The organism is Rhodopirellula maiorica SM1 (genome assembly GCF_000346295.1).
GTDB lineage: Bacteria > Planctomycetota > Planctomycetia > Pirellulales > Pirellulaceae > Novipirellula > Novipirellula maiorica.
This window is the reverse complement of sequence record NZ_ANOG01000249.1, coordinates 1-43,962: the sequence shown is the minus strand read 5'-3', so window position 1 is coordinate 43,962 and position 43,962 is coordinate 1. Positions and strand designations below refer to the sequence as shown.

The window sequence follows — 43,962 nt, the reverse complement described above, 5'->3', positions numbered from 1 at the left end:
GGGTGACGTCGAGAATTTTGACTCGTTTGGCGGGATCGATCGACGCGATTGGCATCACCAACCGGCTAGCCGATTGGAAACTATTTTTCGGCGACAGCGCGGCATAGATGAAAAAGATTGCCATCAAACTTGCGGCCGCGATCCACCATCGAAGCGTGCCGGTGGCTTCGGCGGGCAACGCGTCATGGGTGCGAAGCCGGCTGGCGGCGTGGGCGCCGATCGATCGGATGACCTTGCCACTAAGACTAGGTGAACTGCTTTGCTCGCGTAGCGTCACATAGCTGGTCAACTCTTGCCGCATTTCCGGAACATCACGTTCAAGCGATCGAGCCGCATACTCAGGCCGAATCGTTCCTTTGAGCACGGGAAAAACCCGCGTGACCGCTTGATGCACCACCCACCCTAGAAGCACGACGAAACCAGCCAACCGGGCAATCATCCCCGGTGTATAAATCCATTGATCCAGCACGACCCAGAGCAGCACGGCAACGAACACGCCGATAAAAATCCGTAAAATGCTCCGCACGAACTCAGACCACCACAGCGCATTTTGAGCCTCGCGGATCCTCGATTCGATCAAGCTCGCCACGTTTTGGAAGGCGTTTTGATCGCGATTGGCCGCAGGAGGCGGGGCTTGCGAAGCAGTAGTCGGTTGCGACATGAAGACGTCAAAACTTGCGTAGATGGAAGAAATTAGCTCTTAAAGTATAGCTCAACGGACACCTAGAACACTCATCGTATGCCCCAGCAAAATGGAGCTGTCGACCGCGAAATTCATTTTAGCGGCGCCCCAGCAGTAAACCAATCAAAATGGACATGGCATAATCGTGCTAACCGCTGCATTTGATCGGGGGGCCCAAAGGATATGGAAACGGTATTCCGACACCTAGGCGTGACAACCGCAACTTCCTGCTACACTATTACGCAAACGGGACCACCTACTTCACTCCTCTTTTTCGACATTCACTAATGAGATACGCATTCCGGCTTGCGGAATTACTTGGGCATACCCCGGACCGGCGTAAGCGTCCAGGCACGATCAAGTCCATTGTGGAACACACGGGACTGGATCGGCACCAAGTGGCTTCGCTGTTAAAAAATGAGGCAAAGTACATTCCGTTGGATGCACTTTCGCGACTATGCGATTACTTGATTGATCATGGCTATGCGACGGCCGACCAGTTGCCGGGCGCGTTGTTCCAAATCAATGCCGAAAACTTTTGGGAACTACTTGCCCGCCGTGGCGACATCGAAATCGTGATCGGCGTTCGTCAAAACGATGGCGACGATTCACCCGAAAACGCGACCGTCGTCGCCAGCGATTCGGTTCTGTTCGGCGAACTGCTCAACGGTGTCTCGACGCTCGGCGGTGCGGCAAAACACAAGTCGACTGCCGAAAACGAAGAGGGCAAAGTACCCGAGGTACCGATGCCAGACCGTTTGCAACAAACATTGGTTTGGAGTCCCGGGCAAGTCACGCTCGAGGATGCTCGCGAACGAGCCGCCGAAGTCTTTGACGGTTTTGTTGAAGCGACCGGTGACCGTGGCTTGGTGTGCATCGGCAGCGTGAAGAGCAATCCCGTGGTCGAGCTGATGTTTTCAGACGCATTCGGATGCACTCCGTTTGTGACCGAAGACGATGTCGATGACGTTTCGGCTCGGTCGTGTCCGTTCTTCCTGCGTTACCGTGATAGCGACCCGAAACCGGGTGCCGCGTCGGCGGGGATGCGATTGAGCAAGAACGAAGATGCTCCGGAACCAGGCTTTTACTACGAAAAAGATGACGGCACTTGGGCCTACGCAGGCGGCAAGGGCAAAGACTCGGCATTGGTGTTTTACATCTTCCGTGAAGCTCTCGGACGACTCGACATGGTGCTGAGTGGGTTCTCAGGACGTGCAACGCGATTGCTAGCCAAAACGCTGGCGATTCGCGGCGAAGAATTCTGGCCACCGGTTTACGAGCATGGCGGAATGCAAGTCGGAGCCTACTTGGTTCAGTACGAAAACACCGACACGAAACCAAGTCGCGACGATTTGTTATACAACCCAGGCGGTGCAGCTCAGATCATGCCGCTACCACAGAAAGCACTTGAGCGACGTCTATCCAAGCGATAGAGCTCGACCATCAACGCAAAGCGACGCAATGGAAACATCGCGTCGCTTTTTTTGTGCGACAGGCTTCACCAGCCGGTCATCAGCCGGTCACCGGCCCAAGGCATATCGAAGCAGCGACACGGGTCAAGAGTTTCGGATTGCTGAGAGGATCTGACCGAAAGTCATGAAGGCTGCTTCTCCTAAAGGCCCCAGGATTCATTAAAAAAACCCTCGGCCTCGATTTTACCGGGAAAGATGCTGTCGTCTTCGGCTTGCACGTTGATGACCGCCCAATCGGGAAGCATTGCGATTTGACGCGAGTTGCTGACGTTTGAAAATTCTCGAAATGTCATCCCACTGTTAACGACCACGTACTTGGTCCGATTCTTGGGATTAGGATAACACAGCGCAACCGCATGCGTGGCCGGATTAAACGTCTTGTCGCCTACGGTAATCTTTTCCTTGGTCCACTCGATCGGCAACTCACGGCGGATGCGTGCGAGGTAACGGTTACTAAAGAAATCACCAAAACAAACGAGATGATTGTTTTTGATTTGATCCTCGGTCAGATCAACGTCCTTGACCACACGCACATCACCACGCATCAATTCCCGCCAACGTTGTTGCGCGTATTGCTGTTCACGGTTCACCCACCGCTGGACTTCGCCATGCGTCGCAGGCCGAGTCGGCAAAACGAATAAGAATCGGTCGCAAAATGCATCATCAATCGGCCCCTGCAATCCCGGACGCTTTCGCAACACGTTCGGCTCAGACACGTCAATGTTCCATTCGCCAGCTCCACGAACCAAACGGCATTGCCATCCGGGTGCATCGTTTTGATCGGGAACGATAAAACGCGCACCATCAATGATCAGATCGACATCACGAGACACAGTCGGCCAGGCGGATTTGCGAAAATCAAATTCCAGATGTGTTACACCTTCGGTCTTGACGACCAAGCGATCCTGGGCGGCAATCTTGGCTTTGACTTTGCCAGCAGACCAATGTTCTTCGAGCCCCGTCACGCTCAACCAATCCGCATTGCAATAGCGGGTGGTGTAGGTAACAAATTCGATCTGGCGACGTGGTTGTGGCAGCGGTTGGGCGGCAACGTCCGCCAATTGACGATCGATTTCTGTGATCGAAACCGCGTCAACCTTGTGCCCCATTTTGGCGCCGATCACATACGGAAACTCAAAACCGGCCTCCTTCGCCGCAGCGACCACACGATCGGCGGCTTGGCGTTGCTTGTCGACTTCGCCACTGTAGGCGACCGGGTGCGTGTTTTGTAGGTTTGTCACCCACGGCAGCACGTCGTACCAACGAAGCAGTTTTTGCCGAACCGGAGTGATTTCGAAGGGGGGATTTGTCTGCCAACCTTGATAGACGATCGAATCGACAAAACCGGCTCCCGGATTGGCCGCGAACCACTGCAACGGATCATGGACGGCCAAGTGCCAACACCCCGCGCCGCCCATCGAAAACCCTCGAATCGCAATACGATCGCGGTCAATCGGCAAGATTCGCTCGACGTGCTGCAGCGCTTCGTAGACATCGGTTTCGCCGGCGAACCTAAATGCGTTGCAGTGACGCCCAAACGGATGCAACACGATTGTGTTCGCGGGCGCGTAAGTGCCGACCTTATTCATCCGCTCGGTCAGAAACGGGATTTCCGTCTTGGTATCGCCACGCCCATGCAGCCATACATCCAAGCGGTGCGGCGTTGTCGTCCCGAGTTTGAACCCCGCAGGAATCACCAAGCCATACGGCTGGACCGAGTCGTCGATATGAGACACGAACCCGCCGACGACCATTTGAGGCTTGTCACTGCTGCGAACAGAGACGCCTAACAGTGCCATCCCGCGGGTGCCCGATTTCACTGCCGCAATTCGACGCTCCGCTTCGTCGAGCAGTTTAGCGGCGTCCTTTGTCTCGGACGTTTTGTAGAAACGATCCTGTGCAACGGCCAATCGGACCGCTCGAGTCAGCACGCGAACGTCGGGCAGCCAGCTTGATGCATCGGATTCCGCATCCGCTAACGCATCGACCTCGCTGTCTAAGCGATCGACTCGCGTGGCCAAGACATTTTTGACCTGAGGATCGATTTCGATTCCGGGCGGAGGCAACTGTTTGTAGTCGTCTGCAAAGACGATGGACGGATTCCACAACGCCAACCACAGCACGATCCAGCCACAGCACGCCTGAATTCGTAGACAATTCATGCCACAACTCCCCTGTTTTACAAATCGTTTGCGATTTGAACCACGTCCTCTAAGTTCATCGCACCGTCGTACAAGGAGCGTCCAATAATCGCAGCGGGCATATCCATTTCCACCAACTGACGCACGTCATCTAGCGTTGTTACTCCGCCGCTAGCGACAAGCGGGATATCGGTAGCCGAGGCCATTTGAGCAAGCCCGTCAAAATTGGGGCCACTCATCATCCCGTCACGTGCGATATCGGTGTAGATAATTGCGGCGATGTTGGCGGTTCGGCTGCGAAGGTCTTGAGCCAATTCGATTGCGGGGGTCGTGCTGGTTTCCAACCAACCATCGGTGGCAACCATGCCATCGCGAGCATCGATTCCGGCAGCCAATTGGCCGGGATAGCGATCGCACATCGACGCGAACCACGCAGGCTGTTTCAGTGCCTGGGACCCGACGACCAGCCGAGCCAACCCAAGTCCCAACAATAGTTCAATCGCCGCCTCATCACGCACACCGCCGCCGAGCTGGCAAGGCAAGCCCGTCGCTTCGACGATCCGCTTTGCCGCATCGCGGTTCCGCTCAGGATCATCGCCACGCGCCGCATCGAGGTCGACCAAATGCAACCGCTTTGCGCCAGCGTCTTGCCATCGCTTGGCAAACTCGACGGGATCGTCACCAAAAATGGTTTGGCGATCATAGTCACCCTGTTTCAGGCGAACCGGTTTACCATGACGCAGATCAATTGCGGGCCAAATTTCCAAAACGATATCCTCTCGAAAAATCGATATTTATAGTTGATTTAAATGTAGTAGATAGAACGTGATGCTAAGCACGAAAAAAAATGATTGAGTTCAATCCCATTGGCCGCTTGGACGCTAGCCCCAGTTGAATGTAAGAACCAACCGAAAACCCTAAGACGTAAGTCCGGCCAATTCGGCGGCTCGGCGGACCCGCGTGATCCCGATCATGTAGGCGGCGTTCCGAAGCGAAACATTGTTTTGCTGAGCCGTTTGCCAAACATTCTCGAACGCTTCGTTCATGGTGTGATCGAGTTCTTGCCGAACACGATCCAAGGTCCAACGATAGTGTTGACGATTTTGGACCCACTCGAAATAGCTGACCGTCACGCCGCCTGCATTTGCCAGAATGTCGGGCAAGATGGTGACGCCTTTTTCCTGCAAGACGGCGTCGGCTTCGGGATCGACCGGACCGTTAGCGGCTTCGATAATGATCGAAGCATGAATGTCGTTCACGTTCTCGGACGTAATCACGCCGCCCAGCGCCGCCGGAATCAAAACATTGACATCCTGCAGACTCATCAACGCATCGACCGGCAAACATTCACAGTGCTGATAACCTTCGAGCAATCCCTTTGGGTGATTCAGCTTGTGACGCAGGACTTCGGAAATGTTCAATCCATTGGGGTCGTAATAGGTACCCGTCAGATCGCTGACTGCGATGATCGGAAACTCGGACTCGTACAAAAATTTAGCTGCATGCGTGCCGACGTTCCCAAATCCTTGAATCGCGGTCTTGGCCGCCGCAGGCTTGATCCCTAAGCGTTTAGCCAACTTGACAGTCAGCGAACCGACTCCGCGACCGGTCGCCTCTTCGCGACCGCGAGCCCCGTATTCCTCGACCGGTTTTCCCGTGATTACCGCCGGGTTGAAACCGTGGTACTTTTCCCATTGGTTGCGAAACCATGCCATCACTTGATGATCCGTTCCCATATCGGGCGCCGGGATGTCCGTGTCGGGACCGACGATGTCATGGATCTGATCAACAAAAGCACGCGTCAACCGCTCAATTTCTCGTTTGGACATTTTTGACGGATTGACCCCAATGCCACCTTTTGCACCTCCATAGGGCAAATTGACAACCGCGGTCTTCCATGTCATCAAACTGGCCAATGATCGCACTTCGTCCAAATCGACTTGCGGGTGATACCGTAAACCTCCCTTCATCGGTCCTCGACTGTTGTCATGCTGGACACGAAAACCAACATAATTAGCCAGCGAGCCATCATCGCGTTCGATCGTGACTTGGACCTGAACCTCGCGGCTAGGCATCAACAGCGCTTCACGCAGCGAGGGTTCAATATTGAGATGCTCGGCCGCTGCATCAAAAAAGATCTGGGTTGATTCAAAAGCTCGCATCTGCGTGTCTCCGTCGTTTGTGAAGAGGGGCGTCCTACATCGTCAAAAATTGATCATCGAAACCACTGTCGACCACGCTCGCGACGCATGCTGCAAGATCGGCACCGAAATTCGCGCGGAATCGTGCAGTGATCCCCCCTTGGCACTCCACGCGTATTTTTCAACGCGAATTTTTCAACGAGGTGGACACGATTCGTGCGGCGTTTGTTCAGAGATCAACGACCCCACGGGGGTCAATTTCCCAGCGTCAAGAACGCACTGCAGCCGGACGATTTTCGCAATCTTACTAGGATACCAAGTTCGCCATCGCAAGTGACGGGGAGCCCCCGGCAGCCGCTCAGCCTCCCCCCCGAAAAAACACTGTTTTCACCGAGCGTACGGTCAAACCAGCACTGTGTTCGGTGCTAGGCGGCACGGCGAGAAGGCATTGCGATCGGCGTCTCGACCGGTTGATCCCTTGGCTTGTCGACACGCGTGACGGTTTGTCGCGATTTCAGTCGCCGCTCACGCTCTTGTTTCCAGCGTAATTCGTCGTGATAGATTTTCACCACACGATGAACGATATCGACTTCGGCTGGCAGATGGCGTCTCAACTGCCCCGTGCGACCATACTCTTCGACCAAACTCTCCAATTCATCTTGAATCCATTTGGATTCGATCCGGTTGCCCCAAAGCCGAAACGGCGTTTTGATTGTCGCGGCAACAAAAGGCCGCCAAAGTGAAAATGCAGGCAGCGAATCACCGCGGATCTGTTCGGCTTCGCGCGCGATGCGTTCCAGCACGCACGCCCATCCGGTGACGGTCAATCCCACCAACTCGGTCAGTGCTGATCGCGACCGATCGTCAAACGCGGCCGCTCGATTGTCGACACTCTTTTGCAGATCGTAATGGTGAATCAAGATGTCATATTTTTGATTGGCAAAGCGAGCTCCATGCAGGATCGCTTCGCCAAGCCAACCAGGATCTTCGGCGAGCTGAAATACGACCTGTAACTCGCTACGTTGCCAATCATCAAAAATGCTGCGGTATGCCGCTTGAACACTCCATTCGATCGGTTGATGCAGCACACGTTCGCGATCACCATGCGCGGTATGGAGCGGTTGCAGTGGATCAGTGAAATAATGGCTCAGCACGCCCGCAGCATGCGCCGCATCGGCCCAACGATCGGTCCGCAAGTACTTGAGCAAGCGGTCATACCATTGGTGTGCCACTCGCGGTGCACCTCCCCAATAGCCTTCGCTGACATGCACAACATGATTTTGATAATCACGAAAACGGTAATCAGGATCAACTGCCCCGCGGAGATAGTGATCGGGGTAGCGTAGCAGCAGCCGCGTCAATCGCTTACCGCTGTCAGTCGCGATTAGCGGCAGCGCATCGAGGGCGAAAAAGTGATGGGTATTGCAACAATAGACGGCTCGCAACAGCGAGAGCAGTGGTTTCATGATTCGGCAAACCTTCGTGGAACCAAACGCAGGCAAAGATTGCTGCAAGAAGGTACCTCAGTTTGCCGATTTCGCGCGGGCGGTGGCAAGATGAATCCGTGGGGAAAGTCGCCTAGAACGAGACGAAAGTCTCGGAACGACTTCACTAATCCGGTAGGAAGGAGCTGGTAGGAAAGGAGTCGGTAGGAAGGAGTCGTTCGGTTTGTTAGCCGTTTTGCCTACCTGATTCGCATCGGCCGCAAAATTTAATGTCGTAGTGGACGAGGCAGCAAGTCTTGCAGCACGGGATTCGTTGCCTCGTCCACTACCGATGGTGCTACTAAAAGTTTGGCCGACATGTTTAGCGTGGTTTCGAACGAATGATATCGCGTGTATTCCAAACCAAACGCATCACTTGCTCGGGACGCGGATCGGGTGCAACGCAGGTGAAATAGTCCGCATCGATACCGAGCAATCGTCGGCGACGATCCGAGATCCCCGGGTCAACATCCAGAAAGCTATCGGCCATTTCGAAATCACGATCCCACAGCACCGCATCGGTCAACCGTTCAATCAATGTTTCCCAACGTGGCAAATCATCCGAGGTGACCGCAGGCAACGCGGATGGATCACAGGCCAAATCAGCTTCGCTGTGAAAATCTTCGCCGGGCTCTGCCGCTCGAAACAACGACTGGTACGCCGACAACACTAAACTACGCCAGGGGGCGATATCGGTCACCCGTTCATTTTGCGCATTCTCGCTATACAAATCGATTTCAATTGCCACTTGGTCGCGGACCTCGACATAGATCGCCGCGATCGCGGCTTCGGTCGCTGCGGACAATGCCATGACCGACTCGGTATCAGTCAACAAATAGCGTGCGATGTCGTGTAACAAACCGATTCGCTGTGACGCGGTCAGCGAATCGTAGACCGCGATTCCAGTTTGGCATTCCGGTGCCATTGACGATTCATCCTCGTCATCGAAATGCAACAAGATCGCATCGATCATCGTGTCGATGGCCAGACTGACCAACGTTGCTTCACTCCCTCTTAACGTTCGATCTCCCCGGCTTGAGTGCCACATACTATGCCTTGCTCCTTCGTCCCTGCTCATCACGATGTCGATCACTATCGATCTAAGTCGGCCACACGATTAACGCGAGACTCGATAGGGAACAACAGCCTCGTGATGAACGCTGATGTGTACTACTGAAAAGTGGGCGTCATCATAATCGCTGGAGCGGTGGCAAGGGTGTTGATTCGGAAATTTTATTGCGAAGCGTTTTAAGTCGTTTGCTGGTCTAAACCTATAGCGTTTGATCCGCGATCGGGACGCCGACCATCTGCGATTTTGCGGATTCGCTTGCAAGTCCCCACGGTGGAATTACGATGCGTGAGGCATCGCGTGTCCGTCGACGGCGCGTCGCAGCGGACGTACACGTGGACGCTGGAACACTGCTTCCTCGGCACCGTCGGCTCGGCTTAGATGAACATCCAATTGCGGGAACGGGATACTTATTTCGTTGGCATCAAGATGACGTTTGACCTCGACGGTCAACGCTTCCTTCAAGCGAAAGAACTCCTTCGACGGCACCCACATACGGACCAGCCAATCGACCGAGCTCGCCCCCAGATTGCTCATAATGACGGCATGGCCCCGCGATTCGCCGGGAATGATCTCGCTTTCAAATTTCATGACCGCCGCCGTCAGTGCAGCCCGCGTGGCGTCAATGTCGGCGGCATAAGCAACCCCCACCGGAACCTCGACACGGCGGTGATGATGATGGCTGATATTTTCAATCGTTCCGCCAGAAATTGAACTGTTGGGAACAATAATTCGGCGATTATCCGGAGTATCCAGCGTGGTGGTGAACAAGTCGATCTCGTTAACCTTACCCATCACCCCAGCGGCGTTAACGAAATCACCGACTTTGAATGGACGAAACACCAACATCAATACACCAGCGGCAAAATTGCTAAGCGTGCCCTGGAACGCCAAACCGATAGCAAAGCCAGCAGCGGCAAGCATCGCGGCTAATCCGCCCAGCGGAGCCCCCATCTTGGACAATACCGCCCCAACCACTCCGAACATGATGCAGTAAAAGACGATCCGGCCGACAAAGATCCCCAGCGTTTCGTCGACGCGGCGACGAACCGGTTTGCTGATAATCCGCGACAGATAGCTGGCAACCAAATAGCCCAGAAAAATAACGGCCAATCCGATTGCCGCCAGGAACAACTGAGGCACCAGGTGCAACGTGATGTACTCCATCGCCCCCGAAACGTCGCCGTTGGTCACATCGCCAATGAATTCTTCGGTCGCTTCGGTAAAGGACACGCGCGAACCACGGTTGGCCGCATCGGCCACAATAGCCTCTTCGGACGTAGCCTCGCCGAACAATCCGTTATCCATTGCGAAATCCCTTCCTAAAAACCTCGATTAAAGACGCCTGCTCGAACGAGGGCAATCTCCGCCGCTGCTCACGGCCCATTGGTGTAGGTATAGAAAATCACACCAACGCGAGTAAAGACGAACCCAAGTCCCGCAGCGTAGCGTCAAAGCAACGGCCATGGGTTGCTATCAACACGCATGCTTAGCATGTTTCGGAGTTGTCGAAGCGGGTCGATTCACCTTAACGGCAAATAGATATCGGTGATCAGATCTCGCGGGGCCGTGGTCGCAGGATCGTTGCGATAGATTTCGTAAGCATCTTGGCGTAGAACTTTTAGCTTCTTGTAGCGAGCGTATTGGTAAGCACCGCTCCAGGCATTACCCAAGTTTTCATAGCTGCCGATATGCCGGATGTGCAGCGCGTTGCCGGCGGGTAGATGACAGTGTTCCAATCCGGCAGCCATCCCATCCTCGTTGGAGACCGCGAAACCGCCCGTGAATGAAAATTGGTTCTGTTTTAAATCACAAGGGTGATACACGCTGACCATCGGCGCATCGAGCGACACGTCGGCTTGTTTTAATTTTTCTCCGCTGGCTGAAAAAACACGCTCCATCGCAGGCCCCATGTTGTTTGGCGGCGCCGCATCGCTGACACCATAGACATCGATCTCCGAAACCGTTTGGACTCCATGCACTTCGATTTTTGACAGCACTTCGCCGGTCTCGAGATGTTCACGCAGCATTTTCAGTCCACGATCGTAATCCATGCCAATTACGGTTTGCATGTTGGCACGCATCCAAAACAAGAACCATGGCAAACGCCCCTGCATTCGCCACGTCACCTTGGTCCCGGCGTCAGTCGCTTCGAAAGTGAAACCGACCTTGGAAGTGGACTTAAACGGCTTGGTAAAACGAATCTCTTCGCTAATTTGACGGGGCCGATCGAGGTTCAAGTGCTCGATTTCGCCCGCGCCAACGACGTCCCCTTTCCAGCGATAAATCGATCCCACGGTATTTGGGGGATCGGAAACCGTCACCACCGCATCGGGATCGATCCCCAGCCAAGGCGACCACTTGGTCCAGGTGCCAAAATCAGCGACGCAGTCGAACACCGTTTCGGGAGGCACTGCCATTTCAATCGACCGAGACACTTCAAAAGCAGGCATCAGGGAAACTCAATCTAAGCAGATAGGAAATCGAACGCAGCAAGACAACACGAAGGCGGTTCAAGTCTAACATGATTGAAAATGCCGGTTGGTGTGTGCTGTGGTCAATCCAGTCAAATAAACGAGTCATTGCACAACCGCCAGCGATCAAACCGCCCGCAATCAAACCGATCGCATACGTTTGTCTAGTGCATGATTGGGTGGCATCGGCGATCGGCGTCCAGACAGGGGCGGCCAGACAGGGGCGGCTAGCCGAGGGCGAGGCGGCATCCCGTGGGCAACCTGCGATCGAGCCAACTTTTTACCACCCGATTTTCATGTGACTTGCCACTCGATTTTCATGTGGCTTACCACTCGGTCCCCATGTGGCGGCCATCAAGCCACTAGGCCGTTGCAAAGCGGAACAGTCAATCCGAGCGTGAAAAGGGTGCATTCCCGGTATCCCCCTGTCTGAATCGCGTTATTTTAGAGGGGTCAGAAAGAACACTCCGACGCTCGTCAAACGGCTTCGAATAGCCCCTTGAGTTATGCCCTCTAATTGAATGAGAGTTCACGCGATGTCAGCCAAGCCCCCAACGCCGACCGGACCCGCCTCCCAAGCCATGTCGCAAAAACAAACCACAGCCCCCAAGCAAGCAGTTCCCATTGTGCAACAAGCCTCGGCACCTCAAGCGACGCCTGCGAAGCCCACCGCTCCGCTGACCCAACCGCTTCCAGCAAAACCCGTCCCTCATGTCGCTCAATCGACCGAGCGTTACCACTGGCTTGGGGCTCACCTCGACACGCGTGACAACGTCGAAGGTGCCCGCTTTGCCGTGTGGGCGCCAAACGCGACCGAGGTCAGTGTGTTGACCGACGGCAACGGCTGGCAACACGGAGCCGATTGGCTGACCGGCAGTGACTCGGGTGTATGGACGGGCTTTGTTCCCGGAGTCACCCATGGCACATCGTACAAATATGGGATCCGCACCAAACATGGCGAAGTCTTACACAAGGCGGACCCATTTGCGTTTTACGCCGAGCATCCTCCGGCGACCGCTTCGATCGTGTACGACCTGGACCAATACAGTTGGGGCGATGAAGCTTGGATGGAAAAACGCAGCAAGAGTGACTGGCTTCACGAACCGATGTCGATCTATGAAGTCCACTTGCCATCATGGAAACGGCCTTGGGACGGACGTCGTTACCATAGTTATCGCGAGTTGGCAGAGATGTTGGTCGAGCATGTCAAATCGCTTGGCTTCACTCATATTGAATTGATGCCGATCACAGAGTTCCCCTTCGACGGATCGTGGGGCTACCAAGTGACCAGTTACTTTGCGCCGACGAGTCGCTTTGGCGAACCAGACGAATTCCGCTATTTCGTCGACTATTGTCACCAAAACGGCATCGGGGTGATCATCGATTGGGTTCCCGCCCACTTCCCTTATGACGCGCACGGGTTGGCTCGTTTTGATGGCACCGGGTTGTATGAACATGACGACCCCAAGCAAGGATTCCATCCAGATTGGAAGACTCACATTTTTAATTACGGTCGTCACGAAGTCCGCGACTTCTTGCACGCCAGCGCTCGATTTTGGTTGAAGGAGTACCACATCGATGGGCTGCGAGTCGACGCGGTCGCATCGATGTTGTATTTGGACTACTCACGCAACGATGGCGAATGGGTGCCAAACTGTTTTGGTGGCAACGAAAACTTTGAAGCCATCAATTTCATGAAAGAGATGAATACGCATCTGCACGCCGACTTTCCCGGCGCGATCACGTTGGCCGAAGAATCGACGTCGTTCGGCGGCGTTTCTCGTCCCGTTTATACCGGCGGCCTCGGCTTTGGGATGAAGTGGGACATGGGATGGATGCACGACACGCTGGAGTACATGAAACGCGACCCTATTCATCGCAAGTATCATCAAAACGAATTGACCTTCCGTTCGGTTTACGCCTACAGCGAGAACTTTGTATTGCCACTTTCGCATGACGAAGTGGTTCACGGCAAAGGATCTTTGATCTCCCGAATGCCTGGTGACGATTGGCAAAAATTTGCCAACATGCGATTGTTGTTCGGTTACCAGTACGCCGTACCGGGCAAGAAATTGATGTTCATGGGCTGCGAGTTTGGCCAGTGGTCCGAATGGAAATATGAAGAGCAATTGGATTGGGCGTTATTGGAATACCGGTTCCATGATGGACTGCAGCGTTTTGTCGGTGATTTGAATCGCCTGCACAAAGATTACCCGGCGCTACACGAACTCGACTGTGACCCCGCCGGGTTCTCGTGGATCGCGGCAGACGATGCTGCAAAAAGCATCTACACCTTCTGTCGCACATCACGTGACGGCCAACAAGTCGTGGTGGTGGTCAACTTTACGCCATCCACGCACGCCGATTACCGTGTCGGCGTCCCTGAAAAAGGGGCGTATGTCGAGATTTTAAACAGCGACGCAGAAGTCTATGGAGGTAGTAACTTCGGGAATTTGGGGGCCAAAGAAACGATTGACGAAGAAAGTCATGGTCGCCCCTACAGTCTCGAGCTGAACATTCCTCCGCTAGCGATTATGATGTTGACTCTCGACAAACCTACCTAACCCGCATCGTTGGGTTAGCCCTCTCCCCTACCCCAACCTGCTGCTAGGCGTTTTATGAGACATTGCTGCATCGCTGCGTCCTTGTGTTTGCTTGTTTGTGGATCAACAGCGATGGCGGCACCGCCATCGTTTGATGATCCCAATCCTCAGCATTACAAATTCTCGACACGTGCGAGCGAGATCGATTCGCGAGTCAAGGCTCATCCCGAGATCAATTTCCTGATTGAAACCGACAAAGGCAAACCGGCTGATACTCAATACGCCTCGGTAGACACGCGGGTTGCCCCTCGGGGTGAGTTGGTGATTTGGTTGATGGGCCCAAACAGTGGATTGTTCGATCGGCTAAACAGCTACGGACTGCACGCGATGCAAGTCCATTATGCGAACAAATGGTTTGGCGTTTGCTGCCAAGAAAAACCGGTCAGCGAACATTGCCGAGGCAACATTCGTTTGGAAGCGGCGACGGGCGAAGACTTCAGTGACGAAGTCGACATCCCTAAACCCGACGGCATGATGCAGCGTGCCTACCAATACGTGAAATACTTGGCCCAAAAGCATCCGCAAGGCAAATGGGAACAATTTCTAAGCGACGACGGCAAGGATCTGCGTTGGGACAAGGTGATTGTTTCCGGAGCATCCCACGGCTCTACTACCGCCGCCCGCTTTGCCAAGCATGTCAAGGTCGCTCGCGTCGTGGCGCTGTGTGGTCCACGTGACCAATACCAATCGTGGCAAGCATTACCGTCGGCAACGCCCGAGAACCGTTACTTTGGATTCTCGCATGTGCTCGATGGCGGCTGGACCGCCGACCACTATTGCCGCAGCTGGGAACTGCTAGGGATGCACAAATTTGGCCCGATCGTGAACGTCGACAAGGTGAAATTTCCGTATCAAAACACCCGGCGGCTGATCACCGACTTTGACGTCAACGGAAATGCGAGCGTGGCACACAGTAGCGTCCAGCCGGGCAGCCGGGCTTACAAGAGCAAAGCAACCGGCGAATTCATGCACGAAGATGTTTGGCGTTACCTTTACACGCATCCGGTCGATGTGGTTGGCGAATCCACACCGATGGACAGCAGTTGTAACAAAGAACAAACGCAGTAAGCCAAGCTCGCTGCTGCGATCTACAGCAGCAGGATGTCACACATTAGCGATACTGTCACCGCATCGTCGGTTCCGAGCGTTGCCGCCGATCCGACGTTGTGGTTGATCGTAGGCATGTCGGCAAAGTAGGTGACGCCGATTGTCATCCCGACGTCGTAGCCCCACAATTGATCGCGGGTCGTGAACTCGGTCTCAATCGTGTAGGTCGTCTTGCTGAGTTCGGCACTATAGTTGGCTGGGACCGCCGACGGGGTTGCCCAATAGTTGGCATCCATGTCATAGATACCGACGTTCAGCTTCAAATTGCTCGCCCGTCCTAACAGGTACCCGTCCCAACCGGTGACCACTTTCCCGCCTTGGAAATCGGTATCGAGTTCTTCTTTGAACAAGCGTAGTGAGCCGTCATCGAGTTCAAAGTCTTGATCAAACCCCATCAAGCTATACGCCACCCCAGCAGAAAGTCCGCCAAAGCGAGTTTTCCAAGTATCGCGAATGACAAGGTCACCTCCGTAATGCTGAACATCGCTGTCGAATTGTGGCGAAGCCCCGGATCGCAATAGATTGGAACCATCGGCCGGATTAGGAAAATTAATATCCCCCGTGCTTCCGTCGCTCGACGATCCGGCGAACGCATAGAAAATGTTGCCTTCGAAACTGGTGCGAGTTCCGAGTGCCCGACGAACGGCGTCGAGTCGCACGATCCCACCGAACTGGTCTTGATCGTCAAAGAACGCCGATCCACCGCTGCTGTTGGTTCCCATCTGATATTCAGGAAGCGACGCGATCCAACTACCTTTGCTAAGGGTCAAATCGAACGGTGAATTGCTAATGGTGCTCTGACCGTACGACGGCGTCGCGGCACAAACGCCCAAGCCCAACAAAAGGTAGGTAAAAAGGTTTCGCATCGTTCGGTAAACCAGCCTATTTTTATTTCCAACAATCAAACGGTAACGGCGACCCGGCCTTTGTTTGCTATCGAATTTCGCTGGAACGAGATACACTTTCTTAAGATAAGAACAAGCTGACTTTACGATTTCCGAACCGGTTGATGTGTTTTATGTTGACACTGTGTGCTGTGAGAATCATTTCGGTTGTGAGGATTATGGACAAAGTAACGAATCCACCCGACTTTGCGGCCACGTATAGGACCGCAGCCGATAGCAATAGGAATCGCAAGATCGCTTTTATTGGATCCAATGGACCATTTGCACCTCAGCCCCTTTTGCAAGCTGTCCCCCTTTTCCGCGCCCTTTTTCGTCCGCGTTCGTAATCCTGCTTGGCTTTGCCCTCTTTCTTCACTCTGGCCCCAGACGTTCCGTGACATCGACTTCCGCAGCCAACGAACATGAACGGCCACGTTTTACGTTTGGTGAGAATTGGCGATCCTTTCTCGAGCGACTCGACGACGATCGCGTGGTCGAAGCCGAGCGATCGCTTCAGCAAATGCTTGGCACTCAATCGCTTGCCGGCAAACGGTTGTTGGATATCGGCAGCGGCAGCGGGTTATTCTCTTTGGCGGCCCACAACCTGGGCGCCGACGTCGTCTCGATTGACTACGACCGCGACAGTGTCGGGTGCACCCAAGCATTGAAGCAACGCTTTGCCAATCAAGCATCCAATTGGCAGATCGACCAGGGCTCGGTGCTCGACCAAGCCATGATCGAATCGTTGGGGATGTTCGACATCGTCTATTCCTGGGGCGTGCTGCATCACACCGGCCAGATGGATCGCGCGATTGAAATTGCCGCAGGTGCGACCAAACCGGGCGGTCAACTATGTCTGGCGATCTACAATGACCAAGGCGGCGCGAGTCGACGATGGCTGAAGATCAAACAGATCTATAACCGTCTGCCCAAACCGCTGCGTCCATTGTGGGTGTTAACCATTGCGTCATGGTACGAGTGCAAGTTTGCACTTGCCCGGCTTGCTCGTTTGCAAAACCCGTCACCGCTGAGAGATTGGCGAGCGAAACGCGAGGACCGCGGCATGTCGGCTTGGCACGACTGGGTCGATTGGATCGGAGGGCTGCCGTTCGAAGTCGCCAAGCCGGTATCGATCATCGTGCCACTGCGACAACGCGGTTTTGTGCTCAATCAACTCAAAACCGTTGGCAGCGGCTGGGGATGCAACGAATATGTGTTCGAGCGACTGGAAACGAACAAGTAACGCCAGGAAATCTCCGCAACGGGATCATTGGCTAAGGAACCACGATTGATGCGGCTAATTGGCATCCTGCATCAACTGTTTAACAAACGGAATCACCTGCTTGTCGTATGTGAAGCCCGCGGTATCGCCGGCGTCGACAAACTTTTTGACTAATTTCCCTTCCGCATCGTAGATCAACACAGCAGGAATCGAATCAAGATCCAATTCGGAATAGATTTCATCGCTTTCGGTCGTGCTGATGTAGTTAGGAAAAGTCGCTCCGACACTGGTGACAAACGCAACGACTCGTTCTTCGTAATGTTTCGGTGGCCGCGACTTTCGTCCATCGTAATCGACGTCCACCGAGATGCATTGGACTTTGTCGGCGAACTGTTTATCCAGTCGCACCAAGCCAGGAAATTCTTCGAGACACGGGCGACAGGAGAGCGACCAAAAATCGACGACGGTGATTTTGTTGGTGTTGGAGATCCGATTTTGAATTTCGTCCAAGGAACCGTACAAAATTTCGGACTCCGCCGTTTCCGCGTCATCGGCGACCGGCGGCTTGTTGCTGGTCTGCAGGTCAGGCATCTCCAAACCACCGCCGCCTCCGGGCTTGGGCGTATTGGAGTTCGCTGGGGGGATATCCCCGGGCGGCAATTCGAGCTGCCCCGGTGGTTCGGATTGCGACGATTCGGCTGGCGCCGGCACTTGTTCGGCAGGTGTCACCGCCTCAGGCGGCGGCACGGTGGGCGATTCCTCAACAGCATCCCTACATCCAAGACAAGCCACAAAGGCGATCAACGCAAACAAATTCCAATTGTTCCGCAGAGATTGCGAAAAGCGAACGTTTAAGTGATTCTTTGGCATCCGAAGTTCTTTCATTCTTCTATAATCAGGTTCCGTGTCCCCCCATCTCGCATGTGCGAACGCCCGCAGCTCAATGCGATTGCCATCGAAACACGGTGCTGTGGGGGTGACACGATGATTGTACCGGTGTGACCGTGTCGCGGGTACGTCATTCTGACAAAGGTTTTTCCAGGAAGTAACAATAGGCGATCTCAGCGTGGAGCGTTCCGAATCAACCACCCATTTGGTCATTGCCTCGAAAGAGGGAAACAATGAAGCGCTCGGACAATTGCTTGAGCGTTATCGGGGGTACCTATTGATGTTGGCGCATCGCTTTCTGTCGGAACGATTGCGACGTCGGATCGATCCGGCTGACATTGTCCAGTTGACGTTTTTAGAAGCGAAACGCGATTTGGCCTCCTTTCGGGGCTCGAGTCCGGCAGAATTCGCAGGCTGGCTGCGGGGAGTACTGAAAAACAACGTCGCATCCGCAGTCACTCGGCATGTGACGACCCAAAAAAGGTCGCTCAAACGCGAAGTCGACGCCAACCAACCCTCCCCGAACGATTCCGCCGGGGGTGCCTGGATCCAACAATTGCCCGGCAGCACGACTAGCCCGAGCGGAGCCGCAATCCGTACCGAGGCGACCGTGGCACTGCTAGAAGCCCTGCATCAATTGCCTGAAACTCAGGCCGAAGCGATCCGGCTCCGCTACATGGAAGGGCTGCCGCTATCGGAAATTGTCGAGCGAATGGGCAAAAGCGACACCGCGGTGGCCGGTTTACTGAAACGTGGACTACAAAAACTGAGAACGATTTTGGACCACGACATGAGCCCTTGGTTGTGAAAAACACGACAATCGGCGTTTTCGCCGCTGTGCTCGGCGGGCTGAGAGGCGTGGTGGAGATTCGATCCTCGCCAAACTTTGCCGCGCCCTACCGGGGCATCCAATTGAGCCTGAGTTAGAATCGACGACGTCTTTGCTCTCCTTTTTCCATCCTCTGCCACAACCTGTTATGGCTGACAACGAACCTACCGCAGATCCCGTGGACGAAGCTTTTGCGGCGTACCTGCGTTCGTGTGATGCCGGTGAGATAACCAGCCGTGAAGATTTTTTGAAACAGTTCCCGGAGGTTGCTGGACAATTAAAACAACTGATGGAAGCGGCCGACCTGCTTGGCCAAGTGACGATGGCGTCGGGATTGTCATCCCATCGCCAGCGAGTCCAAAACGGCGCCGACACGGTCGCCATCACATCGGCGGTCGGCGAGCAATCCAATGTCGATCCGGCGATCACGCTGCCGATGGCGAACCGGTCCAAAAACGACCCTGGCCCGACACTGCCGTTTGATTTGGGCGATTACGAGCTTCAGAAAGTGCTTGGCAAAGGCGGCATGGGAATCGTCTATCTGGCGAACCAAAAACAACTCAACCGCATGGTCGCGGTCAAGATGATTCGCGGGGGCATGTTGGCAGACGAATCGGATGTGCGGCGGTTTTATACCGAAGCCCAAGCCGTGGCGCGGCTGAGTCACCCCGGGATCGTACCGGTGTATCAGTTTGGTCAGCGTGCCGGCCACCATTTCTTTTCGATGGCGTACATTTGCGGCAGTGACTTGCAGCGGAAAATCTACGCGGAAACACTGCAGCCCAAACAAGCCGCTCGCTATGTCCGTGACGTGGCTCGCGCGATCGACCACGCGCATCACAAAGGGGTGCTGCATCGCGATCTGAAACCTGCCAACGTGCTGATCGACGAACACGACGAAGTCCATGTGACCGATTTCGGGCTGGCCAAACACATGGACGCCGACAGCAGCGTGACGGGAACGGGTGCGGCGCTTGGGACGCCTCACTACATGGCGCCTGAACAAGCCGGCGGATTGAGCGATCGAGCCAATCGGCAAAGCGACGTGTATGCGATGGGAGCCATCCTGTTCGCGTGTCTGACCGGTCGGCCGCCGATTGTGGGCGACACCGTGATGCAAACGCTGTTGGATGTTGTTCACAACCCCGCGCCGCCGGTACGCTACTTTCGCCCCGACGTTCCCGTTGACATCGAAACGATCGTGGCAAAATGTTTAGAAAAGATTCCACAAAAACGCTACGAGTCGGCAGCGAAGCTTGCCGACGACCTGGATGCCTTTCTCGAAGATCGTCCGATCAAGGCGCGACCTCGCTCGCTGCCAGTCAAGGTTTGGCATTGGCTCGAAGGAGTCCCATTGGTCGCCGCGGTCATGGGACGCCGCATGGTCAGTTCGTCCACCTCGCATCGCCGCTTCCAAGCGGTGATGTTACTGCTGTTGTTGTTGACTCCTTTTGTCGCTGTCGGATTGTCCGTGCTGTGGCACCAATACAAAGAATCGATGCCTAGCGTCGTTCACATCGCCGGCGGGTTGGACGATGGCGTCTACAACACGGTATCCGCGACGATCGCCGAGCGATTGGAAAAGAAACACGGCGTCACGTCGTCGGTGGCTGCCAGCAACGGGTCGCGTGAAAACCGATCACGGCTATTGAGCGGCGAAGTCCATCTCGCTCCGATGCAGGCGTCGGCAATCAGCGGAAACGACCTGTGTGTTGTTGCCCCGTTGTTTTTTGAAGTCGTCCATCTGTTGGTACGTGAGGACGCGAATATCCATGCGCTGAGCGATTTGAAAGGCCATCGCATCGCCGTCGGTCCGATCGGCAGTGGATCACGCGAGGCGACTGAGATGGTATTTGAATCGCTTGCGATCACGCCCGACGTCGCACCACGCGAGGTGATGGCATGGAAAGAACTCGAATCCGACACGGCCCCCGATGTCGCCGTGATCTGCGTTGGGCTGGGCAGCCCGCTGATTTCCAAGCTGATCCGCAGCCATCGCTGGGAATTGATGCCGATTCCCAATCCGATCAAAATTGCCTTGCAACACCCCACGCTGCGTCCCATGACGATTGATGCAGGCGATTACCCTGGGATCGAACTTCCCGAAATGGGCGTGGCAACCGTCGGAACCACCGCATTCTTAGCGGCACGCACTGACACGTCGTCGGAACTGGTGACCGCGACGCTTCACACACTTTACGATCCACCACGGTTATGTCCCGGATTGATTCCGCGAAAACATGCGGCCGAATGGCAAGGCTTGGCGCTGCACAGCGCCGCTCGGCGATTTTTCGAAGTCGAAGAAACGACGCCGTAAGTTCGAGCGTGAACCGAGCGCATCGGGAACGGAGAACAAAACCGCGATTTCCCGCCGGTTCTTGAGCGATTGAGATTGACCTAAATGGTATCGGCGGCTTGCAGATGTCCCCATCGATCGCCACTCATTTTTCGCTGTCCGGCGCTCTTCTGAGACGGTGGCACACGCGACGCCAACGCTTCCATATAATCCAATCGCTCTTCTTCGCTGCTAAATTCCAGCGGCCGAATCGCATGCAATTCTGGCATCGAACGGATACCATGGCGTTCCATAAACACGACCAAACCATCGATCATCGAACGCACAATATCGGGGCCTTCGCGGTACACCGCCGATGAAACCATAGCGACATCGGCGCCGGCCAACAGGACTTTGATCACGTCGGTTGCATTGCTGACGCCGCCACAGGCCGCGATCGGCATCGCCGGACAGAAGGCATGGACTCGCATCACGGATTCAAGCAGATGCGATATTTTCCCACTGGGTGTCAAACACCAATCGGTGCTCATCTGCAACGTATCGAGCGAGATATCCACTTCGGGTGAACGACCAAACAACACCAAGCCTTGGATCCCCGACAGCATACGGACCGCCAAATGGCTGAGACTGGTGTATTCGCGACTCAATTTTAGGAACAGCGGAATCGAGATCGATTGATGGATAATTTTCACCGCGTTGACAAGCGAATCCTCGATCTCACGTGCATCCGAAAATTCAGCTGGGGGCGGATGCCGCAAATTCAATTCAATCGCACTCGCCCCCGCCTCCTGTAGCGCCCCGGCATAGTCGAGCCAATGACTTGCGTTGTCCCCATTCAAGCTGGCAATCACTGGCAGCGTGGTCTGGCGGCGTGCGCGGCGAACGATAGACAAGTAGGTCTCGGCATCATTGCAATATGAATCCACCTTGAATCGTTGGGCTCGCGAGAGCACTTGTGTATCACGCGAAGTCAACGTTTGGCCGTTTTTCTGGTTCCAAAGCAAGACTTGCTCTGCGAACAACGATGGCAGCACCACCGCTCCGGCCCCGCACGCATCAATGGCAACACGCATCTGTTCTTGCGCCGTCAATGGACAAGCCCCGATGACGACCGGCGAACGCAAACTCAATCCGCCATAATGGGTTGTTAAGTCGATACTCATTCAGGTTGTCCCCATTTTGGAATGGATTTCATGATCGCGTGTGAAGATCCACAAACCGTATGGCGACATCCGATGCACACTAACACGAACCGCAGATCGGGTCTATTGTATCTCGTCGTGACACTCACCGCCAACATTGTCTGCTTCTTGCGATAGTCCATGGACGATATTTCTGGAATCACAACGGTCCTGCTGCTCGTGCTGACCGCCGGTTTGATTGCCGGCGCCGTGTGCAAACGTATCGGTGTTTCAATGCTGGTCGGCTATTTAGTCGTCGGCGGCGTGATCGGCCAAGACGCGTTGGGGTTCGTAAAACAGCAAAGTCATGAACTCGAAGCCTTGGCCGAACTCGGCGCTTTGCTGCTATTGTTTGCGGTGGGCATTGAGTTTTCACTCGAAGAATTGGTACGGCTGAGCCGTTACTTTTTGCTTGGCGGTGTCGTCCAAATGACAATCGCTGCCATTCCAGTAGCGTTGATCTGCATCATGTTGGGGATGGGCATTAATGGGGCCCTGTTGGCCGCATCGGCTGTCGCCTTGAGCTCGACTGTGTTGGTGTTTAAAGCGTTGGCGGAATGGGGCCGGGCGGCTTCTCCCTCGGGCCGCCGCGCGATCGGAATCTTGCTGTTTCAAGACGTCGCCTTGGTCCCGCTGATGTTGCTGATCCCGTTGCTGACGCAGCACGGCGAACCTCCTTCGCTCAATGCCTACGCCCTGCTCGGTGGCAAATCGCTGATCTTTGTGATCAGCGTCGGCATTCTCTATCAACTCGTTCGCCGGTGGCTTGTGCCGGAATTAGCTCAACTCCGCAGCGTCGAACTGGTCGTCCTGTTTGCCGTGTGCGTGTTGGGCGGTGTCTGCTGGATCGCTCACTTCCTAGGCTTGCCCTCGGCCGTGGGTGCGTTGGCCGCGGGGATCGTGCTGAGCGGCAATCGCCTCAGCAAACAAATCGACACAATCGTGTTACCGTTTCGCGAAACGTTCGCGGCAATCTTCTTTGTCACGCTCGGAACGCTACTGAATCCGCGTCAATTTTTGGACGAACCGCTGCTCATTTCTTGCGGAGTGTTGTCGATTCTGCTGATAAAAGGCGTGGCGGCGGCGGTGGCACTGAGATTGGTGGGGCTACGCACGAAAGCCGCAATTGGCATGGGAATGGGATTGGCTCAAATGGGCGAGTTTTCGTTCTTGCTGCTTTCCGAGGGATTAAAACAGGAACTGCTTAGCCCGATCGCATACAACCGCTTGCTGCTAATCGCATTGGGAACATTGATCCTGACGCCGCAATTGATCCAATTTGGACTCCGTTGGTCGGGTGAAGAGCAATACGAGCACGATGAACACGACCACCACGGGTTGATCAACGACACCAGCCGGCATGCGGTTGTGATTGGCATCGGGCTGATTGGACGCCAAATTAGTTCTCAGCTCGAAATGAAGGGGATTGATGTTCGATTGATCGATTTCAGTCCGATCAATTTGCACCCCTTCGCCCAACAAGGATTCCATACCGTTGCCGGCGACGCTCGCGATCCGCAAGTCTTGAAGCGGGCTGACGCAGCCAACTGCAACCTTGCGGTCGTCAGCGTTCCCGATGACTCGATCGCCAAAGAGATTGTCACGGTGCTGCGGGCCCTGAACCCCGACTCTACGATCCTGGTCCGCTGCCGCTACCAAGGTAAGGTCGCAGCGATGCGGCGTGCCGGCGCGAACGGGATTGTCAGCGAAGAGGGCGAAGCGTCCGAAGCGCTGCTGCAGTGGTGCGAGCGTTTTTTGCAATCACAGGCATAGGCAGCGAATGTCAGTCAAAGCTTGTCACGACGACATAGTACGCGCCAAGTTCGCCTTCGCTGATCTCGAATACGGGAGCCAGCCGATACGAACCCTTTTTTAGTTCGGTGACGAAACTGACTTCTTCGACACCGGGGCTTACCGGTTTGCGATCGAGATCTTTGTCGTCGATGCGTAGGACCGCGTGGCTAGCGCCGATGGCGTCACCGGGCGTGGTACGAAACGCCTTGGTGGCGCCAGGAACGTTTTCTTCTGGTGGTAGTGACGCGTTGATGGCCGCCCCCGACTCACCCGGCCAACGGCGTAGCGAGATTTGATATTTTCCGTCACGAACCACCTTCACCGCCCAATGTCCTTCGTGCTTGAGCTTGTCGGATTTCGGGTGGCGACGGTCAGCTGCGCGGATCGATCCTTGATGCCACGGCGGATAGATTTTTTTGAATCCAATCGTGAGCGGTCAGATTGACCACGGGGTGATCGGGGTGTCCGAGGTAGATCTCGGTGGTCTGAGAAAACGTGGGCTCCAATTCGTCCCACCACTTTTCATAGAACTCACGCATGGTCGCAACGACTTCGGGATGCTCATTGGCGACGTTGTTCTTTTGGCCGGGGTCGACGGCAATTTCGTAAAGTTCTTTACCGTTGATCAGTCGATACTTTTGCGACATCACGGACGAGCTTCGCCATTTGATCGGGTCACGAACTCGCTGCGAGTCACTGATCACGAAACGCTCAGGCCAATCGACATCTTTGCTTGGGTCTAACAACGCAGCAATCGAAACCCCATCAAATTTCACATTTTCCGGTTTCTCGACACCTGCCATTTCGAGCAGCGTCGGGACGATATCGACAGCGTGCGTCAACTCATCAACGTCATGTTGTTTGGTGATACCGCCGGCTGGCCAATGCAAGAAAAATGGCACGCGGTGTCCGCCGTCGTAGGGGCTGCCCTTTCCGGCCCTCATCCCCGCGTTGTAAATCTTCGCACCGCTGGCGGTTCCGTTGTCGGTGGTAAAGACGAAGATCGTGTCATCCTCGATGCCAAGATCTTTGATCAGTTTGCGGGTCTTGCCAACGTTGTCATCGATATTGGTGATCATGCCATAGAAAGCGGCAATGTTGTCAGATTGGTCCGGATACATATCCATGTATTTTTGCGGGCAATGCAGCGGACCGTGTGGCGCGTTCGTCGAGATGTAGGCAAAAAATGGTTTCTTCTCTTTTGCACACTTGCTAATGAATTCATTTGCCTGAGCAAAGAAGACGTCGGTACAAAAGCCTTCGGCCGGGACGATCTTGCCGTTGTGAAAATAAGCACCATCAAAGTAGGCATTGTCCCAAACGTCAGGCGTCTGGCCGATACCACCGCCGCCGTGGCGATAGACTTCGGTGAATCCGCGATCTTCCGGACGATAGGGATAGTTGTCGCCGAGGTGCCACTTTCCGAACATCCCGGTTTGGTAGCCCGCGTCGCTGAACATCTTGCCAACCGTGACTTCGTTTTCTCGCAACATCGATCGTCCCATGATCGTGTGCCAAACCCCGGTGCGGTTGGTCCAGTGACCTGTCAACAACGCCGAACGCGTGGGAGAACAGGTCGGAGCGACGTGGTAATCGCTCAGCCCCGAACTTTCCGAAGCAAGATGATCGATGTTGGGCGTCTTGATGATCGGGTTACCGGTACACGCCAGATCGCCATAGCCTTGGTCATCCGAAATGACGAACACGATGTTGGTAGCCGACGCGGCAAGCGTCCCTGAGAAGAAGAGCCCAAAAGTGAGCAGAAAAATCCGAAGTTTGGAAGTCATGATTGATGGTGACTACGAATAGGAGTTGGGAGACAAGAGAGGCGTTTGCAGGTTGCCGTAGATTGTAGCATCAACCCACAACCGCCGTGGTGCTGGACCGCAATCGACGAAGTTAATCGATCGCGAATTGCAAGGCAAGTTTTTTGGGAAGTCAGCCTCAAAGGCAGCACACTGGGGAAGCTCAACAGCGAGACCGCCACCACGATAGCGATCACCAGCGTCTTCAAAACACCTATAAACGAGGTTTGGGGCTTACCCGAAGTGGGCTGCCCCGAAGCACCGTCGGTGTCAACAGATTGGTTCATGGATATTGTATTTTTGGCAGAGGCAAGTTGCGATCCAACCATCATAGTCCACCTTTACAGATCAAGGTCGATTTCCAGCCTCACCCGCGGCGATGGCCGTGACGGTACAAGCAAACCTCGTGAATTACACCGGCGTTTTGTCAAACATGGGTTCCTGAGCGTAGGGCCGGTTCCTACCGGCCGACTCCATCGAACCGCCAGGGACGATGGTTCAATATGGAACGGCGAAGACTTCGTTAGTCTCCACACGCGTAGTGTTGTCACTCACCGCGTGATGCAGGTATTTCAGGAAGCTGGAATCGGCCCCGCCTATGGTGAACCCATCAAAGCTTGGGTTAACAAATGCAATGACTCGCAACTGAAAATGCTTGAGGAAGCCAAATCAAGAGATTTCTTGATGAGCAAGTGATTCGCTTGTTTCCCCGATGTCACGACCTGTTGATTTCTCGCGCCGACGATTGGGAAGTCGATTTAATTACTGCGGTTTTGGTAATGTGGAATAGGCTTCCAGACTGTCGAGGATGCAATGACAGGCTGGAAGCCTATCCCACTTTACTAATCAACATCCCACGCAGCTCGAGAATTCGTCACATCTCGACGGTTGCGTTTACGAAGAAATGGGCGTTCTATTCCGCAGGCGTGTAGACGGCGTGAGTTTGTGTGCTGCTGTTTTGCAGGTGGATACCGACGTCGTCCAATAACGTGCCGGACTGGGCGCTGACCGATACGATCGCAAGTGAGTAGCGAGATAGATCGGCAGCGTATTGACGTTCGGTTTGCAACAATTCCTCTTGAGCATCGAGCAGGAATTCGATTTGAATCTTGTCCGAATCAAACAACACTTCCGAGGACCGCAAACGATCTTGGGCGGCTTCGTATTGTAACCGCGAGTAGTTCAGCGAAGCGTAGGCGGCATCGACCTCGGCGATCGCATCCTTGATGTCAAATTCGAGCGTTCGTTGCTGTTCGGCCAACAGATTGCGTTCTTTCGCTAACAACAGCGTCGCGTTGCGTACTGCCGCACGAGCTTGTCGGCGTCCCGCGGTGACGCCCATCTCGAGCCCAAATTCCCACTCTTGATGATCGCCAGAGAAAAAGTCGTCATAGGCGCTACCAAATCGTCGCGGGTCGCTTCCTGTTAAATCGTCTCCGAAACCACGGAGCCGATAGCGACCGATCATGTCGAGCTGCGGCAGCAAAAAATTCTTTGACGCGACCAACTGCAACTGCTGCTGCTGGACTTTCAAACTTTGCCGCTTCAGTTCCGTGCGATTCGCCAGCGCCTGATTGAACACGCTTTCAAAGTCGAAATGGAACTCCGCCTCCGGTCCATCTTCGATCGGCTGCAGGATCTGGCCATCGCTGGTCGGCAATCCGATCATGCGTCGCAACCGCCGCTCGGTAGCAAACAGCCCCGTTTCGGAATCGCCGCCGCCCAGCGCCAATTCGGCTTCGCGACAATAGCGATAATATTTCGCTCGTGCCTGAGCCTCTTTGTTCGCTTCGCCGCCATCGACTTGTGCATGGCTGCGAGCCAACACGCTCTGCCAAGTTCGATAGGCGAGGTCTCGCGCCGCGATGATACTTTCGTAGCTGCGGTATTGTCGCTTCAAATCCCAGTACACTGCGTACAGATCGTTTACGAATGTGCGTACTGCAATTTCAAAATCGGCTTCGGTGATACGTGTATTTAAACGAGCAATCAGGATGCCCCTGGAAAAATTGAAACCGGGCTGGGCATTTGGCCCGGCAATCGAATTGAATTGCCTGCCGGCGCCTCGTAACAGCGGCTGACGCACTCCGGCTTCGAGCTGCGTTTCCCAGTAGCTAGGAAAACTATTTGCGGAACGATTGTTGGCATCATATTGCTTGCGGGTCGTTACATCCCAAATGGCACCCGAGAGCGTTCGCTTCTGGATCCCAGCGTTAAAAGTCGCGTAGTCTTGCGTCAACTCTTGAACATCGCCACCGAGCGTTGCATTGTTGAAAACGCGGTCGTTGTTCTGTGACGTCGCGCTGGCGGACAGCGTGCTGTCGAATGCCGCCAACGCGGCTTGCGGTCCAAAAAAGGGATCACTGGCAGTAATACTGCGGTCATAAATCGTGGTGGCAGATTCGGGCGAATCCAAAATTCGTAGCCCCAACGGACGAAGCACCGGGCTTTGCGATAACGCCAAGTGCAGCATTTCGGTTTCGCTGATTGGCCGTGTTGGACATCCGTTGATCGTGTTCGTCGCGACAGGAAGCGATGTCGATTGGACCGACGGCAAACCTGAATCATCCGCCAAACTCTCTTGCCCAAGATCCATCAAGTCATCAAGCGGTGCCGATGCAAGGTCGGCTGATGGAGCCGCAATGGGAGTGTGGTTTTGTTGTGGCGAGATGGGTTCGGCCGCGGCGTTCGCCGGCTGCGTTTGCGGCGACACAGGCCAATACGACTGTGGGCTGCCCAGCGTGACACCTGAGGGCGAAGGTTTCGAGAGACCTTCGACTTGCTTGGTAAGTGCTTCTTGCTTGGTAAGTGCTTCCGCATCGCCGCTGGAGTTGGACGATTTAGGCCCCGCAGGACGAATCGGATATCCAGTCAATCGAAACGGCGACGACTCGGTTGCCGGGCTCGCGTGCCGCGGATCATCTGCGGCGGGACGGTGAGTGGCGATACGATTCGTTGCTGCAGGTTCCTTTGCAGCAATGCTTGAACGAGGCCAGCGGTCGGCATCTCCGCTGACACACCCCCCGCTGATCACGAGCAGGCTAGCGGCAAATCGCAACCGACGTCGTTTCGTTTTTTGCAAATTTGCCAAGCGAGGCTCATCCTTTCGCCCCGATTCCCCCGCAAGGGCCGGGCCAGCTTCTGATCGCCTCGACAAATCAAACCCGAGGCGAAATCCAGCGATACCGTCAACCAAATCCATTTGGCCGTATGATAAAGAGGATCGGTCGCTTTGATTGTGTGACTCAAACCTGCGACGCGGGATTGCTAAACGACGCGGGATTGCTAAACACGGTACAACCGTCACCATGATGAACAGAACGATTGTGCCGATTGTGAGGAATCTTTGAAGGTCAACATGACAATGGAAACCGAGAACCCAACGCCCCGAAACCAAAACTCGACCCCATCGTTTGGCATGCAGACGATGGTCATGTCGTCGGTGCGCCATTCGTGGCGGATTTCGGCATCGGTCGCGCTCGGCGTCGCAACCGCCACGGCGGTAATCGTCGGCGCATTGTTGGTTGGCGATTCGATGCGAGGCAGTCTGCGTGAATTGACGATCGAACGACTCGGACGCACCGATTCGATGGTCGCCCCGGGACGCTTTTTCAGCAGCCAACAAGTCACCAGCGTTTCCGACACGGGCGAAGCCGCCGACGCTGTCTCGCTGATTTTCTTTCCCGCCGGAATTGTTGAATCCGAAAATACCAAGGGCGACGTCACCCACCGTGCCGGTTCGGTGCAATTGATTGGATGCGACGAGAATTTTTGGGATCTGGGCGTGCAAAGTGTTCGTCCCGACGTATTACCCAGCGACGATGGAGTGGTGCTGAACCAGGCGACCGCAACCGAATTGGGGGTAAACGTCGGAGATTTAGTCACGGTGCGTCTTCCGGTCGAAGCCGCCGTACCGGCGGACAGCCCGCTGGGCCGCCGCGATATTCAAAGCGAAGGACTGCCACGAATGGAGGTGTTGAGCATCGTCCCCGATCGCGGATTGGGGCGTTTTTCGGTGACGGCCAGTCAAGCGGCACCGTTAAACGTCTATCTCCGCCGCGAAACCGTGGCCGACGCACTGCAGCGCGAGGGACAAGCGAACTTGTTGTTATTCGATTCGGCCATCGATCGCTCGGCGCTGAACATCACGCTCGAGGCACTCGGATTAGACTTGAAACAGATCAAGCAGGTCTTTGTCGAGGCTGGCGATACGGCAACCCGCGGCGACAGCGAGACGATTTTCGAATATGTGTCACTGACCAGCGATCAATTGCTGCTTCCCGAGCAAGTCGTCAAACAGACCGTCAACGCACTGGGACGTGATCGGGTAACCCAAGTTTGCACTTACTTGGCGAATGCCATCGAACGCATTGATGATAACGGCGAGGTGATTGCTTCGGTGCCCTACAGCACCATCACTGCGATCGATTCCACACCGGACTTACCGCTGGACTTTGCGCTACCCAACAACATGCTGCCGCAAAACACGCCAGCGGGCAACGGCAGTCGTCCATCCTCGGGTGCAAACGACGATACTACCGTCGTCCCACTCGTACTCAATGACTGGACCGCCAAACAGCTCGACGCAGAAATCGGCACCCCACTACGGATTGCCTACTACGAACCCGAAGTGGAAAACGGTAACGAGATCGAGCGACATTTTTCGGCGGTGGTGACCGACATTGTTCCCATCACGCAGCCAGCGAAACCGTACCGCCGATCACGCCAAGCGGTGTTTGACAAGCCGCCCACGGTCTATAACGATCCCGATTTGACGCCCACCGTGCCGGGCGTTACCGACCAGGACTCGATCAGCAATTGGGATTTGCCATTCAAACTGACTCGCGACATTTCCTCTGACGATGACGAATACTGGAACAATTACCGGCTGACGCCGAAAGCATTCTTGCCGCTGTCCGAGGGCCAGCGATTGTTTGGCAGCCGGTTTGGCAACACGACGGGGCTTCGCATCCAAATCGCTGCAAACGAAAGCGAAGCTGAACTGCGATCCAAAATCCTCGACTCGCTTGAACCCTCGTTTGACGATCTTGGATGGTCGATTCACCGCATCCGCGATCAACAACTTGCCGCATCGCGAGGCACGACACCGTTTGACGCTCTCTTTTTGTCGCTTAGTTTCTTCGTCATTTTGTCGGCGGTGATGTTGATTGCGATGCTGTTCCGGCTGGGGCTGACCCAGCGACTGAAACAACTTGGCACGCTGCTTGCCATCGGATGGACTCCACGTCGACTCGGACGTTTAGTATTGAGCGAAGGGGGCGTCGTGGCGACGATCGGTGTCGTCTTGGGGATCATCGCCGGAATCGGCTATGCGATGTTTGTTTTGTGGGCGCTTCGATCATGGTGGGTCGGAGCGGTCACGGTCCCGTTTTTGACATTCCACTGGACACTGCGAAGCTTATTAATCGGGTCAACTGTCAGCTGGGTTGTTGCGATGGCTACGTTGGCATTGACGGTTCGTTCCATCGTCCGAGTCGATGCACGTAGTTTGTTAACGGGCAGCGACCAAGATCGATCGGCAACGTCATTGCAAAAAGGAAAATCACGCGGCGTATCGCGATTGCGAATCGCGGCGATTTCACTTGCCGTGTTGGCGGTGATCGTTGCGGCGTTGGGGGCCCAAGCGGGCGGTCAAGCTGCTGCGGGCGGCTTTGTCGGCGGCGGCATGCTGTTGCTCGTCGCCGCACTGACGCTGGTCTACACCCGGTTAAAACAGCCGCATCTACGTTCCAACGACGCACTCGCCACCCTCTCCTCATATCGATCGCTCGCGACGCGAAACGCTGCTCGCCACCCGCTGCGGAGCACGTTGACGATCGGGTTGATGGCCACCGCAGCGTTTTTGATCATTGCGATTACGGCATTTCGCTTGCGGCCGACCGAAGCAGGCAGCGGTGGATTCGACCTTGTCGCGCAAACGGCTCAACCACTTTATCGCGATTTCGCAGACCCTGAAATCCGCGGGGACTTGATGGGCAAAGACGCAGCGGAGATGGCCAATGCGATCGTGGCTCCGATGCGGATGCGAGCCGGACAGGACGCCAGTTGCAACAATTTGTACCAAGCGACCAGCCCTACGGTGCTTGGCGTTCCCGCGTCGTTTTCAAACCTGTTCCAGGAATCTCCCGAGCGTTTACCCGGTTTTGAATGGGCGAAGCACGCAGCGGTAGCAGATGGCCAAACACCTTGGGATTTGCTTTCGCCCGAAGCCACGGGAACCGCAGAGGATCCGATTCCGGTGATCATCGATTTGAATACCGCGATGTGGAGTCTGCAGATGCAAAAGGGGATCGGCGAAACAAAGGTATTCGAGTTTGAACCTGGTAAACCGCTTTACTTGAAAGTGGTGGGGCTGCTATCGAACACGCTGCTGCAAGGCAAATTATTGATTGGAGAATCCAATTTTGAATCACAGTTTTCCGATCTCAGCGGTTATCGCTATTTCCTGATCGATGCAGAGCCGGACAAGACAGATCAGGCTGCTGCGGCGCTCGAGAACCGTCTGGGCGATGTCGGCATGGACGTTTCGCAAAGCGAATCGATCTTGGCGAGCATGATGGCAGTGCAAAACACCTATCTGCGTACGTTTCAAAGTTTGGGGGCGTTGGGATTGTTGCTGGGAACGGTGGGTTTGGCGATCGCTCAATTGCGAAGCGTGCTGGAGCGGCGTAGCGAATTGGCGGTCTTGCGAGCGATCGGGTTTACTCGCCAGCGATTATCGGCAATCGTGCTGCGTGAAACCAGCATCCTGCTGTTGGTGGGAATTGGTTGCGGTGCCGTGTGTGCAATGTTGGCAGTATTGCCGTATGGCGTTCTAAGCGGGATAAATCCACCTTGGATCGAGCCACTGTTGATTGTGATGGGTATCGTCGTCTTCGGGTTGCTGGCAGGATTGTTAGCGGTGCGTCAAGTCGCAAAAATGCCGCTGCTTGACTCGCTACGCGGAGACTAGGAACGAATGCAGATTGTCGACCATCCCTTGACCAAGGCTTCCCATCAAATCGCGATGGACGAGGCGTTGTTGCTGATCGCGGAAGAGCAAACATCGCTTACGGGGGGAACATGCGAATTCATTCGTGTCTGGGAATTCGAGCATCCTACGGTCATCGTCGGCCGATCATCGCGGGTGGCCGAAGAAGTCGACATCGATTTCTGTCGCAGCGAAGGGATTCCCATTTTTCGCCGCTGTACCGGCGGCGCCTCGGTGGTCGGAGGCCCCGGATGCTTGATGTACAGCGTGGTGCTTGATTTGGACCAGCGTCCCGATTTGGCCCGCATCGACGTGACTCATCAATTTGTGATGCAGCACCTGCAAACCGCGGTAAATCGACAGTTGGACGGAGCGACCGAGACGGCTCAATTTCAAGGAACATGCGATCTAACCTTTAACAATTGCAAGTTCTCGGGAAACAGCATGCGAATGGCCCGACATCATCTGCTGTATCATGGCACGCTGCTGTACAACGGTGACTTGGCGTTGATTGCCCGCTGTTTGAAATTCGCACCACGGCAGCCTGATTACCGTGCCGAGCGGGAGCATGAACAATTCATCACCAACATTAATGTCGACCCGGCGAAATTGCAGCGCGACGTGGTGGACGTGTTCGGAGGCCGCGAGGTTTGGTGTGAGGCTCTGCCACAGACTCAGATCGAAACGCTATGCGAGCAGCGGTACGAAAACACCGGATGGAATTTCTCGCGTTAGCGGTTTATCGTCTTAGGACCCGAATTTGGCGAGATGCTCAGACCAAAAACGCACAGCAGATCAAATCGAGTCCTCCGGCACAAGTTTTGCGGCCAGACCGCGAATGTGCCCCATTCGCACATCGCCCATCTTCTCCTTTCCTCGTTTTCCACGCTTGAAAAAATGAATCTCGAGTCCCTGAAATCGCAACTCGCTAAATATTCACAAGAGCATGTCCTGGATTACTGGGACGAACTCTCTGAGGAGGAACGTCAAAACTTGGCAGCTCAAATCGAAGAGGTCGACTTCGAAACGATTGCGACGCTGGTGGCGGGCAAGGACGAGAAAATTGATTTCGAATCGCTCGCGGCCAATGCCGAAACCCCTCCTTCGGTCCGCGCCGATGGCAGTGGGGCGGAGTGGAGTGTCGAGGAAGCACTGCAGCGAGGCGAAGCGGCGCTACGCGCCGGCGAAGTCGGAGCGATCTTGGTCGCCGGTGGCCAGGGTACCCGATTGGGATTCGATCAACCTAAAGGGATGTTTTCCATCGGTCCCGTCTCGGGCCGCACGTTGTTTCAGATTTTTGCCGATCGACTGCTGGCGATTGGTCAAAAATACGGCGTCGCAATTCCGTTTTACATCATGACCAGCGATGCAACCGACGCGGAAACGCGAGCCTATTTCGAAGAGAACGACTATCTAGGCATGTCGTCTGATGACGTGCGGATTTTTCGCCAAGGCACGATGCCCGCAGTGGATGCCAAGTCGGGCAAACTATTGATGGCATCGAAAAGCTCGCTGGCACTCAGCCCCGATGGTCATGGCGGAACGGTGCGAGCACTTGATCGCAACGGATGTCTTGAGGACGCGAAAAAACGGGGCATCAAATGTTTGTCCTATTTCCAAGTCGACAATCCGCTTGTGAACGTTTGTGAGCCCACGCTGATCGGGCACCATTTGTTGTCTGGCAGCGAGATGACCACGCAAGTCATTCGCAAACGCTTTGCAATGGAAAAAGTGGGAAACATTGCCTTGGCCGAGGGCAAGGTCCAAGTGATCGAATACAGCGACTTGCCTCAAAAAGCGGCCGAAGCGACCGACGCGGATGGCCAATTAAAATTGTGGGCGGGCAGCATCGGAGTGCATGTGATCGACGTCGATTTTCTGTGCCGAGCCAGCCAGAACACATCGTCGCTGCCGTTTCATCGGGCTCAGAAAAAGGTGCCCTATCTGGATGCCAGCGAAAACTTGGTCACGCCGAGCGAACCCAATGCCGTGAAATTTGAAAAGTTCATTTTCGATCTGTTGCCCAGTGCGAAAAATGCATTTGTGGTCGAAGTGCTTCCGAGCGAAGGATTTGCGCCGGTAAAGAATGCCGACGGAGCCGAAAATGATACACCCAAATTAGCCAGAGAAGCGATCGTGGCGCAACATCGCCGCTGGCTCGAAGCCGCCGGAGCGTCCGTGGCTGATGGAGTCAAAGTGGAGATCAATCCCCGATTTTCGTTAACACCGGAAGAGCTTCGCACAAAGATTCCCGCGAATTTAACGATCGATGCCGATCGCTATTTTGATGCTTGATTACAATGAGGGGGCATAAATCGCCTTCGCAACCGATACTTTTGTCAGGGGGCGTGGTTTAAACAGAGGCTCCGTCCAGATCGAGCCTGAATCGACGCCCTCCCCCCCTTCATTTCCCACCCGTTTGCAATGATCAAACCAGCTTCCCGCTCGGCCCCGGCCCGCCATCGACGTGGGGGCCTTATGGCTGGATTTCTCGTGTTTTTGGTAGTCGCAGGAACGGCGGGGTGGTTTGTATACAACTACCTTGCCAAGCGAGCCGAGGGCATCCCCACCAAAGATTTAATTACCTCGACGGTCACGGTGGCACCGTTTGACCACATCGTGTTGGAACAAGGTGAAATCGAGAGCAGCAGCAATATCGAAGTCACCTGCCAAGTCGAATCACGGGGCAATAACTCTGGCACCGCCATTCTGTGGGTGATCGACGAGGGGACACGGGTTTCCAAAGGAGACAAGCTGGTTGAGCTGGACGCATCGCAGTTGGAACTGACGCTGAAGGAATCTCGTATTCAAGTGATTACCGCTGCGGCCAATGTCGCGACGGCAAAAGCGCTTGTCGAACAAGCGACAATTGCTCGCCAAGAGTATCTCGAAGGGGTATTCAAAACCGAAGAGAGGGCGATTTTGAGCGAAAAGGCAATCGCCGAACAAGAGCTTCGCAAAAATCAATTGGCGCTTCAAAGCAGCGAGCGATTGGTAGCCAAAGGACTTGTCAAATCGCTGCAACTTGATGCTGACAAGTACGCCGTCGCTAACGCGAGAAACCAACTGCAAGCTGCTGAGGGCCGATTACGGGTCCTGCGAGAGTTAACTCAACGCAAGATGCTGGTCCAATTCGATAGTGATATTGAAGCGGCCAAGGCTCAACTTGCCGCAGCCGAAAGCGGGTTGGCCGAAGAACAGCAGGAACTTGCCGACGTGCAAAAGCAGATTGAAAACTGTGTCATCCTGGCTCCGTCGGATGGCGTGGTCGTTCATGCGAACCGCTACAGTTCACGAGGCGGCAATGCCGAATTTGTGGTCGAAGCGGGAGCCACAGTGCGGGAACGCCAAGCCATTATTCGCTTGCCTGACCCGAGTCAAATGCAAGTGAAATGCAAAGTCAACGAATCGCGTATCACATTGATCCAGGCTGGGATGCCCGCCAAAATCGCGGTTGAGTCGGTTGCGGATTTGCAATTGAAGGGAGCGGTCGTCAAGGTCAACCGATATGCCGAACCAGGCAGTTTTTTCAGTTCGTCGATCAAAGAATATGCCACCTGGGTCGAAATCATCAATCCGCCCGACAACATTCGCACCGGGATGACGGCCGAGGTCCAGATATTTGTTGAACAAATTCCGGATGCCACTCAAATTCCGATCCAGGGACTGTACGAACACGGTGGCAAAATGTACTCGCTGGTGAAAACGGGCCCTCAATCTTTCGAAACTCGCCAGGTCACGATCCGGGCGACGAATGACACGATGGCCTGTATCGATGAAGGACTTGAGGAAGACGAAACGGTCGTGCTGAACCTACGTTCGTTCCTGACGCTGATGGACCTGCCCGAGTTGGAACAGACCGACAACAGCGATATGCGTGAAATTGCCGCCGAACGTGCTCGCGATACCGCTCGCGGTGGCGAGACGATGGACGCAACCGAAGAGGGGCCACGTGATGAAGCGGGCGGCCCACCGCGAGGGCCAGGCGGCCGTGGCGATGGCGGTTTTGGTCCCAGTAATCAAGGACCCGGTAATCAAGGACCTGGTGGCGGTAGCTCGGCAGCGGGTGGGCGTCCCGATCCCGCGTCGATTGCAAAGTCGCGAATCCAACAATCCGACACCGATGGCGATGGCAAACTGTCGAAAGACGAAATCGATGCGGTCGACGATGAACGACGACGTGGATCACTCGTCGAAGCCGACAGCGATGGCGATGGGACGGTCACCGAATCCGAATTGACCGCCGCGATGCAAAAACGCATGTCGCAGGGTGGTGGAGGCCCGCGATGAGCACGAAGGAAGCGTACTCCACCGAAACGCGGCCTGTGCCGGCGGCCAACGATACGCCGCCACGATTGGCAACGTCGATTCGTAATCTGAAAAAAGAATACGTGCTGAAGAGCGAGACGGTGCGAGCGCTCCGGGGCGTCTCTTTTGATGTCCCCGAAGGGGATTACGTCGCGATCATGGGACCATCCGGCAGCGGCAAAAGTACGCTACTGAACATGCTCGGCTGCCTCGATCAACCCACTTCGGGAAGCCTGTTGATGGGCAACGACGACATCATCACGTTGACCGACGACCAACTTGCCGATATTCGCAGCCAACGGATCGGCTTTGTCTTTCAATCTTACAACTTGATCCAACAATTGAGCGTGGTTGAGAACATCCAAGTCCCGCTCTATTACCAAGGTCGCCTGGGCGCTGCAGAGCTAGAACGCGCGAAAAACATGGCGGCGCGCGTCGGATTAGCAGAGCGTTTGGACCATCGACCGTCTCAACTTTCCGGTGGCCAGCAACAACGTGTCGCGATTGCCCGCAGCTTGATCAATGATCCCTTCTTTATCTTGGCCGATGAACCGACCGGGAACTTGGACTCGGTCACCACCGAAGAAATCCTCGGACTCTTTGACGAACTCAATAACGAAGGCCGTACGATCATTTTGGTGACGCACGAAGATGACGTTGCCGAGCGAGCCAAACGAATCATTCGGCTGAAGGACGGGATGCTTGATCGTGACGATTTGATTAGCGAAGAACAACGCGCCGCCGCACGTGCGGCTCAACACGAAAACGTCGTTCAACTTCTTGCAAGGCAATCGTAATGCTTTGGTTACGAACATGGCAACTTGGCATCAAAAGCCTTTCGCTGCATCCGCTGCGAACGGGTTTGACGATGCTTGGGATCTTGATCGGCGTTTGGGCGGTCATCGTGCTGACCGCGATCAGCCAAGGGGCAAGCGATCAGGTCCAGAAGCAAATCGAGTCGCTTGGTGCGAACACCATCATCGTCCGCAGCGTTAAACCGCCAGACGAAAAAATGGCTGACCGGTCGGCCAGCAAGTATGGACTGCTGCGTAGCGACTTGGAATTGATTTTGGGCACGGTCCCCACCATCCAGGCGGCGATTCCGATCCGCGAAATTCGCCGTCAATTTAGCTACCAGGATCGTCTGTTGGATGGACGTCTAGTCGGTTGCACCCCGCTATACGATGACGTGAACAATTTGGTCATCCGTCGAGGCGGAGGCCGCTTTTTGTCCGATGCCGACGGCATCCACTCGGCCACCGTGTGCGTCATCTCTGCGGGAGTTGCGGACCGATTGTTCCCCTACGAAGAACCGCTTGGCAAACGGGTGTATGTGCCGGAAAGCGAAGACTTTTTCAAAATCGTCGGAGTGCTGGAAGCCCGAAATCCGTCGGCAGCGATCGGCGGCTCGCTTGATTCTCAAGACTTCTCGTCGGACATCTATATTCCGATCCAAACGCTGCGGAAACGTGTCGGCGATACGATCATGACGCGGCGTAGCGGTCAGTTCCAAGTCGAGATCATGGAACTGAACCAGATCACGCTACAGGTCGAGCGGGTCGATCAAGTCCGCAGCACCGCGACGATGATTGAATACATGCTGGAACCCAGACATGCCGCGGCAAACGATATTGCCGTCGTCGTCCCCTTGGAACTGCTTGAACAAGCTCGCAACTTGCGGATGATGTTTTTGGGGATCGGAATTCTGATTGCCTGCATTTCGTTGATCGTGGGCGGGATCGGGATCATGAACATCATGCTGGCGAGCGTCACCGAACGGACTCGAGAAATCGGTATTCGCCGTGCGCTTGGTGCCAAACGCGGTGACATCGTACGCCAATTCTTGGCGGAAACACTGGTGCTTAGCTTCGCCGGTGCGACGCTTGGTATCCTGCTCGGGTTCTTAGGCCCGTCAATGTTTAGCGGATTGATGTGGATCGTCAAAACCGGCTTTCCCGATAAGTTCGCGGCGCTTCCCGATCCAATTCGCGAAGCCGAGCCCTCGATCGTCTACGGCACAATTCCATTGGCCGTGTTCATCGCGGTTGCCGTCGGTTTGATCAGCGGACTCTATCCGGCGATCCGAGCCGCACGGATGAACCCGATCGAAGCGTTGCGACACGAGTAAGCGTTTAGTCGCGATAGCGACTAGACGGAACACTTGCGATTTCCTTGTCGTTGATCGCTCCGCGATCTTACGTAGCCCGGATCTCATTCATCCATCTAGCGAGACTCGCAAAGAATTCATCGGCCCAACCGAGGACCGCGTCATGATCGCGGGGAACGTGCGGTCATTAAGTTGCGGAAGTCACGTATTTCCGCCGGGCTTGCCCCCAATGCCATCTACTTTGGTAGCGGCACGGCGCGAGCCCAATGTCCATCTACTTTCGTAGTGGGACTCGCCAGAGTTCCTGGTGTTGCAACAGCAAAGATGGGAATTCTGGCGAATCCCACTACTTGACCATCCCCCAAAGCTACCAAAGTAGATGGCATAGGGCTTGCCCCGGCGGAAGCGAGCGGAGCCAGACTTTCAGCACTTATCAATCGCAGGTGCAGAGCGATCAACGGCAATACCCAAAAGTCTTCGCGACCTACCCAACTGGACATGAGCTTATTTTGCTTGTCGGGCGACGACGCGGTGGAAATGCAGGTAGACCTCGCGGTCGATCACACGACGCACCCCTTCGGTTAAACAAGCGGGCTCGTTTTCGCTTTCGCCGATTCGGATGACCTCATCCAATTTGGTTCCAGGCGAAACGGCAAAGGTGCGTTGGTTGATCGTTTGGTTGCCCGCATCAAGTTCGGGGATGATGAAATGGCATGTTGCTCCGAACGTCAACATGCGAGCGGCGTAGGCTTCGTGATAGGGACGAAATCCGGGAAAGCCCGGCAGCAACCCATGGTGCAAGTTGATGATCCGTCCGCCGGCAAATTGCCAACACGTTGAAGGCGGCAGGATCCTCATGTATCGCGCCAACACCACATAGTCGATTTCGTAGCGATCCAACAACTCAACCATCAATGCATCATTAGACACGCCGTTGCCATCGCCGATCATTTCGAACGCGGCACCGAACTCGGCAGCCAACGGAGCGAGCTTCTTTCGATTCGAAATGACCAGAGGGGCGTCCGCATTGATCCCCCCATCCCTGACCGCCTCGAGGATCGCCCGGGGCGTGTGTTCCAGATAGGTACAGCAAACCGCCAAGCGGGGACGAGCGGCCCGCAACTCGCTGCTCCAAACGCGAATGGCCAATCCCGTGACTTCGCCAATCTGCTGCATCGCGTCGGACAGTCGATCAAATTCCGTGGCGGGAATATCGATCCGGCAAAGCATCGCAAACAGATGTTCTTCGTCGTGATCGTACATCTGGATCTCGGCAATCCGTGCCCCCTGGCCGGTGACGTGGTGAATGATCGGATCGGCCAAACCGACATTATCGGGCCCCAGTGCTGTAATCACGACTTCCACTGATTAGTCTCTCCCCTAACGTCTGCAAGCTTTCAAACGCTTGAACTATCCCCAAAACACGCCCCAAACAAACCGTAGGGGCTTTGTTGAACAATCGATGCTTTGGTAGTTTCTACAACATCCAGCATCGACCTAGAACCACCATTGCCGTGAGGAGATTCGTCCAGGTGAGCACCGTAACCCAGATCCCAACCGGGAAAACCCAGATCCCGACGGGAAAACGCCGTGATCAATTCCCCGAGGGAACGAATCTGTGCGAACATTGCACGGCAAAATGCTGTCACTATTTCGCTCTGCCGATCGATGAACCGGTCAATCGCCGCGATTTCGACTTCATTCGCTGGTACCTCGTTCACCCCGGGGCCACCGTTTTTGTCGAAGGTGAAACCTGGTATTTGCTGGTTTATTCGACCTGCCAACACCTGCAGGACGACCATCGCTGCGGGATCTACGAAACGCGACCGCAAATCTGTCGCGATTACACCACCAAAGAATGCGAATTCGAAGACGATTGGTGTTACGAAAAATACTTCGAGACCCCCGAACAGATCGACGAATACGCTGACGCGTTGTTCGGACCTCAGTTCCCCGATCCTGATCGCAACGACCATGATTCGCTGCGAAGTCGTCGTCCCACCTCGCTTCCCTTGCTTTCGTAATCCATCTCTAGACCAATCCAAACCATGTCGCTTATCCAACCCAGAACACTCAAAGGTTTCCGCGATTACTTGCCAGCGGTGATGATCCCGCGTGAGCAATTGATGCAAACCGCACGCGAGGTCTTTCGCTCGTTTGGCTTCGCGCCGATTGATACCCCCACGCTCGAACACCTGGAAATCTTGACGGGGAAAGGCAGCGACGAAACCGACCGCCAAATCTATCGCTTCCAAGACAACGGCGGTCGCGATGTGGGTATGCGATTCGACCTGACGGTCCCGTTGGCACGCTTTGCGGCGCAGCACATCGGCACGCTGGGGACGCCGTTCAAACGCTATCACATCGCTCCGGTGTGGCGAGGCGAAAACCCGCAAGCCGGCCGCTACCGCGAATTTATTCAGTGTGACTTTGACACGATTGGAACCGAGTCGGTGTTGGCCGATATCGAAGCCGTCGCGGTGATCAACAACCTGCTCGAAACGATTGGCTTTGACCGCTTTACGATCAGCATCAACAACCGAGCGGTGTTGACGGGACTACTGGATCACCTCGGACTAGCCGATCGCAGCGTTCCGGTCCTCCGCAGTCTGGACAAGCTGGCTAAGATTGGCCGCGAAAAAACGATCAACGAAATGGTCACCAGTGCCGAGATCGAGCCCTCGCAAGCCGAAGCGGTACTGCAGTTGGCCGAGTGCAACGGCGAAGCCGACACGATTTTCGCCAAACTGACTGAGATCACTGGTGGTAACGAAAAAGCCGCTGGTGGGATTCAGCGGCTGCGAGACATCTACGAAGGTGCCTTGGCGTCGGGCGTCCCGGTGCGTCGACTTCGTTTAGATGTTTCGATCGCCCGCGGCTTGGACTACTACACCGGCGTTATCTTTGAAACGATTCTCGACGATTTGCCAGCAATCGGCAGTGTTTGCAGCGGAGGCCGTTACGACAACTTGGCCGGTCTGTACACGAAACAACATCTGCCTGGGATCGGCGCCTCGCTGGGGCTAGACCGCTTGATCGCCGCGATGGAACAACTGAATTTGTTGCCATCGACCTCGACCCCCGCATCGGTGTTTGTCGCCTACTTTGATGAATCTCATCGCGACGATTATTTGCGACTGGCGAATAATCTGCGAGCTGCCGGGATCGGTACCGAAGTCTATCCGGAAGCCAAAAAGCTAGGGGCTCAGCTAAAGTACGCCGATAATCACGGATTCCCATTTGCAATCATCGCCGGCGGCAACGAATGGAGCGAAGGCGAGTGCCAATTGAAACAGCTGAGTAGCAAGGAATCCGAGCAAATCGCCTACAGCCACGACGCCCCAGAAAAACTCGTTCAACGACTTCGTGAATTGCTGAAACGATAATACGGCGACGCTTTAGGCGAGCGACGATGGGTAGCGGCACGGCGCGAGCCCAATGCCATCTACTTTGGTAGTGGGACTCGCCAGAGTTCCTGGTGTTTCAACAGCAAAGATGGGAATTCTGGCGAATCCCACTACTTGAGCATCTCCAGTGGTTGCCAAAGTAGATGGCATTGGGCGCGCACCGCGATGAAAGAATTTATTGCCGCACCGTTCCTGCACAACCGTTTGTCTCGTGCAATCTCTTGGGCGGCGAGCTAGCATTTGAGGGCGATTTTCATCGGTCGCTCGCCTTCGCTGCGTGTGACTCAGGTAGAATCTGTTGATCGCCATGATGACAATGGGTTGCATGGCAATCTGTGTCAGTAGCGCCGAAGCTCAATATGTCCTCGCACCGCAACGTTCCCTGCATCCGCTGCAACACCCTCCTGCAGGTTGCTGCGTCGACTCAAACCGTTCAAGTCCAATGCCCGCAATGCGGAACCCTGCTGCAAATTCCAGGCGTTTCCAACTATGCCGCGCCGGACGACCTTGATTTCGAAGCAATGCAGACCGACTATCCGGCTGCACCCTTTCCAACACAGCAACTCGATCGAAACCGACGCCTCGCTCCTGCAGCACCCCCACAATATGGCCCAACGGCGTCCCAACGACACGCTCACTCGGGTCCAGCACAACGACGCGGCATGCCGACTTGGATTTATCTCGTCCTTGCACTCGTGATCGTGCCACCCGTGTTATGTGGCGTTTCCGGAGTTGCCCTCTACTTCTGGGCGTCCAGTCGAGGTTCAAGCACTCCGATTTCAGAGCAAAGCCTACAAGGCGTACCGGTCCCGGCCGCTCTTCCTAGCCTGGGCCCAGTCGAACATACGTTCACATCCGGCGTCACCACCCATTTCATCCGGTTACAGGGGGATCCTGCGGTGGCGGGCAGTCGCATGACCATGCGGGTTTACATCCCCGCCGGAACTCACACCAACCAATCTCTGCCCTGTGTATTGGTCGCACCTGCGGGAACGCCGCTGATTCATGGCGTCAACATTGACCCTAATCTCAGCTATTACGATGAAACACTGCCGTATGCCGAAGCAGGCATGGTCG

At 55.0% G+C, this 43,962-nt stretch carries 32 protein-coding genes and 1 pseudogene; 18 read left to right on the top strand and 15 right to left on the bottom strand.

Translation table 11 applies throughout. The features are described 5' to 3' along the window. Positions 1-661 (bottom strand): annotated as a pseudogene (locus RMSM_RS07680) (circumsporozoite protein- membrane associated protein); the annotation flags it as partial. A gap of 308 nt (positions 662-969) precedes the next feature. Between RMSM_RS07680 and RMSM_RS07675 the strand changes: the two are divergent. Continuing rightward, a complete protein-coding gene (locus RMSM_RS07675) occupies positions 970-2,115 on the top strand; it encodes a helix-turn-helix domain-containing protein (RefSeq protein WP_040764702.1) in 1,146 nt (381 codons plus the stop codon). A 179-nt stretch (positions 2,116-2,294) separates the two neighbouring features. Here the strand turns inward: RMSM_RS07675 and RMSM_RS07670 are convergent, their stop codons facing one another. The 7 genes from RMSM_RS07670 to RMSM_RS07635 all read right to left on the bottom strand — a co-directional run bounded on the left by RMSM_RS07670 (position 2,295) and on the right by RMSM_RS07635 (position 11,442). Further along, on the bottom strand, positions 2,295-4,316 hold the full coding sequence (locus RMSM_RS07670) for an alpha/beta hydrolase (RefSeq protein ID WP_008693818.1): 2,022 nt from the start codon (positions 4,314-4,316) through the stop codon (positions 2,295-2,297). A gap of 17 nt (positions 4,317-4,333) precedes the next feature. Beyond that, positions 4,334-5,062: a 1-(5-phosphoribosyl)-5-[(5-phosphoribosylamino)methylideneamino]imidazole-4-carboxamide isomerase gene (gene hisA, locus RMSM_RS07665; RefSeq protein WP_008693816.1), complete on the bottom strand. Its 729-nt coding sequence runs from the start codon at positions 5,060-5,062 to the stop codon at positions 4,334-4,336. 150 nt (positions 5,063-5,212) lie between these two features. Next, entirely contained in the window at positions 5,213-6,457 is a 1,245-nt protein-coding gene (locus RMSM_RS07660; protein ID WP_008693814.1) for a Glu/Leu/Phe/Val family dehydrogenase, read from the bottom strand. Between the two features lie 404 nt (positions 6,458-6,861). Beyond that, positions 6,862-7,902 carry a phospholipase C/P1 nuclease family protein gene (locus RMSM_RS07650; protein WP_008693811.1) on the bottom strand — a complete coding sequence of 347 codons (1,041 nt, stop codon included), beginning with the start codon at positions 7,900-7,902 and terminating at the stop codon, positions 6,862-6,864. A 340-nt stretch (positions 7,903-8,242) separates the two neighbouring features. Next, positions 8,243-8,917 (bottom strand): hypothetical protein, encoded by a 675-nt coding sequence (locus tag RMSM_RS07645; RefSeq protein ID WP_008693807.1) that lies wholly within the window; start codon positions 8,915-8,917, stop codon positions 8,243-8,245. 351 nt (positions 8,918-9,268) lie between these two features. Further along, positions 9,269-10,297 carry a mechanosensitive ion channel family protein gene (locus RMSM_RS07640; RefSeq protein ID WP_008693805.1) on the bottom strand — a complete coding sequence of 343 codons (1,029 nt, stop codon included), beginning with the start codon at positions 10,295-10,297 and terminating at the stop codon, positions 9,269-9,271. Between the two features lie 215 nt (positions 10,298-10,512). Beyond that, positions 10,513-11,442 carry an SRPBCC family protein gene (locus RMSM_RS07635; RefSeq protein ID WP_008693802.1) on the bottom strand — a complete coding sequence of 310 codons (930 nt, stop codon included), beginning with the start codon at positions 11,440-11,442 and terminating at the stop codon, positions 10,513-10,515. 71 nt (positions 11,443-11,513) lie between these two features. On the opposite strand from RMSM_RS07635, the gene RMSM_RS07630 reads away from it, so the two are divergent. From RMSM_RS07630 to RMSM_RS07620, 3 genes are all read left to right on the top strand, one after another. Next, positions 11,514-11,765 (top strand): hypothetical protein, encoded by a 252-nt coding sequence (locus RMSM_RS07630; protein ID WP_008693799.1) that lies wholly within the window; start codon positions 11,514-11,516, stop codon positions 11,763-11,765. Between the two features lie 234 nt (positions 11,766-11,999). Then, on the top strand, positions 12,000-14,027 hold the full coding sequence (gene glgB / locus RMSM_RS07625; protein ID WP_144057461.1) for a 1,4-alpha-glucan branching protein GlgB: 2,028 nt from the start codon (positions 12,000-12,002) through the stop codon (positions 14,025-14,027). A gap of 111 nt (positions 14,028-14,138) precedes the next feature. Next, complete coding sequence (locus tag RMSM_RS07620) at positions 14,139-15,134, top strand: BPSS1187 family protein (RefSeq protein ID WP_008693795.1); 996 nt, start codon at positions 14,139-14,141, stop codon at positions 15,132-15,134. 20 nt (positions 15,135-15,154) lie between these two features. On the opposite strand, the gene RMSM_RS07615 is transcribed toward RMSM_RS07620, so the two are convergent. Continuing rightward, complete coding sequence (locus tag RMSM_RS07615; protein ID WP_144057460.1) at positions 15,155-16,039, bottom strand: hypothetical protein; 885 nt, start codon at positions 16,037-16,039, stop codon at positions 15,155-15,157. 412 nt (positions 16,040-16,451) lie between these two features. Between RMSM_RS07615 and RMSM_RS07610 the strand changes: the two genes are divergently transcribed. Further along, on the top strand, positions 16,452-17,300 hold the full coding sequence (locus RMSM_RS07610) for a class I SAM-dependent methyltransferase (protein WP_008693791.1): 849 nt from the start codon (positions 16,452-16,454) through the stop codon (positions 17,298-17,300). Positions 17,301-17,354: 54 nt separating this feature from the next. Here the strand turns inward: RMSM_RS07610 and RMSM_RS36560 are convergent, their stop codons facing one another. Beyond that, entirely contained in the window at positions 17,355-18,149 is a 795-nt protein-coding gene (locus RMSM_RS36560) for a TlpA family protein disulfide reductase (RefSeq protein WP_063870203.1), read from the bottom strand. Between the two features lie 196 nt (positions 18,150-18,345). Here RMSM_RS36560 and RMSM_RS07600 point away from each other — a divergent pair, with 196 nt between their 5' ends. Together RMSM_RS07600 and RMSM_RS07595 are read left to right on the top strand one after the other, a co-directional pair. Beyond that, positions 18,346-18,975 carry a sigma-70 family RNA polymerase sigma factor gene (locus RMSM_RS07600; RefSeq protein WP_008693788.1) on the top strand — a complete coding sequence of 210 codons (630 nt, stop codon included), beginning with the start codon at positions 18,346-18,348 and terminating at the stop codon, positions 18,973-18,975. 169 nt (positions 18,976-19,144) lie between these two features. Then, on the top strand, positions 19,145-21,313 hold the full coding sequence (locus RMSM_RS07595; protein ID WP_008693785.1) for a serine/threonine-protein kinase: 2,169 nt from the start codon (positions 19,145-19,147) through the stop codon (positions 21,311-21,313). A gap of 80 nt (positions 21,314-21,393) precedes the next feature. On the opposite strand, the gene RMSM_RS07590 is transcribed toward RMSM_RS07595, so the two are convergent. Continuing rightward, positions 21,394-22,455, bottom strand: a complete 1,062-nt coding sequence (locus tag RMSM_RS07590) for a beta/alpha barrel domain-containing protein (RefSeq protein ID WP_008693783.1) — start codon at positions 22,453-22,455, stop codon at positions 21,394-21,396. 159 nt (positions 22,456-22,614) lie between these two features. On the opposite strand from RMSM_RS07590, the gene RMSM_RS07585 reads away from it, so the two are divergent. Next, positions 22,615-24,246, top strand: a complete 1,632-nt coding sequence (locus RMSM_RS07585; protein WP_008693781.1) for a cation:proton antiporter domain-containing protein — start codon at positions 22,615-22,617, stop codon at positions 24,244-24,246. 10 nt (positions 24,247-24,256) lie between these two features. On the opposite strand, the gene RMSM_RS42405 is transcribed toward RMSM_RS07585, so the two are convergent. Together RMSM_RS42405 and RMSM_RS07580 are read right to left on the bottom strand one after the other, a co-directional pair. After that, the gene (locus tag RMSM_RS42405) at positions 24,257-24,589 is read right to left on the bottom strand and encodes a hypothetical protein (RefSeq protein ID WP_008693778.1); all 333 of its coding nucleotides are present in this window, start codon (positions 24,587-24,589) and stop codon (positions 24,257-24,259) included. Positions 24,590-24,638: 49 nt separating this feature from the next. After that, positions 24,639-26,054, bottom strand: coding sequence for an arylsulfatase (locus RMSM_RS07580; RefSeq protein ID WP_236622044.1), 1,416 nt, complete (start codon positions 26,052-26,054; stop codon positions 24,639-24,641). A gap of 45 nt (positions 26,055-26,099) precedes the next feature. On the opposite strand from RMSM_RS07580, the gene RMSM_RS07575 reads away from it, so the two are divergent. Next, positions 26,100-26,768, top strand: a complete 669-nt coding sequence (locus RMSM_RS07575; RefSeq protein WP_040764691.1) for a hypothetical protein — start codon at positions 26,100-26,102, stop codon at positions 26,766-26,768. Between the two features lie 217 nt (positions 26,769-26,985). Here RMSM_RS07575 and RMSM_RS36555 read toward each other — a convergent pair whose 3' ends face one another. Continuing rightward, positions 26,986-29,163: a TolC family protein gene (locus RMSM_RS36555; RefSeq protein WP_236622043.1), complete on the bottom strand. Its 2,178-nt coding sequence runs from the start codon at positions 29,161-29,163 to the stop codon at positions 26,986-26,988. A 267-nt stretch (positions 29,164-29,430) separates the two neighbouring features. On the opposite strand from RMSM_RS36555, the gene RMSM_RS07565 reads away from it, so the two are divergent. The 6 genes from RMSM_RS07565 (at position 29,431) to RMSM_RS07540 (ending at position 39,499) form a co-directional block, all read left to right on the top strand. Then, complete coding sequence (locus RMSM_RS07565; protein ID WP_236622042.1) at positions 29,431-33,045, top strand: ABC transporter permease; 3,615 nt, start codon at positions 29,431-29,433, stop codon at positions 33,043-33,045. A gap of 6 nt (positions 33,046-33,051) precedes the next feature. After that, positions 33,052-33,798 (top strand): lipoate--protein ligase family protein, encoded by a 747-nt coding sequence (locus RMSM_RS07560; RefSeq protein WP_008693767.1) that lies wholly within the window; start codon positions 33,052-33,054, stop codon positions 33,796-33,798. A 162-nt stretch (positions 33,799-33,960) separates the two neighbouring features. Further along, a complete protein-coding gene (locus tag RMSM_RS07555; RefSeq protein ID WP_008693765.1) occupies positions 33,961-35,358 on the top strand; it encodes a UTP--glucose-1-phosphate uridylyltransferase in 1,398 nt (465 codons plus the stop codon). A 183-nt stretch (positions 35,359-35,541) separates the two neighbouring features. Continuing rightward, positions 35,542-37,353: an HlyD family efflux transporter periplasmic adaptor subunit gene (locus tag RMSM_RS07550; RefSeq protein ID WP_008693762.1), complete on the top strand. Its 1,812-nt coding sequence runs from the start codon at positions 35,542-35,544 to the stop codon at positions 37,351-37,353. After that, entirely contained in the window at positions 37,350-38,168 is an 819-nt protein-coding gene (locus RMSM_RS07545) for an ABC transporter ATP-binding protein (protein WP_008693760.1), read from the top strand. The genes RMSM_RS07550 and RMSM_RS07545 overlap by 4 nt, the downstream gene beginning before the upstream one ends. Beyond that, positions 38,168-39,499, top strand: coding sequence for an ABC transporter permease (locus RMSM_RS07540; protein WP_008693758.1), 1,332 nt, complete (start codon positions 38,168-38,170; stop codon positions 39,497-39,499). Before RMSM_RS07545 ends, RMSM_RS07540 begins: the two co-directional genes overlap by 1 nt. A 483-nt stretch (positions 39,500-39,982) precedes the next feature. Here the strand turns inward: RMSM_RS07540 and RMSM_RS07535 are convergent, their stop codons facing one another. Further along, positions 39,983-40,843, bottom strand: a complete 861-nt coding sequence (locus tag RMSM_RS07535; RefSeq protein ID WP_008693757.1) for a formyltetrahydrofolate deformylase — start codon at positions 40,841-40,843, stop codon at positions 39,983-39,985. A 167-nt stretch (positions 40,844-41,010) separates the two neighbouring features. Between RMSM_RS07535 and RMSM_RS07530 the strand changes: the two genes are divergently transcribed. From RMSM_RS07530 to RMSM_RS07520, 3 genes are all read left to right on the top strand, one after another. Further along, positions 41,011-41,502 (top strand): YkgJ family cysteine cluster protein, encoded by a 492-nt coding sequence (locus RMSM_RS07530; protein ID WP_008693755.1) that lies wholly within the window; start codon positions 41,011-41,013, stop codon positions 41,500-41,502. Between the two features lie 24 nt (positions 41,503-41,526). After that, positions 41,527-42,864, top strand: a complete 1,338-nt coding sequence (hisS, locus tag RMSM_RS07525; protein WP_008693753.1) for a histidine--tRNA ligase — start codon at positions 41,527-41,529, stop codon at positions 42,862-42,864. A gap of 380 nt (positions 42,865-43,244) precedes the next feature. Next, on the top strand, positions 43,245-43,962 hold a 718-nt coding region (locus tag RMSM_RS07520), incomplete at its 3' end, for a Com family DNA-binding transcriptional regulator (RefSeq protein WP_144057457.1).

Coding starts and splice junctions, on each gene's coding strand:
- RMSM_RS07675 (WP_040764702.1), top strand. CDS start 970: ATGAGATACGCATTCCGGCTTGCGGAATTACTTGGGCATACCCCGGAC.
- RMSM_RS07670 (WP_008693818.1), bottom strand. CDS start 4,316: ATGAATTGTCTACGAATTCAGGCGTGCTGTGGCTGGATCGTGCTGTGG.
- RMSM_RS07660 (WP_008693814.1), bottom strand. CDS start 6,457: ATGCGAGCTTTTGAATCAACCCAGATCTTTTTTGATGCAGCGGCCGAG.
- RMSM_RS07650 (WP_008693811.1), bottom strand. CDS start 7,902: ATGAAACCACTGCTCTCGCTGTTGCGAGCCGTCTATTGTTGCAATACC.
- RMSM_RS07640 (WP_008693805.1), bottom strand. CDS start 10,297: ATGGATAACGGATTGTTCGGCGAGGCTACGTCCGAAGAGGCTATTGTG.
- RMSM_RS07635 (WP_008693802.1), bottom strand. CDS start 11,442: ATGCCTGCTTTTGAAGTGTCTCGGTCGATTGAAATGGCAGTGCCTCCC.
- RMSM_RS07630 (WP_008693799.1), top strand. CDS start 11,514: ATGATTGAAAATGCCGGTTGGTGTGTGCTGTGGTCAATCCAGTCAAAT.
- glgB (WP_144057461.1), top strand. CDS start 12,000: ATGTCAGCCAAGCCCCCAACGCCGACCGGACCCGCCTCCCAAGCCATG.
- RMSM_RS07620 (WP_008693795.1), top strand. CDS start 14,139: ATGGCGGCACCGCCATCGTTTGATGATCCCAATCCTCAGCATTACAAA.
- RMSM_RS07615 (WP_144057460.1), bottom strand. CDS start 16,039: ATGCGAAACCTTTTTACCTACCTTTTGTTGGGCTTGGGCGTTTGTGCC.
- RMSM_RS36560 (WP_063870203.1), bottom strand. CDS start 18,149: ATGCCAAAGAATCACTTAAACGTTCGCTTTTCGCAATCTCTGCGGAAC.
- RMSM_RS07595 (WP_008693785.1), top strand. CDS start 19,145: ATGGCTGACAACGAACCTACCGCAGATCCCGTGGACGAAGCTTTTGCG.
- RMSM_RS07590 (WP_008693783.1), bottom strand. CDS start 22,455: ATGAGTATCGACTTAACAACCCATTATGGCGGATTGAGTTTGCGTTCG.
- RMSM_RS07585 (WP_008693781.1), top strand. CDS start 22,615: ATGGACGATATTTCTGGAATCACAACGGTCCTGCTGCTCGTGCTGACC.
- RMSM_RS07580 (WP_236622044.1), bottom strand. CDS start 26,054: ATGACTTCCAAACTTCGGATTTTTCTGCTCACTTTTGGGCTCTTCTTC.
- RMSM_RS07565 (WP_236622042.1), top strand. CDS start 29,431: ATGACAATGGAAACCGAGAACCCAACGCCCCGAAACCAAAACTCGACC.
- RMSM_RS07560 (WP_008693767.1), top strand. CDS start 33,052: ATGCAGATTGTCGACCATCCCTTGACCAAGGCTTCCCATCAAATCGCG.
- RMSM_RS07555 (WP_008693765.1), top strand. CDS start 33,961: ATGAATCTCGAGTCCCTGAAATCGCAACTCGCTAAATATTCACAAGAG.
- RMSM_RS07550 (WP_008693762.1), top strand. CDS start 35,542: ATGGCTGGATTTCTCGTGTTTTTGGTAGTCGCAGGAACGGCGGGGTGG.
- RMSM_RS07545 (WP_008693760.1), top strand. CDS start 37,350: ATGAGCACGAAGGAAGCGTACTCCACCGAAACGCGGCCTGTGCCGGCG.
- RMSM_RS07540 (WP_008693758.1), top strand. CDS start 38,168: ATGCTTTGGTTACGAACATGGCAACTTGGCATCAAAAGCCTTTCGCTG.
- hisS (WP_008693753.1), top strand. CDS start 41,527: ATGTCGCTTATCCAACCCAGAACACTCAAAGGTTTCCGCGATTACTTG.